The sequence below is a fragment of the Barnesiella sp. An22 genome, assembly GCF_963931395.1.
Taxonomy (GTDB): Bacteria; Bacteroidota; Bacteroidia; order Bacteroidales; family Barnesiellaceae; genus Barnesiella; species Barnesiella merdigallinarum.
This window is the reverse complement of sequence record NZ_OZ007014.1, coordinates 749,731-807,401: the sequence shown is the minus strand read 5'-3', so window position 1 is coordinate 807,401 and position 57,671 is coordinate 749,731. Positions and strand designations below refer to the sequence as shown.

Here is a 57,671-nt window from a genome sequence, read left to right as displayed (position 1 = left end):
TCGTGGACCGCATAAACGGAAAAAGCGGAAACCTCGTGCAGCGTTCGTAGCAGACAAAGCATCTGTATAGATATAGACTGTTAAGTAAATTTTATTTATAGTAGTCCAACATATTAACATTCCGCATATGAAAAAAGGCACATGGATTATCGTGGCTACTCTCTTTTCAATAGGAGCTATCGTCGGAGCCAGCGCTCTGACCCACACCTCGGATTCTATGAAACAGGAACTATCGGCCGAAGAGCAGATAAAGGCCGCTCCCAAAGAGGCCCTCGACTCGGCCACCATCGACCTGAAGCAGGCCCTGGCCCGGCACGACACACCGGCCGTCATCGCCTCGCTCATGAAACAGTCGGCGGCCCGGCTGCTCATCGACCGCGACACTCTCCCCGCCATCATCGGACAGACCGAATCGCTGGCCGACCGTTCGAAAAACCCCGTCGAGCAGAGTCTGCTGCGCCTCATCTCGGCCCGGCTGTACCACCTCTACCTAGAGGATAACTACCGGATACGCCTGCGCGACGAGGTCGACGACTTCTCTCAGCCGCTCGAGACCTGGAGCGCCAACATGTTCCTGGCCAAAATCGACACCCTGCTCACCCGGGCTACAGCTCCCGTACAGGAACTGCTGGTTACGCCGGTAAGCGCCTATCGCCAGGCCCTCACCATCGGCAGCGATTCGATTTTCCGCCCCACCCTCTACGACTTCGTGGTGGGCGAAGCCATCGACCTCTACAAACAGGAGAGCGGCTACTCACCCCTCCAGCCGGTAGCCCGCAAGGAGCTGCTGGTTCCTGCACAGAAGTTTACGACCATCGTACTGGACAATAAGAAGCAGCCCGACGGCCGCATACTCCAACTCTATGCCGACGCCCTCAAGGCCCACGCCGCCGAGACCGGCTCGGCCCCGCTCATGATGTGGGACCTGCAACGCCTCGAATACCTGGGCGAAAGCCTCTACAACAACGACGAAGAGGAACTCTTCGGCAACTACATCGACCTGCTGGGCAGTCTGCTCGAGAGCTACCGCGACAAGCCCTATTCGGTCGAGGTGGCCTCGACCCTCGCCTCCATCCTGTGGAATACCGACCGCTACGACAATGCCCGCCGGGCTCTCGACCTTTGCGAACAATGGACGGCCGCTTTCCCGAAATACCGCAACATCAACCGGCTGGTAAATCTGCGCAACACCATCACCGCCAAAGAGGCTTCTGTTAAAGTCTCTACCCTCCTCTACCCGGGCGAAATCGACAGTGTGAGACTTTCATACCGCAACGTCGACAGCCTCACCCTGCGCATCTACCGCCAACCCGAACCCCTGCCCATCGACATGCAGGACAACGACCTGAAGCAACCGGAATGGGACTTCGGCGACTGCATTTATGACCACGACTACGCCATAGGCGAACCGCTCTCGCTCGTGACCCGCCAACGTACCATCGCCTTCCCCAAACTGGGTCCCGGTCTCTATGTAGCCAAAATCCTCATCGACGGCAAACCCAACCCATCGACCACCCACTTCACCGTATCGGGAGTGAAAACCATCACACGAGCAGCCTCCGACAAGCACATCGAGTTGCTCGCCGTCGATGCCCGCACAGGCAAGCCTCTGCCCAAGGCCGAGGTTACCCTCTACGCTTCGCCCTATTTCTTAGGTCAAGAGAGTGTCGAAAAGGCCCGACTCCGCACCGACAAGAACGGCCTCTGCCGCATCGAAACCGGCGACGAGGGATTCCTCTTTACCCAGGTTTCCACCCCGCTCGACCGCTTTGCTCCGGCCGACCGTCTCTCATTACCAGGCTGCTACGACGACAGCGACGACAGCGATACCCGCACCGCACTCTTCACCGACCGCTCGCTCTACCGGCCGGGACAGACGCTCTACTTCTCGGGCATCCGCTACATCAACTCGACCGACGAACACCGCACCATAGGCGGCGAGCACTGCACCGTATCGCTACTCGACCCCTCGTCGCGCGAGGTAGCCTCGACCCAGGTTGTCACCGATGCCTACGGCCAGTTCACCGGCTCGTTTGTCATTCCCCGCGGTAATCTGCTGGGCAACTATACCCTGCGGGTGAACCAGTCGTGGGGCGACCGGCTCTCGATATCGGTAGCCGAATACAAGCTGCCCATGTTCCGCGTCGAGTTCAAGCCGGTGACCGAGGGCACCAGTTTCGGCCAACCCGTCACCCTGCAAGGCTCGGCCCGCAGTTACAGCGGCGTACCCCAGGCCGGAGCCTCGGTGCGATACACCATCTACCGCCAGGCCAACCCCTTCTTCCGATACTTCCTTCCCTCCGGCCGCAAAGAGATTGAAAGCCGCACCACCACGGTCAACGCCTCGGGCAATTTTTCCATCACTTTCACGCCGCAACGCATCAGCTCCCAATCGTTCATCAACCAGGAGCAAGCCTATATATACAGTATCGAAGCGTCCGTCACCGCCCCCACCGGCGAAACGGTAGAACAATCGACTACCGTACAGGTAGGCGACTCGCCCTACTTCATCACCGTCACCGCCCCCCGATACCTCGACAAGTTCAAGTCGGCCGGGCAAATCAAGGCACAGGTGCGTACCCTCAACGGACAAACCGTCGACCGGGCCTGCCGGCTCGTATTCTACTCGCTCTACGACGTCGAAGGGGAACCGCTCGACAGCCTCAAAATCAAGATGCAGGTGGGCGAGGTGACCATCGGTGCCGACGGCCACGCCCTCTACCCCGACTTCTCGAAATGGGCTTCGGGCCCCTATCGCATCGTGGCATTCAGCAACGACGAATCGAAACGGATTATCCGGTCGGAGTGTAACTTTGTATTGTACAGCGAGAAAGACAAAAAACCGCCCCGCTTTGCCGAAATATGGCTTCCCCGTACCCAAATCACGGCCGAAGTGGGCGAAACGGTGAAGATTCCCGTAGGCACCTCGCTGCGCGAAGGGTACATCTTCTACTCCATCTATACGGCCGACCATCTGGTCGAGACCCGCATGCTCAAACTCAGCAACAGCTGCAAGACGCTGTCGGTCAAGTTCGACAAGTCGTTCGGCGGCATCGCCACCATCAGCCTGCTCACCGTGCGCGACGGCGAAATAAAAACCGCCCAGGTAACCATACGACAGGCTCTGCCCGACCGCAAACTGAATATCAAGACCGAGTCGTTCCGCGACAAACTGCTGCCGGGGAATGCCGAGAACTGGACCTTCTCGGTGACCGACGCCCAGGGCAATCCCGTCGAGGCCCGCTTCATGGCCGAGATGTTCGATGCCTCGATGCAGGCCATCAGCACCCACAGCTGGCACTTCAGCGCACCGGCTCCGGCACCTTGTACCTGCATCTCGACTCGACCATCGACCTCCTACTCTTATGGACGCTCCATCGAAGCCGAAGAGATTCCGGCCCGGCTCGCCGTACCCGGCGAGACCGCCACGCAGTTCCTCTACCTCAATCTGTTGAACGGTAGTAACAGACGCTTCCCCATCTTCGGGTCCAAAGCAATGGTCTCGGTCATACAGATCAATGATGCCAAAGCCGCACTCGACGAGGTAGTGGTGACCAAGAGCGCCAACATCGCCATGGCCAAGGGCTCGGCCTCGACTTCGCTCGAAACCAGCGAAGAGACCGGCGGTTCCCAACCCGACGAGCCCCTGCGCACCGGCGAGGTAAGCACCGCCTTCTTCTACCCCTCGCTCACCACCGACTCGCTGGGACAGGTATCTGTCTCGTTTACCGTACCCAACGAGAACACCACCTGGCAATTCCTCGCCCTGGCCTACACGCAAGAGCTCCTCTCCGGCCAATACGAGGCTCAGACCGTGGCCAGCAAACCGCTCATGGTGTCGCCCAACCTGCCCCGCTTTGTCCGGCAGGGCGACCACGTGACCATCGCCACGGCCGTGCAAAACCAGAGCAACAGCCACCAGGAGGGGACCGTACGCTTCGAACTCTTCGACCCCTATACCGACAAGGTGCTCCACTCCAGCCAGTCGGCCTTCATCCTTGAGCCCGGCGAAAACCGTACGGTCGACTACTCCTTCACCGCACCCGAAGGGGCCGAACTGCTGGGATTCCGCGTCAAGGCATCGACCCTGCAATACAGCGACGGCGAACAGCAGATTCTGCCCGTGCTCCCCACCCGCGTACTGGTGACCGACAGCAAACCCTTCTACATACCCGGCGGCGAGCAGACCGTCCCGGTTGTCATGCCCGGCATGGAAGAGAAACTGAAATCGCCCACCGTCGAGAGCCTGCGCATGACGCTGCAATACTGCAACAACCCCGCCTGGTATGCCGTACAGGCGATGCCCGCCCTGACCGAGATCGACGGCAGCGACGCCATCTCCATCTCGGCCACGCTCTATGCCAACAGCCTGGCCGCATCGATGGCCCGCAGCAACCCGCTCATCGCCCGCGCCGTCGAGCTGTGGAAGGCCTCCGGCAACCGGGACCTCACCTCGCTGCTGGCCCGGAACGAAGAGCTGAAGCAGGTACTCCTCTCGGCTACCCCCTGGGTGCTCGAGGCCGATAACCAGACCGAGCGCATGCAGCAGCTGGCCACTCTCTTCGACACCAACCGGGCCGATCGCCTCTCACGCGAGGCCATCCTCAAACTGCAAAACCTCCAGGGTAGCGACGGCGGCTGGAGCTGGTTCCAGGGCATGTCGGCCAGTCCCTGGGTGACGATGAACATTCTCGAGAGCTTCGCCCGATTGCGCGCCCTGGGTGTACCCCTCGACGACAGCACGATACACGAGATGCAGGTCAAGGGCATCGGCTACCTCGACCAGACCATCGAGCGGCAACGCAAGCGCGAGCCCAACGCTCCACTCACCTACAACGACATCTGCTACCTGCACGTACGCTCCTCGTACCTCGACATCCCGCTGGCCGGCGACATGCTCGGGCTGCACAAGGCTATGGTCGAGCAACTCAAGCAGTGGATCAACTTCTCGACCATCGAGAAGGCTTACGCCGCCGTAGCCCTGCACCGCTACGGATTCACCGACGTGGCCCGCGACATTGTAGCCTCGCTGCGCCAGTACGCCGTGACCACCCCCGACAAGGGGATGTTCTGGCCCAACAACCGCTCGAGCTACGGCTATAGCAACAGCGCCGTGCAGGAACAGTGCGCACTCATCGCCGCCTTCACGACGGTCGACCCCGTCGCCACCGAACTCGACGAGATGCGTCGCTGGCTCCTCGCCCAGAAACAGACCAACGAGTGGGAGTCGGTACCCTCGACCCTCGAGGCCATCTACGCCCTGCTCTACGGCGGCTCCGACTGGCTGGCCTCCAGCTCGACCCGACCCGTCATCGTATGGGGAGGAAAGGTCATGAAATACGAGCCCGAAGACCCCTTCCTGGGACTGACCGAACTTACCCTGTCGGGCAACCAGATAACGGCAGCCGAGGCCGAGGCCGTCGTCTCGACCGACCAGCAGCAACCCTCGTGGGGAGCCCTCTACTGGCAATACTTCGACGATGTCAAGAACGTATCGGCCGCCTCGGTCAACGAGCTGGCCATCGACCGCCAGATACTCGTGCGACAACCCTCGGGTACCTACCTTCCCATCAGCCAGGTAGCCCCCAAGACCGGCGACCGTGTAGCCATACGGCTCACCCTCACCGTGGGGCAAGACATGCAGTTTGTCTGCCTCACCGACGCCCGGGCCGCCTGCTTCGAGCCGGTAGACCAACTCTCGGGCTACCGCTGCCGCGAGAGCATCTGCTACTACCAGGAGGTGAAAAATGCCGAGACCCGCTTCTACTTCGACTACCTGCCCAAAGGCACCTACGTCATCGCCTACGAACTCGACATCGACCGTCCCGGCGACTACACCCAGGGACTCTCGTCCATACAGTGCCTCTATGCCCCGCAGATTATCGCCCGCACACCGGCACAAACCATCGTTGTCAAGTAACGCCGGCTTCCGACCGACACTCGTCATACTCCCCCTCCGACCGACCGCCAACGGCTCGGAAGGGGAGTTTTTATTGCCCCATCCCTACAAGTTTAATAAATTTTACAAAAAACTCATAAAAGGGTTATTTTCTATAAAAAAGATGCCGATAGTATAAAAATAAATAAATAACTTTGCCATCGAAAGAGGGATCTACCGCTGTTTAATACGAACTTATCGATTCAATACTTTTTTATGAAAATTACAAAATTTATCACAAGTAGCTTATTCTTAGGGCTACTTTCCTCTTTTGCTTCGTGTATTGATGCCGATTATGATTTCAAAAAAGACATCGATTTGGAAGTAACCGTAGGAGGAAATCTAAGTTTACCCATCGGACAGACCGATACCATCCGACTCAGCCGAATGATTGAAGAGGGCGATGTGCTCCATGTAATCGACGGACGGTACGTAATCAGCAAATCCGACAATATCACAGAAGACATCGACGCCATCGACCCGGTAATTATCGACGACTTTTCGCCCAAATTCGAGCCTTATACGCGTGATTTCCAGGCTGCCACAACCGAGCTGCCACAGATTCCCGGTCTGGAGATGCCCGACATCGAAATCGCCTTCGAAGCCAGCATCAACACGGCCGAGAACTTCAACGTCGATACCGAACTGCCAACCGAAGTCAAACACGTACGAAGCGTACGGATTACCGATAACAACGGCGACGACCTGCACGTCGAGCTCTCTATCGACATCTCGGGCATGCCCGATTTTCTGCCCCGCATCTACCTGTCGGGTGTCGAGCTGGCTCTCCCCGAATTGATTGACTTCGACATCGAACCGAACGGCGAACTCGTACGCGAAGGCTCGTCGATATTCATATCGAAAACCATCGAACTGACCAACGGCACAGGCCACGTATCCGTTCCCTTGACCATCTACGGATTCTCCAACCCCACAGTCGAGAACGGACACCTGCTCATCACCGACGAAATTGCCTTGAAGGGCCTCGTCTATGCCGACAAACAATCGATCGGTCTCGAAGATCTCACCAATACAACCGTATCGGTTCAACCCAACCTCAATCTCTCTACCCCCCAGATTCGTATCAAAGGCGTATCGGGTACCGTCGTTCCCAACGTCGACATCAATACCTCGGTCTCGCTCTCCGATTTGCCCGACTTCCTCAAGGAAGAGGGGACCTCACTCGAAATAAAAGACCTCGCTCTCAACCTGTCGGTACAAAACCCCATCGATGCCCCCATCTCGGCCAGCTTCGAAATATCGCCGCTCGACGAGAACGGCCAGGTAGTCAACGGCAATGTAGTTTCACTTGCCCTCAAGGTCGCTGGCGGCGAAAGAACCACCTTCCAGATCGACCGCAACTCGCCCCTCATCACCTCGGGCTCGCTCACCTCGCTGCTCAGCACCATCCCCGACCAGCTCGACATCAAAGTGACCGAAGTGAAAATCGAGAGCGAAACCAACGACCAAACCATCGAATTGGGTAAAGGTGATTACAACCTCAACATCGACTACGACATAAACGTACCGCTCGAGTTCGACAACCTCCGCATCTTCTACACCGACTCTATCGACAACCTCCGCAGCGATCTCGCCGACGTCTCCGACAAAATCAAGCACCTCGAGCTCGACGTCGTTGTCGACAACGCCATCCCGCTGGGGCTCGTTCTCTCGGTCAAACCGCTCGACCAAAATGGCGACCCCATTACCGGCCTCACTCTGCCCGAAGGCGTAGAGATCAATGCCGCGCCCAACAGCGACAATGCCATACAATCGACTCACGTCACCCTCAATATCGAGGAGGTTCGCGAGAATGCACTTCAGGAACTCGACAAGCTGGAATTCAAGGTCGAAGGCAGCAATCAGGACAACCACGACGTCACCCTGCGTCCCGACCAGTTTATCGTCGTACACCTCTCGGCTCGACTCCCCGAAGGAGCACAAATGGACTTAGAAGATTTGTAACGGATTTAAAGCTAACAAACAATGAAACACGCTATAAAACATATTGCGAGCATTGCCCTCGCCGTGGTGCTGTCGGCCGGGGTGTCGGCCCAAACCACACTCAACTCCTCCTACTTTATGGAGAAGATGACCAAGCGCAACCAACTGAACCCGGCCCTTAAAACAGAGAACAACTACGTCAGCATACCCTCCATCGGTAACCTCTACCTGGGTATCAACTCCAATCTGGGGTTGGGCACCTTCCTCTATCCGCGCGACAACAAACTGGTGACGTTCCTCCACGAGAGCGTACCGGCCGACGAATTCCTCAATAAGCTCACCCCCAACAACACCATCGAACTCGACTTGGGGCTCGACCTCATCTCGTTCGGCTTCTGGGCCTGGGGCGGACAGAACACCTTCAACCTCGCGCTCAAAAGCAACACAGGTGCCTACCTGCCCAAAGAGATTTTTCAATTCCTCAAAACCGGACAAGAGGCTACCGGCGTAACCCGCTACGACATGAGCAACGTAACAGCTACCACCAGCAACTACCTCGAACTGGCCTTCGGTCATGCCCGCGACATCACCGACAAGTTGAGCGCAGGAGCCAAAATCAAGGTACTCATCGGTGCCGCACATGCCGAGGCCCGCATCGACCGTATGGACATCTCCATGTCGCAAAACGAATGGACCATCAAACAAGCCGGACACCTGCAAGCCACCTCGCTGCTCGAGCTCACCACCGACCCCGAAACCGGCGAAGTCACCGGATACGATTTCGGCAACCATTTCGGAGTAGCCGGATTCGGGCTGGGTTTCGACCTGGGTGCCACCTACAAACTCATCGACAACCTCACCCTTTCGGCAGCCCTCACCGACATAGGCTTCATGCGCTGGAACAACCTCACCCGCGCCGAGACCGACCCCGATAAAGGGTTCATATACACCGGCTTCGACAATATCGGAGCCGAAGACGACGAGAACGGCGACAACCCCTTCGACCAAAAAGCCGACCAGTTGGGCGACGACCTCAAAGCTTTAACCAAATTCTACCAATCGGACACCCAGTCGGTGGCCAACTCGCTGCGCACCACCCTGCGCGTGGGTGCCGAGTATGCCGTACTCGACAACGCCATCTCGTTCGGTCTGCTCTCTACCACCCGGTTCGGAGGCTACCGCACCTATGCCGAAGGCATGGCAGCCATCAACTTCCGTCCCCTCTCGGCCCTGCACCTCACCGTCAACGGGTCGGTATCCAACATGGGCAGCTCGGTAGGCGCCATCCTCAACATCTGCGCCCCGGGCTTCAACTTCTTCATCGGCACCGACTACTTTGCCACGCAGTACTCCAAACAGTTCATCCCCATCAACCACGCCCGGGCCAATTTCAGCTTCGGCTTCAACATCACTTTCGGGAAGAAACACGAAATCTAAAAAACACACAATATTCCATCATCACAAGGGGCGGCCCTCCAAGCTGCCCCTTGTTCGTATCATTCCCCGCCGCCAGCCCCATTCTCACCCTTGGGATAAATGCCCTGCTCTCAGGCATCAATCAAGCAACCAGCCCCCGCAAAATCAAACGGCAAATAGCCTGTGTTTTCCCTTGTTATTCCCAATAATTATACGTATATTTGAAATACATTAAATCTAAATTCTATTATTATGAAAACGAAACTCCGTCTTTTAATCAACAAAATCACAGGAGCAATCGTACTGCTATTGCTATGTGTAGCCTGTGACAATACAGATACAAGTACTAAAAACCGTTTTTTATCGGCAGGAATCGTGTGGGAAGAAGTACGCCAACAAAACACCGATATAAACCTCGATAGTGTATTGGAGGTCTTACGGCCTGTACTCTCACCCGACAGTATCGAAGCCCTGGAAAATCAAATATATGTAAAATACACAGCCAGCCGATACACATTATTACCCTCCGAGACAATTGATGGGGAGCTATATTGGCCCATCGAATACACCGTAAAACATATTTATCGATGGAACTCCTTCTCTGATGAATCGGAGAGAGAAATCTGCGGTTATCTGCGGGAAGACAGCCAAGGCAGCATCTACCTAAGACGAGGCGAGCAGGAAATCCTGTTATACACCTTTCCCCCTGATGGGTGGGAACCGGGTGAAACCATTCAATATGCCTCGTGGTGGGGTCCGGGAACCGAAGAGATTAAACCGGAACTTCTGGAGACTATTACATTAAAGGATGGAAGTTCCTGCCAAAAATACAATAAGCTGTTATATGGGTTGACCTCGACATCGGGCGTATTTGGTTTGTTCGACCCTCCGTTCGATTCACTCTATCGAACCGATTTAGTATCATACAGCCGCGACGGAATACTGCTGTACAAGAATGAAAATATAAAAATTCCTCATCAAGGAGGATAAAGCCTAAATAATACCGAATATGAAAAAATATCTGCCTCTCCATTTTTGCATTTCCTCACATAAATATTTGATTTATTAAAAATTTTTATTACATTTGAAGAAACCGGAGCACATTACACATAACCATCAATCCCATTGATTCACAAATAATTACAACCTATAATACCATTCTATTATGAAAACCAGACTATCCATCTTAACCGTTGCTTGCTGTCTCTCTGCAAGTGTAATGGGGCAGATGAAAATCGAACAAGGCGGGAATATCCTGGTCGGCAGTTATGACGAAAATACAACCGGGAATGCCAAGATATGCCTTTACCCGAACAACATGTCGGGGACAACCCGCATCTCTTTCAATTCGAGATATCCGGCATATCAATCCGACCTCGATGTTTTTGTGGGCCGCTACCCCGAAAGAACCGATGGTCGAGAGTCTCCACGATTGCATCTGCACGGGGCATCGGGCATAGAAATGACCTCCGATGCAGGCTCGATTATGCAATACGATGCTGATACTTACGGCGATCAGGTCTATTTTTCGTCCGATGTCATCGGTAATTTTTACAGCCTGTCCGACAGCCGATTCAAAGATAATGTAACCCCTCTCACCAATACCCTGTCCGGATTGGAACAACTGACAGGCGTTAGTTTTCGCTTAAACGCTGCGCCTTCCGATTCTACCCGGAATCGCATGATAAACATCAAAAACGACAACCGCACCCGATTTGGATTTTTGGCTCAAGAGGTCAAAGAGGTTTACCCCGAATTGGTACGAACCGATTCATTGGGCTATATGTATGTCGATTATATAGGCATGATTCCTCTGATTGTAAATGCACTGAACGAAATTCAGGCCAAAGCCGATTCCCAAGAAATTGTAATCGCCCGGTTACAACAAGAGTTGGTTGCTTTGAAAAACGGCGATGTCGAGACTGCTTCTCCGCTTCACAAATCCCAACGGAATACTGCCTCGGCCGAACCGGAGAGTGCTATCGTTCCCACACTCTATCAGAATAGTCCCACCCCTTCAGTGCGACTACGTCCATACGGTTTGCCTTGCCTTACGAAACGGTTCAGGCCGACCTGTACATCTACGATATGCAAGGGACACAGATACGCCGAATCGAAATTGCCGAACGGGGTGAAAGCCAGGTAACACTACAAGGCTCTGAACTCTCGGCCGGTATGTACATCTACTCGCTCATAGCCGACGGGAAAGAGATTGACAGCAAACGTATGATATTGACCAAATAAAGAAAGGAGGCAAGTGTATGACCTCGATTATTATGCGGTTTCGGCGTATAGCCGTTTCTCTATCATGTCTTTGCTTGGCTCAATTCCTAAATGCCCAGTTGACCCACACGGTAACATTCGATCGCAATCTTTTAAGCATCGACACAACCGTGGTGGATAGCGTTTCGTATTTGAAATTGAAATATCTCGATTTATGGGGAGAGGGCAGTATCGGGTCCCCTGAATTACCGGTTCACTACCTGCGTTTCTCGGTTCCTTACAACGCTACCGATTTTACGGTAACCATTACGGAGCAGAATGCCGTTACAGAACAGTATTCATTGCCCGTTTATCCCGTTCAGCCCCCGATTCCCACCGACCTGAATGCAGGCGAACAGCCGTTTGTCGCCCCCGACAGTGCCATATATGGCAGCAACCAATATTGTCCGGTCACGCCGGTGCAAGTGGCCAACGAAGGTTTTCTCGATGGTGACAACCACATTGTCACCATAGCCGTATGGCCGATAAGCTATGCCCCGGCCAACGGGGAGATTCTGTTTCGCAATTCTGTGACCGTTCGGCTCGACTATACATTGAGAAATGGAAATACGGCACCAGCTTCGGCTCCAACGCCTACCTTCCGGGCCATTACCCGCCGAAATGTACAAAGAGTTCATCGATGGGGCCGGGAACAAACCAAACTGATGGTGGTCAACCCTTCGCAGGTCGATGCATTTGCTCCCATATCCATAGCACGTGCGGCAGTGCCTCTTAACGAAGCCACAGTTTTACCCAGCTATGAATACACGGTTGTCACAAACCGGGAGTTGGCCCCGGCTTTTGACCGCTTGTTAGGGTGGAAACGACAAAAGGGACTCTCGGCGGGAGTAGTCTGTATCGAAGATATCTTGGCGTGTCCCGATTTTCAAGGAGATACCCTGTCGCATATTTACGATAGCGCCGGTAAGCTACGGGCTTATTTGGAGCATGCCTACAAATTAGGTTCCCTCCAATATGCTCTGTTGGCCGGAGATTATAGCATACTCCCAATCAGGTATGGTTATAGGAAAGATTATCATTTTATGTTTCCTCCAGACAATGTCGATAAAATGATACCTACCGACTTGTATTTTAGCGATTTTAACGGGAATTGGGACTCAAACAGGAACTATTACTATGGAGAGCCTAATGTCGATCAAATAGATTATTATCCCGAAATTTTTGTAGGAAGACTGTTATGTACCACCCAGCAGGAGATTGCGAACTATACCGAGAAATTATTACGGTATGAGCGTAATCCAGGTAATGGCAATTACGAATATCTTCAAAAAGCCTTTTACTGTCAAAGTGATCAATTACAAGAAAATAATGAAGCCGAGATAATAAAAAGTGCTTGGGGAACGACCTTTATCGAGCATAAAATCATGCAAGAAGATCCCTCTTTCGATGCCAATGAAACCACCGGCCCTACCGGGAAGCAGGTAATCGACGAGATGAACAATCGATATGGTTTTCTCAGTTGGCATGGACATGGTGCTCCTTCCCATATAGTAATGAGCAGTAATGGCCTTAATGAAGGAGGCAAACGTGTGATTACGGCATTCCAGAATGTCAATTCAGGAAATTTTATTCAAGAAAGCGGTCATGGTTTGGATTGCCTGACCAATAGCGATTATCCGGCTATAGCCTATTCAATAGCTTGTACAACAACACCTTTCGACATTTATAAAAGTTACAACATTCCATACAATATAGGAAGTTCCTTTACCGTAGCCGGATTGTATGGCGGTCCTGCCTTTTTAGGGAACTCACGAGAAGGCTATCATAAAAATTGTGCCTCGGCCACATTGGAAGAAGAATTTGTCAACTTAATCAAGGCGGGTAATTGCATTGGAGCAGCGGAGGCTCTCTCAAAGGTGTATTTAAATGAGAATAAAGATTCTGTTAATGATGGTAGTACAGATCTTGCTCATAAAGTTATTTTGGCGCACCATTTAATCGGGTGTCCCGAGTTCTCCATGTGGACCGATATTCCATCGGTTTACAGCGATATATCGGTAATTCGAACCGACCACTCGATTACGGTCTCCGGAGCAGGGATAGCAGGTAGCAAGGTCGCCATTACGTCGGGAGTCAATCAACTGCCCGAGGTAAAAGAGGCGACAAATACAAATATCACATTTGCCAATGCCTCACCCAACAGTGTCGTAACAATATATAAAAGCAATGCCATACCCTATGTGGCACCGTTGTATCTGCAAAACGACACGTTAGACGCTTCGCAATATTTCCAAGTGAACGATATTCATATCGGTAAAGCGGTAGATACGAACCGCACCGAAGGAAATGTTGTTATAGAATCGGGCACTCTTACTTTCGAATCGAACGGCGATGTATGGATTGGCGACGGACTCATCATAAAGGAAGGAGCCGCATTGATTATCAAAAACACCGGTAAAGCCATTCTATCCGGCGGACTTGTCGAAGGGGGCGGTACCCTGCAAATTGAAGCCGGAGAAGAAATAGAGATACAGCCTGGCTTTGAGGCAAAAGCAGGAGCAAATGTCGAATTTAAATAAAACTCACAGATATGAAAACACAATCACTATTTTGGAGTTTCGCACTAATATGTCTCGGCTGCATCGCCAGTCAAGCACAGGAGTATGAATATGTTCCCATCGTGCGAGAGAATGTTCGATGGACATTTAGTAATCAAGAAGAGAAAATGACTCTTTTACTGGATAATCGATATATTGATGGGAAATTGTATGCCTACGCTTATATGCCCGACTTTTCGTTCAGGACAGATAATTTAATATTCCTGCGTGAAGAGAATAAGGTCGTCTATCAACTGGTTGTAAATATAGATCGTTTCGATTCGGTTCCCCAAAAATCCGAAATTCCCATCTACGATTTCAATGTAGAGCAGGCCGGCGATACCATGTGGGCCTGGCACAACGACCCGCCTTATTTCGGCATGGAGGTCGAGTGGATCGACACGATACTCATCGACAATACATACAGAAAACGAATCAAACTGAAAGATGTCGACGGTGTCTGTATCGAGGGCATAGGTTACACCGGCAAACGGAATAATCTCTACTACCCTTTCTGCAATTCCGACACCGAAGCGGGAGCAAAATATCTCGACCGGTTAGAGACCTTTGAAAATATAGAGGGCCGGCTTATCTACCAACCCGAGTGGTCCAGACTGGGGACCTATGAGTATGTGCCTTTCGTGCGCGAAGGGATAAAATGGGGTTATGACGAATGCTATCGTTTCGAGGGCGATACGGTAGTGGGCGGAGAGTCGTACAAGAAATGCTATGTGAGCAAGAGCTGTCCCTTCGAAGAGGGGCAGACACTCTATGGCCTGGCCCGCGAAGAAGACCGGGTGGTCTATTGCCTGCGTCCCGGCGACGAGCAGGAGACGGTGCTCTACGATTTCAGCGTCGAGAAGCCTGGCGACCGGGTGCCTACCCGGCTCAATCCCAAAGGCGAGCCGGTGATACACATCGACACCATAGCCGTGAATAACGACCAACTGCGGCGACGCATCAAACTGCCGTCAGGCAGTTATATCGAAGGATTCGGGAGCCTCGAACCCTGCCGGGGGTTCTTCTTCCCCTTCGAAGCCACGGCGGAAGAAATCGACGACCCGCATAACCGGCTCGGATATATAAAGAATATGGAGACCGGCGACTATGAATACAAAGGAATAGTCAACACGCTACGTGACGAGTGCGAGTTTGGACGGTCGTACGAACCGTTTGTCAGAGACTGTGAATATGGCTATTACGAGGCCGATTACTATTACTACGACGGCGACTTAACAGGCAATTATGTCCACTACCGCATAGCAGGCGATACAACCATCAACAGCAAAGCATACAAAAACATTTCTCTCACGGGTGAATGTCCCGACTGGGAAAGAATCCCTCCGGCCGGACAAATCAGGGAAGAGAATCGAAAAGTATATTTCCGGGATACGGAAGATGAGATGGGCTATGATTTCAACCTGACCAAAGGCGACGGTATTATCCTGAGCAAGATGCACAATTCCTTAGAGACTGATATAAATATAACCGTATACGATGTAAAAACCGTCGAATTTGCCGGGAAAGAACGTAAGTGCATCTATTTCAAAAATAGTTATGGCTATTATATAGGCTACTGGATGGAAGGCATCGGCGATATGAATCAGGGAACCCTATGGACTTTCGATGATCATGAAGGCTGTCCATATCCAGACAGACCATGTGACGACGATAATTATTTTCTCTATTATCTGCGGGAGAACGGAGAATATATCTATTTACAGGATAACCACAACGGGAGTCCCCTGGACGATGGCAACTGTATACTGGCCGTGGGCGAAACTCGCACAGCTACCCTGCGCATCGCCCGCACACCCGATGCTCTGGTCGTAACCTTGCCGGGCGACGGCTACCGCCTGGCCGAACTCATCGACACCACCGGCCGCCTGGTGTGGTGCGAATACCTCGACGGTGAACCGGGCGAGGTGATTATCCCTACCACCGCCCTCTCCCCGGGCGTCTATGTGGTAGCCCTCACCGACAACCGCGGCAAGCGCACGGTGCAGAAAGTAGGGTTGTAGCAAAACAATACGCATAAAACCAAGCCAGAGAATAACTTAAAACAGTATCGAATATGAAAACACATTTACTACTATGTACGTTCACGGCAATTTGTCTCGGCTGCATCGCCAGTCAGGCACAGGAGTATGAATACGTCCCCTTCGTACGGGAAAATGTAGAGTGGTTCGATGGCGACAAATATCGGTTTATAGGCGACACGATTGTCGAAGGAAAAACCTATAAGAAGTGTTACCAAAGCAACTCTTGCCCGTTCGAAGACAATATGCGGCTCTATGGACTGGCTCGCGAAGAAGACCGGGTGGTCTATTGTCTGCGCCCCAGCGACGAAAAGGAGGAGATGGTGGAAGAGATAATCTACGATTTCCGGGCCGAGAAGGCGGGCGATCGGGTTTATCTGTCGTGGGAAAACACGTACGATGAGAATGAATGTATCATAGCTCAAATAGATACCATTCTGGTCAATGGCGGGAAACGCCGCCGGATAGAATTACAGGATTCATATCAAGGGATATATATCGAAGGTATAGGCAGCATCGGCCCCAGCCAGGGTCTATTCCATCTGCTGTTTACTATTCCCTCAGAAATAGGTTATACCTATAAGACCCTCGATTATGTCAAAAATATAGAGACCGGCGAGTATGAGTATGTCAACGGCCGGAAAGATCCTTGCGAGATGGAGTATATCCCCTTCGTCAAAACGGCCGATTGGACCTACTACGACGCCGGACCGGGCGACGGTGTGACGACATTCCCCCGGTACCATTTGTCGGGCGATGAATCGGATCGCGTGACGGTAAACGGTCATGACTATTACAGACTGTACAGTTATACCGGTTGCGACTTCAACACGGCCGATACCCGTCGGGAACTGGTGTTGGTGCGGGAAGAGGAGCAAAAAGTCTATGTGCTCGATAGCATCGAGGACACCTATGTCGATAAGTTACTCTACGACTTTACCCTGAACGTAGGCGATACCCTGCGTATGGACGAGGGGTCGTATTTCCATCGTCCCGAAGTGGGCGACGATTGGAACGACATAGCGGGCCGGAAGCGGTGCAACGACCGTTATCAGCGCGATGTGTTCGATGAACTTGACCCCTATTCGGGCTTTGAGGTGACCAGCATAGAGTCGATAGTCGTGGCGGGTAAACCGCGGAAAGCCATTCATTGGAACAATGGCAATACCTGGGTGGTTGGTCTGGGCGAAATCAGCGAATATCCTTTGGCTCAATTCTATATGGATTACTCCTCTTGTACCACACCACCGTTCTATTTGCTGTATCAAAAGAGCAACGGCGAGTATTCCTATGAGGTACTGGATCTTCATCAATACACACCCGACCCCTGCCTGAGCGGTATTGACGATAACAAGGCCTATGCCCTGCGCATCGCCCGCACGCCCGATGCTCTGGTAGTAACCCTGCCGGGCAGCGGCTACCACCTGGCCGAACTCATCGACACCACCGGCCGACTGGTGTGGTGCGAATACCTCGACGGTGAACCGGGCGAGGTCTCTGTCCCCACTACCGCCCTCGCCCCGGGAGTCTATGTGGTGGCCCTCACCGACAATCGCGGCAAGCGCACGGTGCAGAAAGTAGGGTGGCAGTAAATGCCATCTACTCAACCATACCGACACCTCTCCGACCACCGGGGAGGTGTTTTGTTATCTTCCCCCTCCACTCCCGCTACAAAAAAACTGCCGCCCGGTGTACAACCGGGCGGCAGCCTAACGAAATATAACGGGGTTATACCTTATTTCAGAGCGTCGGCAAGAGCAGCGTTGGTCTTGTGAACGGCAGCGGCGCTCTTGGCAAATGCCTCTTTCTCGGCGTCGTTGAGTTTCAGTTCAACCACTTTCTCGATACCGTTGCGGCCCAATACACAGGGAACACCGATGCAGAGGTCGCTTTCGCCATATTCGCCTTCCAGCAAAGCGCTGCAAGGAACCAGACGTTTCTGGTCGCCCAGTACAGCCTCAACTACCGAAGCCGAAGCAGCACCCGGAGCATACCAGGCCGAAGTACCCAGCAGACCGGTGAGCGTAGCGCCACCTACCATCGTGTCGGCAGCTACTTTTTGCAGAGCCTCTTCGCTCAGGAACTCCGATACCGGCATACCTTTGTAGGTAGCGTAACGGGTAACAGGAATCATCGTCGTATCGCCGTGACCGCCGATTACGAAACCTTCAACTTCCGACAGGTTGGCGTTCAAAGCCTGGCTCAAATAGTATTTGAAGCGCGAGCTGTCCAAGGCGCCACCCATACCGATGATGCGGTTTTTGGGAAGACCCGATACCTTGTGAATCAAATAAGTCATCGTATCCATCGGGTTACTTACACACAGGATAACGGCATTGGGAGAGTATTTCAATACATTCTCAACAACCATTTTCACGATACCGGCGTTTACACCGATCAACTCCTCACGAGTCATACCCGGTTTACGAGGAATACCCGAGGTGATTACTACCATATCCGAATTGGCCGTAGCCTCGTAGTTGTTGGTTACACCTTTGATACGCGAAGAGAATCCTGCCGTAACAGCAGCCTGCATCATATCCATGGCTTTGCCTTCCGACACGCCTTCTTTAATATCAAGCAGAACAATCTCATCTGCAATTTCTCTGAATGCTAATACGTTTGCGCAAGTGGCGCCCACGTTTCCAGCTCCGATAACCGATACTTTAGACATAATTGTTAGGTTTATAAAGTGAATTATACAATAATATTTTTTCGTTCTCTCTGTTTGGCAAATTTACAACTATTTCGACATTATGGAAAAATTTCCACAATTAAATTTTTATAAACTTTGCATAATCTTTTAACCGTCTGTAACAACAATATAACAATCTACATACCAATATTTTACAGCTACAATCCGGTTCTATTCCTCCAGCTCGCCCTTCCCTTCGCGCAGCACCACCGGCTCGTCGCCCGTGCAATCGACCGTGGTCGAGGGTATCGTACCCCCTTCGCCGCCGTCGATCATAAGGTCGGCCACCGACTCATACCGCTCGGCAATCAACTCGGGATCGGTGCCATATTCGGGCTCCTCCTCGTCGATGGCCACCGAGGTGGTGAGCAGCGGGTTGCCCAGCGCCTCGGCCAGGGCCAGCGTAATGGCATTGTCGGGGATACGAATTCCCACCGTCTTGCGGTTTTTGTAAATCTTGGGCAACGAGGCACTCGTGGGCAGAATAAAGGTAAAGGGGCCGGGCAGGTTCCGCTTCAGCAGTTTGAAATACGAGTTGCTCATCTTGGCATACTCGCTCACCCAACTCAAATCGCGGCAGATAATCGACAGGTTCACCTTCTGCGGGTTGATACCCTTTATCTGGCAAATCCGCTCCACGGCCCTCACGTTGAGGGCATCGCAACCCAGGGCATAAATCGTGTCGGTGGGATAGATTACGATGCCGCCGTCGCGCAGCACCGCCACCGCCTTGGCTATCTCGCTCTCGCTGGGGTTGGTTTCATAGATTCTCAATCGTTTCATAATTCCGGCTTAAGGTCCGCCAAGATAGTCATTTTTTTATATTTCAACAATATTTAAGGCTTTATTCCGGCCTCCCGGCCTCGAATTTCCGGACTTTACAGCAAATTGGCCCAACAAAAAAAGCCGCTGCGACAATGTCGCAACGGCTTCGGCGGAGTAAGGGGGATTCGAACCCCCGATACGCTTTTGACGTATACACGCTTTCCAGGCGTGCCTCTTCAACCACTCGAGCATCACTCCATGAGGTTGTTCCCTTAAAAGCAGTGCAAATATAATATAAATTTCGGGTTCGGCGAAAGTTTTTTCAAAAATAGTGCACCGCGTGAATTAAAGTCACCCCGCACAACGATGCGGGGCCCAGTTGTGAGCCGCTTGTGGGAAACATAGAAACGTACAACCCGTGCGTTCTAAAAAGAGGTACGAGCAAGAAAACAGCCCAGATGTGAAATCACTGCCCGGGTATCTCTAGATTCCGCATCACGGTGTGGAATGACAGAACCACCGCGTCGGGGCGCGGTATAACCCTCCCCGTCACCCAGCACTCGATGAGGGGTCCAGGAGCATGAGGAGAGATTGTTTTCATCTCTCTTGCATACTTTTAATAGTTTCCTTTTCCGTGTTGAAAATCATCTCCTCCCAAGTTTTATCCCAAGAGGCAAAATACTTGAAACGCTGTACGACTACCGCCTCGGTTACCGTTGCCCGATTTAATAAACGAACCCGTGTTTCCCCACTACCGGTTCTCGTTCGAATGTAGTATCGTTCAACTCTTCAAGACCATCAATCATAGGTTCCCATACTATTCCATAATAGCCGATGCTTTTTCTCAGCAAATACAACAGCCGATTGTTGGTATAGTTTCTCCCCCTGAACCAAAAGTGGGCATACTCACCCATACATATCTTTTCTTCTGTGCCGTCCTTGTAGCGCAAGGTATAGGAGGCTCGAGCATCAGGAGGATAAGGATTATCATTGGGTTTCAGTTTTTTCAACTCATTCTGAACTTCCCGCAACAGCACCGGGTCGGTCAATAGAGTGTCGACTATGCCCATTGAGTCGGAATACTCTATCAGACCGCTATCGGTAATATCGATAAATGGTCCGATCATTCTTTTTCTCAGACAGTCGCAATCTATGGCCACCGGGCTGTTAAATGAATAATTGTAATACAGCACATATATCGACTCGATTGTATTTTCAGTATCTTCACTCCTCCCCAAAAAGGGTAAAAGCAAAAACAGAATCGGGAATATTAAAATCGCCTTTTTCATAATGAATTACTTTAAGGTTACACAATTCCCATCACCAGCACCCCAGCCCGGTTATCTCCATCTTTCCACGAGAGTATTTGAAATAGAAATCGCCCCAATCATGTTTTATAATGGGGACATATTGTTGATAAGTGAATTTTCTTTTTTTCCCCGTTCGTTCATATAGATAGGGAGGAAGGTCACCATGCCACACAAAAAGGAAATCGTTGTATTCGAAATATCCCGTCCCCTCCCTGGCTCTTGGAGAGGCAGATATCGAGAATATGAGATAATAGCTTCCATCGTCTTGCCTTTTCGATTTAACATTAAATACATCGGCACCTTCGTAGTCCAAGCAAGCGCATCCCGAATTGAAAATCTTGGAGTCTATCTCTTGTAAAAAGACCGAGTCTTTTATATTCATTTCGGGCATATAGACCGTGATTTTTTTCACTATCTCTTCATAGGTCAGCAATTGGGCCTGTATGGTTGGTACACCTATCAGTGACAGCAACACATAAATCATACACTTTTTCATAGCCGTTAAACAGAATTTTGTTAGTCCTCATCATAGAATGAACGCTTCATATCCAAATCGGGGCAATCCATTCCCATAGATTGTATCGAGCCCTCGACGTAACCCAAATACACGGAGATAACCGAATCGCCATTCTCTCCTTTCCAATAGGAGAACTCCCGTTTCCTGTCTGATACCTCGCATAGCGAATCGGGAATAACTCCATACCAAACGAAAGAAAAATTTTTATATTCAAAATATCCGGTTATTGTACCTCCGCGAAATTCAAATTCGGGATATAAATCAAATCTCAGCCGGGACTCTTCCGAATCAATGTAATATACCTCAAAATTACCTTTATCCAACTTATGCAAGTTGAAACAAATCGAATTAAAAACAAGTGAGTCTATACGTTGCAAGAACAGAGAGTCTTTAAAGACAAGCTCCGGCACCTGCAGGTACCCTCTTTCTCTCTTTGACTCGTCATTAGATACCTGCCCCCATAACGGTGCCGATAAGAGGGTGAAGATTACACCCGTCAAAATTGCATACTTGGATTTCATAGCGTTGGATTTAATATATACCGAAAATTCAACATCCTGTTTTCATGCGTCAAGATATGAATTTTCCTGCACATATCCAAGCAAATAGAGACGAAAATGCAACAGCGTGTCACCTTGCACTCGATGGGTAGAGTCCAACAGCAAATGCAAAACTACAAAACGTTTATGAAGAATCTGTATTTGGGCGAATCAAAATTAAGTTTTTCCCGAGGTCTTCGATTCAATTTCTTTTGTATCTCTTTGATTTTCCAGTCGGAGAAATCCTGAAAGTTGGCCTTTTTTGGGATATATTTCCGAATAAGCTTGTTTGCATTCTCAATGGCTCCTTTCTGCCAGGCTGAATAAGCATCCGTAAAATAAACCTTAACTGGCGGCCTACCTTTGAGGCTGAGTTGTTTGGTTATCTCCTGATGTGCTGCAAATTCACAACCGTTGTCGGTGGTAATCGTATGTATCGTTTGCCTATATGGGAACAGCAGTCGGATGACCGCCCGGGCCGTCGGTAGGGCTTTCCGTCCCTGAGGCAACTTTTCCATGAGTATGAAATTGGTCGAACGTTCGGTTAGGGTGACGATGGCATGACCGCAGGAGTCGATGATGGTGTCCATTTCCCAATCGCCGAATCGGGTTCCGTCTGCCTCCTTGGGGCGCTCGTGTATGCTTGTGCGGTTGGGTATATTGGTCGCTTTTGTCGGACACAGGATTTTGCCTCGCTTTTTGTATTTGAGCCCATGAGGCATATGCAGAGCCAGTTTCCCGGTCGTATCGGCATGGACATGGTTGTAGATGGTCTGCTTGGCGATGTGGATACCTTCTTTCCTGAGTACTCCCGCTATCTGGGCCGGAGACCATTCCTCCTCTTCGATCATGCGCTCAATTCGCCACCATAGATCTTCCGGTTTCCTGTGATGGCCCTTAAATCCGTGCTTGCGGCTATCACACTGCCTCTGAGCATATTTCCATATATACTCTCCTTCCGGCTTTGAGTTGCGCCTGATTTCCCGACTGACTGTCGATTTTGATACTCCTATTTCCTCTGCTATGCGAGAACGGCTCCATTTCCTTTTCAGACCAAGATATATTTCATATCTTTGGGCTTCGATTAGTTGATTTGACATGGCAATACAAAATTAATTAATCGTAGGGAGATTTCGGTCTCCCTTTTTTGTATTGCTGTTGGACGCTCTCAGGGGCTTTGCGCCCCCGCCGCTATGGCTTCCCCCGCAGTGTTTTTCATAGTTCTTGTTCCTTCCTTACTCGAAAAACGTTGCGTTTTGATTTGGATTCTTCACCTTGCACTCGATGCGGGGTCCAGTTGTGAGTCGCTTGTGGGAAACATAGGAACGTACAACCCGTGCGTTCTAAAAAGAGGTACGAGCAAGAAAACGGCACAGATGTGAAATCTCTGCCCGGGTATTTCTGGATTCCGCATCACGGTGCGGAATGACTCTCCCCGTCACCCCGCACAACGATGCGGGGTCCAGGAGCATGGGGAGAGATTGTTTTCATCTCTCTTGCATACTTTTAATAGTTTCCTTTTCCGTGTTGAAAATCATCTCCTCCAAAGTTTTATCCCAAGAGGCAAAATACTTGAAATGCTGTACGACTACCGCCTCGGTTACCGTTGCCTGATTCAATAAACGAGCCCGTGTTTCCCCACTACCGGTTCTCGTTCGAATGTAGTATCGTTCAACTCTTCAAGACCATCAATCATAGGTTCCCATACTATTCCATAATAGCCGATGCTTTTTCTCAGCAAATACAACAGCCGATTGTTGGTATAGCTTCTCCCCCTGAATCCAAAGTAATTATACTCACCCATACATATCTTTTCTTCTGTGCCGTCCTTGTAGCGCAAGGTATAGGAGGCTCGAGCATCAGGAGGATAAGTGTTAGTATCGGGTTTCAGTTTTTTCAACTCATTCTGAACTTCCCGCAACAGCACCGGATCGGTCAATAGAGTGTCGACTATGCCCATTGAGTCGGGATACTCTATCAGACCGCTATCGGTAATATCGATAAATGGTCCAATCATTCTTTTTCTCAGACAGTCGCAATCTATATCTACCGGGCTGTTAAATGAATAATTGTAATACAGCACATATATCGACTCGATTGTATTTTCAGTATCTTCACTCCTCCCCAAAAAGGGTAAAAGCAAAAACAGAATCGGGAATATTAAAATCGCCTTTTTCATAATGGATCATTTTAAGGTTACTCTATCCCTATCACCAGCACCCCAGCCCGGTTATCTCCATCTTTCCACGAGAGTATTTGAAATAGAAATCTCCCCAATCATGTTTTATAATGGGGACATATTGTTGATAAGTGAATTTTCTTTTTTTCCCCGTTCGTTCATATAGATATGGAGGAAGATCACCATGCCACACAAAAAGGAAATCGTTGTATTCGAAATATCCCGTCCCCTCCCTGGCTCTTGGAGAGGCAGATATCGAGAATATGAGATAATAGCTTCCATCGTCTTGCCTTTTCGATTTAACATTAAATACATCGGCACCTTCGTAGTCCAAGCAAGCGCAACCCGAATTGAAAATCTTGGAGTCTATCTCTTGTAAAAAGACCGAGTCTTTTATATTCATTTCGGGCATATAGACCGTGATTTTTTTCACCATCTCTTCATAGGTCAGCATTTGGGCCTGTATGGTTGGTACACCTATCAGTGACAGCAACACATAAATCATACACTTTTTCATAGCCGTTAAACAGAATTTTGTTAGTCCTCACCATAGAATGAACGCTTCATATCCCTATCGATACAATCCATTCCCATAGATTTTATCGAGCCCTCGACGTAACCCAAATACACGGAGATAACCGAATCTCCATTCTCTCCTTTCCAATAGGAGAACTCCCGTTTCCTGTCTGATACCTCGCATAGCGAATCGGGAATAACTCCATACCAAACGAAAGAAAAATTCTTATATTCAAAATATCCGGTTATTGTACCTCCGCAAAATTCAAATTCGGGATATAAATCAAATCTCAGCCAGGACTCTTCCGAATCAACGTAACATACCTCAAAATTACCTTTATCCAACTTATGCAAGTTGAAACAAATCGAATTAAAAACAAGTGAGTCTATACATTGAAAGAACAGAGAGTCTTTAAAGACAAGCTCCGGCACCTGCAGGTACCCTCTTTCTCTCTTTGACTCGTCATTAGATACCTGCCCCCATAACGGTGCCGATAAGAGGGTGAAGATTACACCCGTCAAAATTGCATACTTGGATTTCATAGCGTTGGATTTAATATGTAATATACTGGGGATCAACCGGATTTTTATTAGTTCCTACAAGATATATTTTGTAGGTCGGAATATGTAAATAATGCTGTCGCATTTCCGTCACCTCTTATTTTATATTGCATCATCACTTTCCCAATTAATCGAACCAACGGTTCAACATTCTCTTCAAATTATCTGACATATAGTATCTGTTATTTCCCATATCCACAAATCTTTCGTCATACCAAATTACTGAAAGGTTACCCTGCGAGTAAATCTCAATTTTTCCCCTTACATCAAGGGGATCTATATCCAATTCTACGGTATTCCCTTGCTTTGTTGTTACGGTCTTTTTCATACAATCATACGGTCTTATTTTTATCAGAGAATCGGGAAGAGCATTTAGTTGCAGTAGATTCTGACAGAGTTGTTGGATTTCTGAATAGGATAATTTTTTAAGGAAATAGGGATAAGAACCTTTCCCTTTCTCAAAATGACTGTCAAACAATCGCCTTGGGGTGTCAACTGCCGTATAAACATCAAAAGAGAAATGTTTAATCTTTATACTGTCGGCCTTTTCGCATATTATTTGAGAAAAGGCAAGTAACGGACAAAATAGAAAAAGCAAGGCTATATATCTTTTCATAATGGATTATTTTAAGGTTACACTATTCTATTTGGAGTCTTGATATGACGATTTCTTTATGCAAGAGATTGATAAAAACAGCCCGTATATAGCATAAAAAAGAAGAACTTTAGCATATAATATCACCTCTAAGAAAAAGTCTTTTTGACAAATAGGAATTGAATTATTACTGCCGTTGGGTAAGGAATTTTCGAAATAATACTTTATATTAACTTCCTGGCTGATAATAAATAAGGCACTATAAACAATTACTATCAAAGAAAATAGTATAAATACGTACTGTAATATCTTATTCAATTTCTTATTATTCATAAGTATTAGCACAGGTTTAATACATACCGAAATTCAACATCCTGTTTTCATGCGTCAAGGTATGAATTTCCCTCCACATATCCAAGCGAATAGAGATGAAAATGCAACAGCGTGTCACCCCGCTCTCGATAGGGGCGTCTTGTCACCCCGCACAACGATGCGGGGTCCAGTTGTGAGTCGCTTGTGGGAAACATAGGGACGTACAACCCGTGCGTTCTAAAAAGAGGTACGAGCAAGAAAACGACCCAGATGTGAAATCACTGCCAGGGTATTTCTGGATTCCGCATCACGGTGCGGAATGACTCGTCGTATCACCACTCCCCGAACAGGCGGAAGGCATTGGCCGTGGTAGCCGACTCGACCTCGGCAAGCGTCACGCCCAGAATATCGGCTATGCGCTGGGCCATGCGAGGCAGATACGACGGCTCATTGCGCTTGCCCCGGTAGGGCACGGGGGCCAGATAGGGAGCATCTGTCTCGAGCAGGAGGCGGTCGATGCCTACCTCGCGCACCATCTCTTCGAGGTGGGCGTTCTTGAAGGTGACGATGCCGTTTATACCGAAGTAGTAGTCGCCCAACGTGCGCAGGGTACGCACCTCGTCGGCCGTGCCAGTGAAGCTGTGGAATACCCCCCGGAACGACGGCACCCGCCCCGACTGCAACAGCGCCACCATCTCGGCAAAGGCATCGCGGCAGTGGATAATCACGGGCAGGTCGAGCTCGACGGCCCAACCCGTCTGCACGACAAAAGCCGCCTCCTGCTCCCGGGCGAACGTCTTGTCCCAATAGAGGTCGAGACCGATTTCGCCCACGGCACAATAGTCGCCGGCCAGCAGCAACCGGTGCGTCTGGTCGAGCCGCTCGCGATAGTCGGCATCGACCGAGGTGGGGTGCAACCCCATGGCCATGCGGCAATAGCCGGGGTAAAGGTCGTGGGTGGCCTGCATGGCCGCTACCGTATCGAGGTCGACATTGGGCAGTATCACCCGCTCCACACCTGCCTCGCGGGCACGGCGCACCACTTCAGCGCGGTCTTCGTCAAACTCTTCGAGATAAATATGGGTATGTGTATCAATCATTTTCGGGTCGTTTTTCGCCGCTCCGGTAATAGTAGACGATGCCGTAGGTCTGGCAGCGGGCCAACCGCTCGGCCGGCGGAAGTGCGGCATAATAGGCTTCCACCTGGTTCCAGAGGTTGAGAATGATTCGGTCGGCCTCCTCGCGCAGCACATCGAGCCCCGACTGCGAGCGGGTAGTGTTGAGCTTGTAGTTCTGCTGCTCGCGGTAGGCATCCTTGAAAATATCGTAGTGCACCGAAACCTTGGCAATCGTAGGGTTGTAGATGGGTGCCCCTCCGTGCGAAAGCCGCTCGCGCTCCCCCTCGATCAGGCGTTCGCCCCACATGAGGATATGCTTCTCGCTCGTGAGGTCGGGCACGGCAAAGTCGTCGGGGTCGAGGCCGTAGAAGAGCTTGTGCTCCTTGCGCACCTCGTTGCGGACCACCGCCAGGTTGAGCACCTGGATGAAGTGCGAGATGTAGAGCCGCGCCGTCTTCAGATGCTCCTGATACCGACGGTTGGCCTCGGCCTGGGCCGTATAGCAATACTGAAACTGCTCTACGGCACTCTTGAAGCGCCGCAACAGGACCCGCGCCTCGTTCAGGGTCTTGTACGAAGCCGCCTGATGCTCCACATCACAGGCGTGCTCCATCGCCACCGCCTTCTCGAGGGCGGCGATGCGGGCTTTGTCGGTATTGGGCAATCGGCGGTATGGCATGACGATACGGGGATTTCGGTAAAAAGGTGAATCAATGGTCTCGTTTGATAAGCGACCGGGCCAGGTCGTACAACGGCTGTTTGGCGGCCTCGGGCACGGCAATCTGCTGCAACGCCTCGATGGCCCGACGGCTGTAGTCGTCGACCTGTTGCAGACACAGTTCGCCCACGCCCAGACGGTTGTAGAGGGCGGTCACGGCCGCAATCTTCCCGGCCGGGTCGTAATCGGTAGCCGACAGCCAGCGCGACAGCTCCCCGGCATCGGTACCCTGGGCTCTGCGCTGGGCATTGATGAGCATGTAGGTCTTCTTGTTGTTGAGAATATCGCCGCCTATCTTCTTGCCGAAACGGGCCGGGTCGCCATAGACATCGAGCCAGTCGTCCTGCAACTGGAAGGCCAGCCCCAGCGATTCGCCGAAGCGGTAGATGCGGTCGGCATCGTCGGCCCCCGCGCCGCCTATGATGGCGCCAATCTTCAGGGCACCGCCCAGCAATACGGCCGTCTTGAGGCGTATCATCTCGATGTATTCGGCCTCGGTCACATCGTCGCGGCTTTCAAACTCCATGTCGAACTGCTGCCCCTCACAAATCTCGAGGGCCGTCTTCAGGAACCAGTCGATGACAGCCGCCGTGTGCGGAGCCGGTGTGCGGGCTATATAGCGGAAGGCGATAATCTGCATGGCATCGCCCGAGAGAATGGCCGTATTCTCGTCCCACACCTTGTGTACCGTAGGCTTGCCCCGGCGCACATCGGCCTTGTCCATCACGTCGTCGTGCAGGAGGGTGAAGTTGTGAAACACCTCCAGCCCCACGGCGGCATCGATGGCCCGACGGCAATCGCCGCCAAACATCTCGCAGGCCAGCAACGCCAACAACGGGCGCACCCGCTTGCCCCCCAGCGACAATTCGTAACGCACCGGCGCATACAGCCCGTCGGGCGACGGGGCATACTCTATCTGAGACAGGGCACTCTCTATCGTGTCGAAATATTTTTGCAAACCTTCCATAAATTTTCTTTTCCGATTTTTGATGTTTTACATAGAATGGAGGTCAAATTTAATCATTTCTGTCGAGTCGAACAAGCGGGAGCCCGATAAGTTTACCCACAAACCGCCGGGGCGATATACTTTATTCTCCTTTTTTGCGTTATTAAACCGTGGGGAACCGCTTACCCCGGTTCCTTTACAGGAAGATAGAGGACGGCCCGAGACAGAAAATATTCGAAACCAGTTTCGATATTTCATTTTCCCCTCGCCTCTCGCTATCTTTGTTATACGAAAACAGGAGGCGGCCCTGTCAAACTTGAAAACAGGTTTTCCGTTTGCCTTGGCTCTCGCCTTTCACTATCTTTCCAGAAGAAAGGAGGCGGCTCGGCCCTGTCAAACTTGAAAAACAAGTTTTCCGTTTGCCTCGGCTCTCGCCTTTCACTATCTTTCCAGAAGAAAGGAGGCGGCTCGGCCCTGTCAAACTTGAAAAACAAGTTTTCCGTTTGCCTCGGCTCTCGCCTTTCACTATCTTTGCACGCCGAAAAGGAATTATGAGATACGCGCTTCGATACATATCGGTACTGCTGGCACTGGTCATCTGCCTGACCGGGCGGGGACAGGAGGGGACAAGCTCGTTCGACTTCCTCAACATCCCCACCTCCACCCACGCCTACGCGCTGGGCGGCACCAACATATCGGTTATCGACGAAGACATCAACCTCGTCAACCAGAACCCCGCCCTGCTGGGGCCCGAATCGGACCTGCAACTGGGACTCAACTACATGAAGTATGTGGGCGGCATCAACCTGGCCGGGGTCACCTTCGGCAAGGCGGCCAGCGAACGCAGCGCCTGGGCGGCCGGTATCCAGTACTACGGCTACGGCAAGATGAAGAGCGCCGACGAGACGGGCGTCATCACCGGCGAGTTTTCGCCCAAAGACATCGTCTTCAACGGCATCTACTCGCACGACATCACCTCCACGCTGCGCGGCGGCGTCAACGCCAAGGTCATCTACTCCTCCTACGAGCAATACACCTCGTGGGCCCTGGCCGTAGATCTGGGCCTCAACTACTACAACGCCGACAACGACCTGTCGCTCTCGCTCGTGGCCCGCAACCTGGGAGGCCAGATCAAGCGCTACAACGAGACCTTCGAACGCATGCCCTTCGACCTGCAACTCGGTTACACCCAGAGTCTCGAGCATGCCCCCATACGCATCTCGGTCACGGCCCGCAACCTCACCCGCTGGAAGCTGCCCTACCCGACCATCGAGAACAGCGCCTACACCGGCAACTCCGATATTGTCGAGAAGAGCGGCTTTGTCGACAACCTCTTCCGCCACCTCATCTTCGGCGTGGAGTTCCTGCCCACCGACCGCCTCTACTTCGGGGTGGGATACAACTACAAGACCCGCACCGACATGAAGACGGCCAGCCGCAACTTCCTCTCGGGATTCAGCATCGGCGGCGGCATCAAGGTGCGCATGTTCGGCCTCGGCATAGCCCTGGCCCAGCAACACACGGGAGCCACCACCCTCATGGTGAACCTCTCGCTCAACCTCTTTGAATTCAAAAAATAGCAATCATCTATGGATAAACCTCGTATCACCATCGCCATCGACGGATTTTCGTCTTGCGGCAAAAGCACCATGGCCAAGGCCTTGGCCCGCCGCATCGGCTACATCTATATCGACAGCGGCGCCATGTACCGCGCCGTCACCCTCTACTGCCTCGACCACAACCTCATCGACGGCGACACCGTCGACACCGAAGCGCTGCGGTCGCGCATGGACGACATCCACATCGACTTCCGCCCCGACCCCGCCTCGGGCAAGACCCACACCTTCCTCAACGGCCGGGACGTGGAGCAGGAGATTCGCTCCATGCGGGTATCGGACAAGGTGAGCCCCGTGAGCGCCATCCCCTTCGTACGCACCGCCATGGTGGCCGCCCAGCAGAAGATGGGCGAACGCAAGGGCATCGTCATGGACGGCCGCGACATCGGTACCACCGTATTCCCCCACGCCGAGCTGAAGATATTCGTCACCGCCTCGGCCGAGACCCGCGCCCAACGCCGGGTCGACGAGCTGCAAGCCAAAGGCGTGGCCGTCGATTTCGACGAAGTGGTGGCCAACATCAACAAGCGCGACCACATAGACCAGACCCGCCAGGAGAGTCCCCTGCGCCGGGCCGACGACGCCATCCTGCTCGACAACTCGCACATGACCCTCGACGAGCAGGACGCCTGGCTGCTGGCCCGATACGAAGAGGCCGTAGCCAAACAACAATAACCCCCGACCCAAACGAAAGGAGAGAGACAAGATGGCACGCATAGAAATCGACGAACACTCGGGATTCTGCTTCGGAGTAGTCACCGCCATACGCAAGGCCGAGGAGGAGCTCGACCGCACCGGTCACCTCTACTGTCTGGGCGACATCGTCCACAACAGCAACGAGGTGGAGCGGCTCAAGGCCAAGGGGCTCATCACCATCGACCACGAGCAGCTCAAGCAACTGCACGACGTGAAGGTGCTGCTGCGCGCCCACGGCGAGCCTCCCGAAACCTACCGCATCGCCGCCGAGAACCACATCGAGATTATCGACGCCACCTGCCCCGTGGTGCTGCAACTGCAACGCAAGATAAAGACCGCCTACGACTCCAACCCGCCCGGCGAGGCCCAAATCGTCATCTACGGGAAAAACGGGCACGCCGAGGTGAACGGCCTGGTGGGCCAGACCCACGGCGAGGCCGTTGTCATCGAGGGCAGTAACGACCTCGACAAAATCGATCTCGACAAAAAGTTGCTCCTCTACTCGCAGACCACCAAGTCGGTCGAGGGCTTCCGCCACATCGTCGACGAAATCAAGCACTTGAAACCCGACGGCCGTTTCGAGTCGTTCGACACCATCTGCCGGCAGGTAGCCAACCGCATCCCCAACATCCGCGAGTTTGCCCGGCGCCACGACCTCGTGCTCTTCGTCTGCGGCAAAAAGAGCTCCAACGGCCGCGTGCTCTTCGGCGAGTGCCTGCAGGTCAACCCCCAGTCGCACCTGGTCTCCGACCTCTCCGAAATCGACCCCGCCTGGCTCGAGGGGAAAGAGAGCATCGGCATCTGCGGCGCCACCTCGACCCCCCGCTGGCTGATGACCGAGGTACAGGACTATGTAGCCCGCCTGCTCGACGGGAAAGAGACCGGGAAAGCGACCGACAAATAAGACGCGAACCTCACAAGCAAATGACATTCTACCCCACCGAATAAAAAATCGGCCCGGGGGTAAACATTTATTTACAACTATCGTTAACTATTCAGCATCGGTAATTCGATTTTTATCTTTATCTTTGCCAACAACTAAACATTACAGGTTATGTCGCAAATTAAATGTATAGGTATTTTGACTTCCGGAGGCGATGCTCCCGGAATGAATGCGGCTATTCGCGCGGTAACCCGTGCAGCCATCTACAACGGATTTGAGGTAAAAGGTATTTACAGAGGTTACAAAGGTCTGATCACCGACGAAATAGCTCCTTTCAAAACGCAAAATGTAAGTAACATCATACAGCAGGGCGGTACCATCCTGAAGACAGCCCGCTGCCAGGAATTCAAAACCCCCGAAGGCCGTAAGATTGCCTACGACACCCTTGTCAAAGAGGGCATCGACGCACTTGTAGTCATCGGCGGCGACGGTACCCTCACCGGTGCCCGCATCTTTGCCACCGAATACAACTACCCCATCGTGGGTCTGCCCGGTACCATCGACAACGACCTCTTCGGTACCGACACCACCATCGGTTACGACACGGCTCTCAACACCATCATGGAGGCCGTCGACAAGATTCGCGACACGGCCACCTCGCACGAGCGCCTCTTCTTCATCGAGGTCATGGGCCGCGATGCCGGTTTCCTCGCCCTCAACGGTGCCATCGCTACCGGTGCCGAGGCTGCCATCATCCCCGAGATTTCGACCGAGGTCGACCAACTCGAAGAACTCATCAAAAACGGATTCCGCAAATCGAAAAACAGTAGTATCGTACTCGTGGCCGAAAGCCCCATCACGGGCGGTGCCATGCACCTGGCCGAGCGCGTACAGAAAGAGTATCCGCAATACGACGTGCGCGTTACCATCCTGGGCCACATCCAGCGCGGTGGTTCGCCCACGGCCCACGACCGCATCCTGGCCAGCCGCATGGGTGCCGCAGCCATCGACGCCCTGCTCGAGGACCAGCGCAACGTCATGATCGGTATCCGCAACAACGAAATCGAATACATCCCCTTCAACAAGGCTATCAAGAACGACAAGCCCATCGACCGCGAGCTGCTCAACACCCTGCGCAAGCTCTCGATCTGATACCGGGCAAGGAGCTTTAACAAAGATAAAACAAGCGAGAGAAAAGGAGGCCGGAACGCTGTCCTCCCCCTCTCACCCTCATCCATACCGAGGCCTGCCGGGCAACCGCCCGACGGGCCTTTGTTTTTGTGTGCCGCAAGACTGGTACCCATGGTGCACAACCGACGGAAGCCGATTCATCGGAGCCCCGCCCCTATCTGCCCCACCGCTGCCGACTTATCAAAATGGTACATTTTCATTCGGTTTGGGTATGAGACAATCGGTCCCGGTTTCCGTACTTTGCAACCGACAGCAAACCTGTAAAAGCGACGAGCCATGAGCCAATGTATCAAATCGTTTATCCAGAACCTGAATATCGTCATCGGGTGTACCATCGGATGCAGCTATTGCTATGCCCGCAACAATTGCCGGCGCTTCCATATCACGGACGACTTTTCCGTACCCGAATACATGAGCCGCAAGCTGCGGCTGCTCGACAATCCCCGCCCGCACAACTTCCTGCTCACCGGTATGAGCGACTTCTCCGACTGGCACCCCGAGTGGACCGACGAAATATTCGACCGCATAGCCCGTAATCCGCAGCACGCCTGCCTCTTCCTCACCAAACACCCCGAACGGATAAACTTCCACACCGACCTCGACAACGTATGGATGGGAGTCACCGTCACCTGCGAGGCCGAGAAGAGACGCATCGCCGACCTGCGCCGGCACATCGGGGCCCGTCACTACCACGTCACCTTCGAACCCCTCTTCGGCGACATACCCGACCTCGACCTCGAGGGCATCGACTGGGTGGTCATCGGTACCGAAACCGGGCGGCGCAAGGGAAAAATCGAGGCAAATCCCCAATGGGTAGCCCACATTGCCAACCAGGCCAAAGCCTGCGGGATACCCCTGTTTATGAAGGAAGAACTCGTCCCGATCATTGGCGAAGAGAAGATGATTCAAGAATTACCGCAATCGTTTATACACCAAAGACTATGAACACAGAACCCGAAATCAGAGAAATCGAAGTACGCAGCATCATGACCCAGTCGACCCTCCCGGTCGGCGGCTATTCGGTCAATCCCTACGTAGGCTGCACCCATGCCTGCCGGTACTGCTACGCCTCCTTTATGAAACGGTTTACGAAACACCCCGAACCCTGGGGCTCGTTTCTCGACGTGAAAACATGGGACCCTATCAAGAACCCCGGCAAGTACAACGGCAGCCGCATCGTCATCGGCTCGGTGACCGACGGCTACAACCCGCAAGAGGCCACCTTCCTCCGCACACGGCGCATCCTCGAGGAGCTGCGCGGCTGTACGGCCGAAATCATGGTCTGCACCAAATCCGACCTCGTCTTGCGCGACCTCGACCTGCTCAAGCAATTCCCCAAAGCCACCGTATCGTGGTCGATCAATACACTGGACGAGGAGTTCAGGGCCGACATGGACCACGCCGCCACCATCGCCCGCCGCATCGAAGCCATGAAACAGACCTACGCCGCCGGCATCCGCACCGTCTGTTTCATCTCGCCTATCTTCCCGGGTATCACCGACGTGAAGGCCATCATCGAGCAAGTGAAAGATTTTGCCGACCTCATCTGGCTCGAGAACCTCAACCTGCGCGGACAGTTCAAAGGCAGCATCATGAGCTACATACGGGAGAAGAATCCCCACCTGCTGCCCCTCTACGAAGAGATTTACAACCGCAAGCGCACCGATTACTGGAAAGGTCTCGAGGCCGACATCGCCCAATATGCCCGCCAGCACGACTATCCCTACCGCATAAACGACCTGCCATACGGCCGCTCGCAACAGGGAAAACCGGTTATCGTCAACTATTTCTACCACGAGAAAATACGACTCGACAAGGGTAAATAACCGCCCGACTGTCACAGGCCGGACAACCACCGAACCACCCCTTACCAGGCAGGCATCCTCCTCATGGTAAGGGGTTTGTAGTATTCGGCAGGGATTTTAAGCAGAACCGCTCGGCAAAATATAAAATTTATTTGCATTTACAGTCGACATCCTTTATCTTTGTCTATCTCACTAAGATCTCAAAGTTATGGAACCGTCCGACCAAGCATACACCAACGAAGAGCAACTGATCGAAGATAAATTCCAGGAACTGCTCAATGGCTATCTCAACTCCAACCACCGCAAGAAAGTCGAGATTATCGAGCGTGCATTCAAGTTTGCCAAAGAGGCCCACAAGGGTATCCGCCGCCGTTCGGGCGAGCCCTACATCCTCCACCCCATTGCCGTGGCCCGCATCGTGAGCCAGGAGATAGGGCTGGGCTCCACCTCGATATGCGCCGCTCTGCTCCACGACGTGGTCGAAGACACGGAGTATACGGTCGAAGACATCGAAAACCACTTCGGCAAAAAGATAGCCTCGATTGTCGACGGGCTCACCAAGATTTCGGGCGGTATCTTCGGCGACCAGGCATCGGCCCAGGCCGAAAACTTCCGCCGGCTGCTGCTCACCATGTCGGAAGACATCCGCGTCATCCTCATCAAGATGGCCGACCGCCTGCACAACATGCGCACCCTCGGCTCCATGCTCCCCAGCAAGCAATACAAGATTGCCGGCGAAACGCTCTACATCTACGCTCCGCTGGCTCACCGCCTGGGACTATTTGCCATCAAGACCGAACTCGAAGACCTCGCTTTCAAATATGAACACCCCGAGGCCTACAACCAGATAAAACAGAAGATTGCCGAGACCGAAGAGTCGCGCCAGCAAATCTACAACAACTTTGCCAAGCCCATCGTCGCCAAGCTCAAGGAGCTGGGATTCGACTTCGAGATGAAGGCCCGCGTCAAATCCATCTACTCCATCTGGAACAAGATGGAGTCGAAGCACATCCCCTTCGAGGAGGTCTATGACCTCTACGCCGTGCGCATCATCTTCAAGTGCCCCAACGAGGCCGACGAGAAGAAGGAGTGCTGGACCATCTACTCGGTCATCACCGACATCTACAAGCTGCATCCCGAGCGCACGCGCGACTGGGTGAGCCGCCCCAAGGCCAACGGCTACAAGGCCCTGCACCTCACCGTCATGGGCCCCGACGGCAACTGGATCGAGGTACAGATACGCAGCGAGAAGATGGACGAAATCGCCGAGCGCGGTTTCGCCGCCCACTGGAAGTACAAGGTAGGCAACTCCGACGAAGAGTCGGAGCTCGACATCTGGCTCAAGACCATCAAGGACATACTCGAGCACCCCGAACCCAACGCCATCGACTTCCTCGATACCATCAAGCTCAACCTCTTCAGTACCGAGATTTTTGTCTTCACCCCCAAGGGCGACCTCATCACCCTGCCCAAGGATGCCACGGCCCTCGACCTAGCCTTCACCCTGCACTCCGACCTGGGGTTCCACTGCATCGCCGCCAAGGTGAACCACCGCCTCGTACCGCTGAGCCAGAAGCTGCACAGCGGCGACCAGGTCGAGATTCTTACCTCCAAGTCGCAGACTCCCAAGGAGGAGTGGCTCAACCTCGTCACCACCGCCAAAGCCCGCAGCCGACTCCTGGCCGCCCTGCGTAAGGACCGGCGCAAGATTATCGCCAAGGGCGAGGCCCAGCTGAAAGAGTTTCTCGAGAGCAACCACATCGAGCTCAACAACGAGCTGATGACCAAGATACTGAGCAATCTGGGGTTGCAACATCGCGACGACCTCCTCTTCAAGATCGGCAACGAAGAGATTACCCTCAACGAGAACATCAAGAAAATCATCAAGGGCAAGAGTCTGAACCCCTTCATGCGATACCTCAAGCTCTCGTTCGGCAACAGCAACAAGAACGAGCAACCCAAGGCTCCGGCCCCGCAACAGCCCACCATCGACCGCAAGCAGACCTATATCCTGCGCGACGAGAACGGTGTGAAAAACTACAAGGTGGCCGACTGCTGCTGTCCCATACCCGGCGACGACGTGCTGGGTTATGTCGAGGACGACGAAACCGTCGTAGTACACAAGCGCGAATGTCCCGTAGCCATGCGGTTGAAGTCGAGCTTCGGGCCCCGTCTGGTATCTACCCAGTGGGAGGCCAGCGAGTCGCTCTCCTTCCCCGCCAAAATCGAGATTCAGGGCATCGACCGCATGGGTATCCTCAACGAGATTACCCGCGTCATCTCCAACGAGCTGATGATCGACATGCGCGGCCTCTCGATACAGGCCAACGAAGGCGTGTTCAACGGCACGGTCAACATCATGGTGCACGACACCCGCGTAGTCGAGTCGCTGTGCAACAAATTATGTAAAATCAAAGGCGTACAGAAGGCTGCACGCTGCAAAGAATAACCCCTTAAAATCATGGATCAATCCCGTATACAAAAGATTCTGTCGAGCAAGCGAGTCTTGCAAGTGCTCTTTTTTATAGCTGCGGTAGCGCTGGTCACCTACTTCTTCCCCGGCGAAGGGAAATTCCGCTACACCTTCCAGGAAGGGAAACCCTGGAAATACGGCCTGCTCACCGCCCCCTTCGACTTCCCCATCTACAAAGACGAGGCCGTCATCCAGCAAGAGAAAGACAGCATCATGCTCGGCTTTCAGCCGGTATTTTCATTCAACGAAGCCATAGGTGCCAAATCGACCGCCGACTTCGAGAAGTCGCTCACCAGCCGCCCCGGCCTCACCATTACGCCAGCCCTGCGCCGAAACCTGGTACAAGCCCTGCGCGAAACCTACCACAAGGGCATCATCTCGTCCGACGACTACACCCGGCTGCAATCGGGAACCACCAAAGAGATACGCATCGTACAGAACAACGTAGCCCGCGAAATGCCCGTGGCCGAACTGCAGTCGCCCCGCGAAGCCTACGAGAACATCATCAACCGCTTCCCCGACTCCTATTCGCACCATGTGCTGCAAAACTGCAACCTCAACGACTATCTCAACACCAACATCACCTTCGACAGCATCACCACCGACCGGCTCAAGGATAACCTGCTGCAACGCATCGCCCTCTCCGACGGCATCGTGCAGGCCGGCGAACGCATCGTAGACCGGGGCGAAATCATCACCCCGCAAACCTACCGCATACTCAAGTCGCTCGAGACCGTATCGCTCAAGAAGAGTACCGGCAACGACCACCGGGGCTACACCATCGTGGGACAGATTATCGTCTTCGCCTGCCTCTTTGCCTTCTTCTACCTCTTCCTGGCCCTCTTCCGGCCCCAGACCTTCAACGAGATGCGCACCCTCGGGTTTATGATGATGCTCATCGTGGGTATCTCGCTCATCGCCTTCTTCCTCTCCGAAGTGCGAGTTCAGGGCATATACCTCGTGCCCTTTGCCATCATACCCATCATTGTCGTCACCTTCTTCGACTCCCGCACGGCCCTCTACGTACACCTCATCACCGTACTCATCTGCGCCTTCACCGCCCCCTTTGCGCTCGAGTTCATCTTCCTGCAGCTCATCGTGGGCATGACCGCCATCGACAGCCTCAGCGATCTGTCGCGCCGGTCGCAACTCATGCGCTGCGCCGTGCTCGTCTTCCTGGCCTACTGCTTTGCCTACGTAGGCTACACGCTCCTCTCCGAGGGCGACCTGTCGAAGATCAGCTACAACATGTTCATCTACTTCGGCATCAACTGCGTGTTCCTGCTCTTCGCCTACCTGCTCATCTACATCTTCGAGAAGACCTTCGGATTCATCTCTACCGTTACGCTGGTCGAGCTCTCCGACGTGAACAACCCCATACTGCGCCAGCTCTCCGAAGAGTGCCCCGGCACCTTCCAGCACTCGCTGCAGATCTCGAACCTGGCAGCCGAAGCGGCCAACAAAATCGGGGCCAAGGCCCAACTGGTACGTACCGGCGCCCTCTATCACGACATCGGCAAACTGAAGAACCCCGCCTTCTTCACCGAAAACCAGTCGGGATTCAACCCCCACACGCCCCTCTCGTTCGAGCAGAGCGCACAGATTGTCATCTCGCACGTCGTCGACGGCCTCAAGATGGCCGACAAACAGGGACTGCCCCAGGCCATCAAAGACTTCATCGCCACCCACCACGGCAAGGGCAAGGCCAAGTTCTTCTACAACTCCTACCGCAACAAATACCCCGACCGCCCCGTCGACGAGTCGAAATTTACCTATCCCGGTCCCAACCCCTTCACCAAGGAGACGGGTATCCTCATGATGGCCGATGCCGTCGAAGCCGCCTCGCGCAGCCTTAAGGAGTATACCAACGAGAGCATCTCGCAACTCGTCAACCGCATCATCGACTCGCAGATTGCCGACGGCCTGCTGCGCGACACGCCCCTCAGTTTCCGCGATGTGGAGACCATCAAGGCTACCTTCATCGAGAAGCTCAAGACCATCTACCACACCCGCATCAGCTACCCCGAGCTCAACAAGCCCGAGAAGCCTCGCGAGGAGAAGCCGGCCGAGAGTTCCGCCGAAGCCCCTGCTCCTGGAAACCCGACTCCCGAAAGCCAACCGGGGGCCGATACCCCTGCCACGAAATAAGGCAACTCACATAAACCCGAGACCTCTGCTCTCGGGCAAAAGGAAACCCGGCGGAAGAAACGCCGGGTTTCCTTTTATCCACCTCTCCCGAGCAGAACCCGCTCAAGCCCCCTCGCCACCACCTTTTATTACCCTGCCATAAACCCGGGGGCTGGCGATATTTCTTTTGCAGAAAATAGCGAAAGAGATGGCGATTGTACAACACGACGAAACGATAACGGTTGAAGCCAACCGACTGAGAAATGAGAAACTGAAACGATACTATTCACCCGAAACCGGCGAGGGGAGCGACACAGGCGACCGCCGTCCGATACGGCTCGCCGACGCTCCGCTGCCCCTCCAGTATATCCCGGCTGCCATGTTCGACGAACCGCTGGTGCAGCAGCTTGCCCGGGCGGGCAGTCTGGCCGGACATCTGCGGCAGCAGGGGGTCGAGGTACCCGACGGCTGCTCCACCCCGGCGGTCGACGGCGAGAAAGAGGAGGGCGACCTCTCGCCCTTCGATACCCTCTGGCGCGAGTGGATACGGCTGCGCATCCGTTACGATTTCGAGTTCTGGGCCTTCTGCTTCGTGCGCATCAAAGACAAGCTGGGCGCCAACGACATCCCCTTCAGGCTCAACCGCCCGCAACGCCGCATCCTGGGCATGCTCGAGGCGATGCGCACACACGACCGCCCCATCCGCCTCATCCTGCTCAAGGCCCGCCAGTGGGGCGGCTCCACCCTCATACAGATTTACATGGCCTGGATACAACTGGTGCACCGCCGCAACTGGAACAGCGTGATTTGCGCCCATATCAAGGAGTCGGCCGCCAACATCAAGGGCATGTACAGCAAGCTGCTGGCCAACTACCCCGACTGGCTGCTCGAGGGAGGCAGACCCAAATTCCGCCCCTTCGAGCGCATGGCCAACACCTCGGTCATCGTCGGGCGCGACTGCCGGGTCACCATAGGCTCGGCCGAGAGCCAGGAGTCGGTGCGGGGTATCGATGCCGCCATGGCCCACCTCTCCGAGGTTGCCTTCTGGCGCAACAGCCGCATGAAGTCGCCCGAGCAGCTGGTGCGCTCGGTCTGCGGCTCCATCATGCTGCTCCCCTACTCGATGGTGGTGATGGAGAGCACGGCCAACGGCACCGGCTCCTACTTTCACCAGGAGTGCGAGCGGGCCAAGCGGCACGAGAGCGACAAGCAGTTTGCCTTTGTCCCCTGGTTCGAAATCGAGATGTATGCCATACCCGTCGACGATTACGAGTCGCTCATCGCCACTCTCACCGACTACGAGCGCATGCTCTGGAGTCGAGGCGCCACCCTCGAGGCCATCGCCTGGTACCGGCAGAAACGCAAGGAGTATGCCCGCCACACCGACATGATGGCCGAGTATCCCAGCGACGACATCGAGGCCTTCTGCTACTCGGGCGAACGGGTATTCGACCCTACGCTGGTCGAAAAGTTGCGGCGCGGCTGCTGCGCTCCCCGATTCGTGGGCGACATCCACGGCCGCGAGCTCACCGGCCACGATGCCCTCGAGGGTATCGAACTGGAGGCCCGCCCCGGCGGACCGCTGCAGGTGTGGGAATACCCGGCCGAGAAGCACGAGATTCGCGACCGCTACCTGGCCGTAGTCGACATCGGCGGCCGCTCCGACGCGGCCGACTACTCGGTCATCGCCATATTCGACCGCTACTGGATGCTCGAGGGGGGACCGGCCGAGGTGGTGGCCCAGTGGCGCGGACACATCGACCACGACCTGCTCGCCTGGAAGGCCGCCCAACTGGCCGCCTACTACCAGAATGCCCTGCTGGTCATCGAGAGCAACACCCTCGAGACCGAACACGACGACAGCGAACACTCGGCCTACCTGCTCGACACCCTGTCGCGCTACTACGACAACCTCTACGCCCGGCAGGCTCCCCCCGACAGCATCGGGCAGCGCCCCTCCTCGCGCTGGGGATTCCACATGAACCGCGCCACCAAGGTGCTGGTCATCGACGCACAGCGGTCGGCCCTGCGCGAAGGGGCCTACATCGAGCACGACGCACAGGCCTGCTACGAGCACGACGTGTTCGAGCGCAAACCCAACGGCAGCTACGGAGCCATGGAGGGGCACCACGACGACATCCTCATCACCCGCTGCATAGGCAACTACATCTGCAGCCGCGACCTGCCGTCGTATATCCTCCCCACCACCCACCGGGGCGGCTCCATCGTCAACGAGTCGTCGATATAGTCCGCCCGACTCGCCGGCCCCGTCGCGGCCCGCCATCGGCCTCCTTACGCTCCGTAAGAAACCCTAATAATCTGAAAAATAGCTCCTCCGCCTGCGGCTTTCTGTGACAAACCTCGTATCTTTGTCGCCGGAAAGTCACGACGGGGGAGCGCGGCTTTTCCCCACCTGCCCGACGGCTTGGCCCGGGGCAGCAGCACCTCCGCCCGATGTCAAACACGCAACCCGATACTCATTATGAACGTAAAACACCTGTTGGGAATAACCCTCGCCTGCCTGCCCTTTTTCTTTGCCTGCCAGGCCAAGGAGCAACCGGCCCAACCCGAAAAGAGCGCAAAAGTACAAACCGTAAAACCCCGCCACCTGACCAAGGCCGAGTTCCTCGCCAAGGTGGCCAACTTCGAGAAGACCCCCGACCGCTGGGAGTTCCTGGGCGCCCGCCCCTGCATTGTCGACTTCTACGCCACATGGTGCGGACCCTGCCGCAAGCTGGCCCCCATACTCGAGGAGATAGCTACCGAATATGCCGGACAGATCGATGTCTATAAAATCGATGTCGACAAGGAACCGCAGTTGGCCGCCATCTTCGGGGTGCAAAGCATCCCCACCCTCCTCTTCTGCCCCATGAAGGACCAGCCCCAGATTGCAGCCGGACTCATGGACAAGGAGACCCTGCAACGAGCCATCAAAGAGGTGTTGCTTCCGTAAGGATGAGATAAGGGAAAGTCAATCGATTGAGCTTCGAAAGGAGCAAAAGGCCCCACTACTACCGAAGGCGCGGCTGTACGTCGTCGTCCGGCCACAACCGCATGGCAATGCGGGCACAACCCTCGGCATCGGCCAACGCGTTGTGATGGTGGTCGAAGGGGATACCCAGATAGGCACACACCGTGGGCAGCCGATAGTTCTCGATGGCCGTGCGCGGAATCACCCGCCGCGCCTGCGTGAGGGTGCAGAGGAAATTGCCATACACATAGTCGATGCCATACATGCGGCAGGTCGCCCGCAGCACCCGTTCGTCGAAAGCCTTGTTGTGCGCCACCAGCCGCAACCCCTCGACCAGCGGCGACACCTCGCGCCACACCTGCCCGAAGTTGGGAGCATGGCAGGTATCGGCGGGGAAGATACCGTGAATCTCCTCCGAAAAACGGCGCACATAGTAGTCGGGCTCGGGGCACACCAGCCGATGCACCCGGTGCGTCACCTCGCCCCCGCGCACCACCACAAGCCCCACCGAGCAGATGCTCGTGGGTTCGTAATTGGCAGTCTCGAAATCTATGGCGACAAAATCTTTCATCGGTAAAAATATCCGGTGGCAAAAGTACGGAAAATTCCGGTGAAATCTTCACATCGCCCCGCGACGGTGAATTTCGCCACACAAATTTTGCGGTATGTGAGAATACCCCTACCTTTGCTCGAAAGAGAAAACAAGAAGATGAAAATAGGAATTATCGTAGCCATGCAGAGCGAGCTCGATTGCGTGCGTCGCCTGCTGGAAAATCCCCGCGAAGAGCGCTACGGCGCTTCGCTCTTTACCATAGGCACGAACGGTGCCCACGAGTTGATACTCACCCAGAGCGGCATCGGCAAGGTATCGTCGGCCATTCGGGCCTACGAGCTCATCGACCGCTACCACCCCGACTGCGTGCTCAACACCGGCGTGGCCGGCGGCATAGACGCCTCGATGCGAGTGATGGATATTGTCGTCGGGTCTGAGATTGTCTACCACGACGTGTGGTGTGGCGAAGGCAACGCCTGGGGACAGATACAGGGGCTGCCGCCCCGGTTCCACAGCGACCCGGCACTGGTCGAGAAGGCTCTGCAGGTAGAGACCTCGCTGCGCATCTACAAGGGGCTGGTATGCAGCGGCGACCGCTTCATCACCGACCCGGTCGAACTCTCCGAAATCAAGGCCCTCTTCCCCGAAGGCATGGCCGTCGACATGGAGTCGGGCTCCATTGCCCAGGTATGCTGCATGCGCGGTATCCCCTTCCTGAGCTTCCGCATCATCAGCGACACCCCGGGCATCGAGGGTCACCTGGCCCAATACAACCACTTCTGGGACGATGCCCCCCACCGCTCGTTCGAGGTGCTCACCAGCCTCATCGCCAAACTGTAATACATATCAATCCCTAATACATAACCCGATATGAAAAAGATACCCAGTTTTACCATAGACCACATTCACCTGCTGCGCGGCATCTACGTCTCGCGCAAGGACTATCTGGGCGACCACGTAGTCACCACTTTCGACATCCGCATGAAAGAGCCCAACCGCGAGCCCGCCATCGGCTACGGAGCCCTGCACACCATCGAACACCTGGCTGCCACCTTCCTGCGCAACCACCCGGTATGGGGCGACAAAATCGTATTCTGGGGACCCATGGGCTGCTGCACCGGCAACTACTTTCTGGTGCAGGGCGACCTTGAGTCGCGCGACATCGTCGACCTCATGCGCGAGACCTTCCGCTTCATCCGCGACTTCGAGGGCGAGGTACCCGGCGCCGCTCCCCGCGACTGCGGCAACTACCTGCTGCACGACCTGCCCATGGCCCGCTGGGAAGCCGACAAATACCTGCGCGAGGTACTCGACGTAATCGAAGAGAAAAACCTCGTCTACCCGACGGTCGAAGATACGGTTAATGATTAAAACGGCGTCTCCTCTTTCTCCCCTAAGAAGCGGGGCTGCTTGTCGGTGAGGAGATCGAGAAACATTTTCACACGGGCGAGGTACTCTCGTCCGTGTATTTTTATGTACTTGTCCCAACGCGACACGTCACGGGCATTATAGCCGACAGCCGATATGCCGCTGCTCTTGGCCAGATAGATGGCCCGCTCGTTGTGAAACTTCTGCGAGATGATGGTGAGGCTGTCCCGCCCGAAAATCTCCTTGGCTCGCACGATGGAGTCGAGCGTACGGAATCCGGCATAGTCGAGCACGATGCGGTCGGCCGGTACCCCGTGGGCCACCAGCGAATCGCGCATGCAGGAGGGCTCGTCGTAGTCGCGGTCGTGGTTGTCGCCGCTCACCAGAATATAGTCAATCTTGCCGGCTTGGAACAACCGGGCCGCAGCCTCGATGCGATAGTCGAAATAGTAGTTGTGCTCACCCTGCGGAGTAATGGGCGCCGTGCCCAACAGCAACCCCACGGTACGGTGGGGTATCGCATCGGTCGTGTCGAACGTCTTGTCTCGGGCATACCCCCTCACCCAACCGTCGCACACCACAATCACCAGCAAGACAGCCACCACGGCTGCTATTGCAATCACCCCAATCCACCTTTTGTATCGTCGCATTTTCAATTCTGTTTTATACGGCGAAGGTAGTGAAAAATAGTGAAATACTGCACTTTTTCCCTCAAACTAAGTAGGCGTGGAAAGAAAACCCCTACATGTAGGTATTGGCCGGCCGGGCCGCATGCCTTTACTTTGCCTCCGTAAAAACCAAACAACCGTTACGACGATGAAAAAAACAGGAATATTCTACGGCTCTTCGACCGGCATGACCGAGGGAGTTGCCCACACAATCGCCCAGAAACTGGGAATCGCCTCAACCGATATTCACGATGCGGCCCAACTCTCGGCCGAGAGCATCGCCCCCTACGAGGCGCTGATACTGGGCACCTCGACCTGGGGTTGCGGCGAACTGCAAGACGACTGGTACGATGCCGTAAAGGTGTTGAAAAGTGCCAATCTCACCGGCAAAACCATCGCCCTCTTCGGCTGCGGCGACAGCGAGTCGTACCCCGACACCTTCTGCGACGCCATCGGCCTGCTCTACGACGAACTGAAGGAGACAGGCTGCCGCTTCACCGGCAACCACGTGGCTACCGACGGCTACACGTTCTCCTCGTCGGTATCGGTAGTCAACGGCGAGTTCGTAGGGCTTGCTCTCGACGAGACCAACGAGGCCGACAAAACGGCCGACCGCATCGAGGCTTGGGTGAAAAACCTCGACTTGTAAACCCGCTAAACCGATATGCCCATGATGACCTGTCAATCTTTTCCGGCCGAGTTGAAAGTGTTTTTGAACCACGTCTATGAATACAAGAAAGGGGTGCGTCATATGGTGCTCTACACCACCAACCGCCGCTACGAAGAGTTTGCCGTAGACCGACTGAACAAACAGCGCATCGACTACTGCATACAGCCCATCGGCTGCAACAAGATAAACCTCTTCTTCGGCCGCCGCGAATGTATCGAGGTGATTCAGTCGCTGGCCTCGCGCCCCCTGAACGAGCTCACCCCCGAGGAGGATTTCATCCTGGGTGCCCTGCTGGGCTACGACCTGTGCGGACAATGTCAACGCTATTGTAAACGTAAAGCCAAATAAACTCTTTTCTCTCCTCCTGATCTAAATTGCAAAGGGGAAAAGAATCCTAAAATTTGAAGTTTGTTTTTAGTTGTGACGAACCCACTACGCCGCGAGGCACGGTGGGTTCTGCTGTATCGCTGAAAGATTGGCCTTGTTTATACGCTACTGCAAGCCACTCAAATCGACTTTATAGTAGGTTGGCGCCGTATGGTCTCGCTCGAGAAACATCGTCATATACACAGGGGCATACACGATTTTCCCTTCAACACGCATATTGTCATTATTGAACACGATAGCCTCGGACAGATTATACTCCTTGCAATCCATAATATTGGAAAGAGCCCGATGCGACTCATAATCTTTCCCCGATTTCACCTCGACTGGCAGCACCTTCCCCCCCGATTCAATTACAAAATCGAGCTCGCCCCGCTTCTTGTTATTATAGTAATAGGGCTCCAGACCATGCGCCACCAACTCTTGCGCTACGGCATTTTCATAAACCGCCCCGTAGTTGATGTTTTTATCGCCCTTGATAATCTGCAACTGTATACCGTCGGCATATTGGGCAGCCAACAACCCTACATCGCTTTGAAACAGTTTAAAGAGATTTCTCGAACGCGACAACAACAGCGGTACCTTGGGCTCTTCGACATTATAAACCGGAAGTGCCACACCTGCATTTTTCAACCAAAGAAAACTGTTCCGATAGCGTTCGAACTTGGCATTCTCATTCAGCCGTTTCAATATAAATCGTTTGTTCTTCGCATTGAGTTCGGGAGGAATCAATTTGAAAATCTCCTCGATATACAGTTTATTATCCGGATCATATTGGGCTATATCCCGTTTGTACAACCGAATAATATCCTGCTGTACAGCCATCACCTCTTGCAGATTGTTCGTCTCGATATACTTGTCTACGGCTGCCGGCATGCCACCCACCACCAGATAGAGGCGAAACAGTTCCATCATTCTGGCATGGACAAAATCATCGACAGGTTTGCGACAGGTCCACGAATCCCGCAAAGAATCAATGACCCGATTGCCCACGCCTACACACGACACAAACTCCTCGAAATCGAGCGGATACATATCCTTGATACCCATATAGCCAACCGGCTCCGACCGAAGGTCCTTCAGTTCGACACCCAACAGAGAACCGCTCAAGATATACCGATACGATCCCTCGTCGACCAGAAATTTAATGGCTGTTACAATCTCGGGGCACCGCTGTACCTCATCGAAAAAGATAAGGGTCTCGCCTTTAATCAAGGGCTTGGTTGTCAACGCCGACAACCGAAGGAGAATGTCATCACTGCTCCGAGCCCCACGGAAGAGCTCCACCGCATCGGGATTCTCTATAAAATTGATTTCGATAAAACTCTTGAACGCCTGCCCAAACTCCCGTATCGAATAGGTCTTACCCGTCTGTCGGACCCCGGTTATAAGCAAGGCATTACGAGAGTTCGCATAATAGTTGCGAATATAGCTGTCTATCTTACGTTTAAGCATGCAGTTTCCTTTTATCTAATGCGAAAATAACGCATTTCCTCCACTTTTCCAAGGAATTTATCGCCTATTTTGCCGCTTTTCCAAGGTAAATTTCCCCACTTTCCTCCACTTTTCCAAGATTCAAAAGTCAAATACTACCTGTGCATCCCCCTCTCCCGGTGTTCAAGACAACAGATAAAAAGCCAAACCATACCTGCACAAAAACGGCCTCCTCGCCGATTCCCCACATCCGGGGCGACAAGGAGGCCGCACTATATTATCGTTGTCGATACTGTCGCTTATTTCAACCGGGCGAGCACCTCTTTCATGCGGCGCAGGGCCTCGGTGATATTCTCCTCGGAAGTAGCATAGGAGAGGCGCAGATAGTTGGGAGCCCCGAAGGCATCGCCCGCTACGGTAGCCACATGACCCACCTCGAGGATGTACATGGCCAGTTCGGACGAAGTCTTGATGACGCGGTCGCCATCGGCCTTACCCAGATAGTAGCTAACCTCGGGGAAGAGGTAGAAGGCCCCGTCGGGGTTGTTCACCTTCAGGCCGGGAATCTCGCGGGCCAACCGTACCACCAGGTCGCGACGACGTTCAAAAGCCCGACGCATCTCCTCTACACAACTCTGGTCACCGGCAAAGGCAGCGGCAGCAGCCTTCTGGGCAATCGACGAAGCGCCCGAGGTATACTGGCCCTGCAACTTGTTGCAAGCCTTGGCAATCCACAGCGGAGCGGCAATGAAACCGATACGCCAGCCCGTCATGGCATAACCCTTGGAGACACCGTTGACGATGATTACCCGGTCGCGCAGGGCGGGGAATTGGGCGATACTCTGGTGAGCACCCACGTAGTTGATGTGCTCGTAAATCTCGTCGGCCAGGATAAAGACTTGGGGATGACGCTTCAGCACGGCAGCTAAAGCCGCGAGTTCGTCGTGCGAATAGACGCTACCCGTCGGGTTGGAGGGGGTGCACAGAATCAGCATCTTGGTCTTGGGCGTAATGGCAGCCTCGAGTTGAGCGGCACTCATCTTGAAATCCTGCTCGATACCCGTCTCTACAATCACGCTTTTGCCCTCGGCCAACTTCACCATCTCGACATAGCTTACCCAGTAGGGAGCCGGCAGCACCACCTCGTCACCGGGATTGACAAGCGAGAGAATCGTATTGCAAATCGACTGTTTGGCACCGTTCGATACCACAATCTGGTCGGGCGTAAAGTCGAGGCCATTCTCATTTTTCAGTTTTGCGCAGATGGCCTGGCGCAAATCCATATAACCCGGCACGGGCGAATAGTGCGAGAAGTTGTCGTCTATCGCCTTCTTCGCCGCATCCTTGATATGCTGAGGGGTATTGAAATCGGGTTCTCCTACACTCAGGTTGATTACATCGACACCCTGAGCCTTCAGTTCATTACTTTTCTGCGACATCGCAAGCGTTTGCGACGGTGCAAGAGCTGCCAAACGGTCGGATACTTGGTTCATGAGAATAGCTGTTTTTAGGTTTTATATACTCGTACAAAGGTAGTGAAAGTCGAGCGCCGAGGCAAATAAAAACGAAGTTTTCATTTGTACTGGGCCGAGACGCATCCTGCCTTCTGTAAAGGTAGTGAAAGTCGAGCGCCGAGGCAAATAAAAACGAAGTTTTCATTTGTACTGGGCCGAGACGCATCCTGCACTACTTATCACCCACTATAAAGGCAGCAAAAGGCAGGCAACCCAAACAAATAAAAAAATACCTTCTGCCCGGAGTCTTATTGACAGCCCGACAGAAGGCATTAAACAAACACATAACGATACGAGAACCTTCGTATCTCCTATACAATCCCCTTATGGCATAACAACTAAATCGAAATCCCCTCTTTGCGTGGCCGTAAAACAGTTATGCGGCCTTGGTCAGTGCGGCAATCTCTTTCACCCGATCGCCGTCGTAGCTCATGGGCGACATCACCGGCTCATAATCAAACGGGATAAACTCCGAAACCTGAGCCGTAGCAAAGCTCTGGTCGTCGTCGATAAAGAGGGTCAGCTTGGCTCCGGCCTTATGACCTACGGCACGAGGCAACGAACCTATCGACTGGAAGTTGCCGCTCTCGACCATCTGTTTCAAACGCGAAACCTCGCTGCTCTCGAAGAGGAGTTCGTGTTTCTTCAACACCTTACCGTTGGCCCGGCACACAGCCACCTTGTTGCCCACGGCCAATTTGATAAGACCGTAGATCAGGAAGCAAACACCCACCACAATGAGGAACAGTTTCAACGACGACTGCGGGTCGGACAACACGGCCGAAGCACCAAAGGCCACCACGGCAACCACAACCGACCACACACCGGCCATCGACACTCTCTTTTTGATTTCTACATAGGGGTTTTCTGCAAATTTAGACACATGAGTCTCTTTCTCTTTATTTTCCATTTTTGTTTCAATGCTAATAGTCAGGGTAATATTGGTTTATAAAGTCATGCGCTGCCCCGCCGCAGCACGGCACGGCGACCTCATCCTGCCGCGCACGCAGGCACGACAAGAGAGCCGGAAGCGGCAACCGGCTTCCGCAATCCGGACAGGGAACACCTGCCCGCCCTGCTAAATAAGCATTTGACAAAGCGAATAGAGATAATGCCCGTGTGAACACAACTGGGCCTTATACCCCTCGTAATCGTGTCTGATTGACTTTTCACGAAGGGTTATGAGTTGGCAGCAGCACTGCTGCGCCGAAGAGAATGCGGTGTGACTCCCTACCCGTTCGGCTACCGGCGACGAGGGGAACCGTACCGTATGGATTCCCGCCACCCGCTCGGCCGGCACAATGGCCTCAAAACTGGGCACCGGGTACGAATGGCTGTCACTGTCGGTCAGCGTATAGGGGCTCTCGGTTTCGCTACTCTGCACCCATGTCGTCTCTGCCTCCGACACATAAAACAGCGTCGAGGCCCACCCCAGTATCAGGGCAAGCGAGACCATGAGCAGATGTTTCACAAAACCTTTCATGCTGCAAACATACACAAAAAAAACGGGAGTTAGCACCCCATTCTCTACACTTTTTCGTTGTATCTTGCTCATTTTCACTTTCTTGCCAGCAACTACTCCCGGCCACAAAATCCGCTGTCGCTAACCAAGAATGGGGAGCAGCTACCCGCACAATACCTATAAAATGCGATTGTACACGTTTCGGGGTCGAAATAATTTTGCAGCGAATTACTAAAGCAAACTTTTTTCGATGAGAACAATAATCAGCACACTCCTCGCGCTCTCTGTATACACGCTTTCACTCCTCGGGACTACGGCCCAGGCGCAGCACCGCCACCATCGGGAGGGGCACCCGGCCGGAGCCATCGTCTCGGGACAAGTCAGCACAACCGAATCGGGCCAGAAGCAAGCCGTCGATTTCGCTACCGTCTACCTCAAAGGGAGCTCATCGGGAGGCTCTACCGACGAGCAGGGCCGCTACCGCCTCAAGGCACAGGCAGGCGACTATACCCTGGTGGTTTCGGCCATCGGCTACGACCCGGTCGAACGGGCCGTCTCACTCAAACGGGGCGAACACCTCGAACTCGACATCGACCTCACCCCGCGGGCCCAGGCTCTCGACGAGGTAACCGTGGTCTCTACCGGGGTGAGCCGGGTACAACGCTCGGCCTACAATACCGTGGCGGTCGATACCCGCGAGATGCGCAACTCGACCAAGAACCTGAGCGACGCCCTGGCCAAGGCCCCCGGCATGAAGCTGCGCGAATCGGGTGGCGTAGGCTCCGACATGCAACTCATGCTCGACGGCTTCAGCGGCAAACACATCAAAGTCTTTATCGACGGGGTGCCGCAAGAGGGGGTGGGCAGCTCCTTCAGCCTGAACAACATCCCCATCAGCTTTGCCGACCGCATCGAAATCTACAAGGGGGTAGTACCCGTAGGTTTCGGCACCGACGCCATCGGCGGGGTTATCAACATCGTTACCAACAAGCAGCGGCGCAACTGGTTTCTCGACGCCGCCTACTCCTACGGCTCGTTCAATACCCACAAGTCGCACGTCAACTTCGGGCAGAGCTTCAAGAACGGACTCACCTACGAAATCAACCTCTTCCAAAACTACTCCGACAACAACTACCTGGTCGATGCCGACCACGTGGAGCAGTGGAACGCCGACGGCTCGTCGATCATTACCGACGAAGTGTTTCGGGTAAAACGGTTCAACGACACCTACCACAACGAGGCTGCCGTGGCCAAGGTAGGGGTAACCGGCAAACCGTGGGCCGACCGCCTCATGCTCGGCTTCACCTACTCCCGCATGTACAAAGAGGTGCAGACCGGCGTGCGGCAATACACCGTCTTCGGCGAGAAGCACCGCCGCGGCCACTCGCTCATGCCCTCGCTCGAGTACAGCAAGCGCGACCTCCTCACCCGGGGGCTCGACCTCACCTTCACGGCCAACTACAACCGCAACCTCACCACCAATATCGATACCGCCAGCTACCGCTACAACTGGTTCGGCGAGCGCATCCGCAAAACCAACGGCCGGGGCGAGCAGAGCGAACAGTATGCCCGGGCCTACAACGACAACTGGAGTGCCACCCTCACCCTCAACTACCGCATCAACAAGGCCAATACCCTCACTTTTAATAATGTGTGGAATCTCTTCCACCGCACCAATGCTTCGCTGCTCACCGGCACCGAAATCGAGAACGAATTTGCCAAGGATACCCGCAAAAACATCGCCGGACTCTCCTACCGCCTCATGCCCTCCGACCGGTGGAACCTCTCGATTTTCGGCAAATACTACGACCAGCGGGTATCGGGTCCCATGGCGACCGACGACAAGGGTACCGACTATGTCATGGTCCACCGCTCCGTGCAACAGGCCGGCTATGGAGCCGCCGGTACCTGCTTCGTGCTGCCCGGTCTTCAGGCCAAACTCTCCTACGAGAAGGCCTACCGCCTGCCCACCATCGAGGAGATGTTCGGCGACGAGGACCTCGAGAGCGGACAGGTGAACCTCCGCCCCGAAAACAGCCACAACGTCAACCTCAACCTCAGCTACTCCCGCACCCTGGGCCGCCACTCGTTCTACCTCGAGGGGGGACTGCTCTATCGCAACACCCGCGACTACATACAGCGCAACATCCAGGACCTGAGCGGCGGCAAGGAGAATGCCACCTACACCAACTACGGCAAGGTGGTGACCAAAGGCTACACACTCTCGGCCCGGTACAGCCTGGCCCGGTGGCTGAGCCTCGGCGGCAACTTCTCGCACATGGACATACGCGACATGGAGAAGTACCAGATTGGCAGCACCGGCAACTCCACCCCCAACCTCACCTACAAGGCCCGTATGGCCAATGTGCCCTACATGTTTGCCGACAGCGACATCAGCCTCTACTGGCACGACCTGGGACGGAAGGGCAACCTGCTCACCCTCACCTACGACAACCAGTATCTGCACAGCTTCTGCTACAACTCCGAGGTGATAGGGACCAACAGCAGCGCCTACATGATTCCCGACCAGTTCTCGCACAACCTCACAATCAGTTACAGCCTGCACAACGGGCGATACAACCTCTCGCTGGAGTGCCGCAACTTCACCGACGAGCGTCTCTACGACAACTTCAGCCTCCAGAAAGCGGGCCGCGCCTTCTATGGCAAGATACGGGTCCACTTCGGCGACTGATTGCCCAAACCGATAACAAGAATTATTCACTTAAAATCATACACATATGAAAAAGTTCTCCTTCATCCCCACCAGTTCGATACTCCTGACCGCGGGCCTGCTGCTCGCCTCGTGCCAGGAAGATGGCCCGGCCCTTCCTTCGGGGCTTACCGGCCTGACCGAAGTCGCCAAAGGCAACTATGTGATTGCCGCCACGGTAGGCACCGGCAACAACGCGACCCACGTGCTGCTCACCGCCGACCGCCTCGACGACCCCAACTGCAAGGTGACCCCTACCGTACAGGGCACCCAGAACGACGGCGCCACCTACTGGGTATTCTACGGCGGGCAGTCGCTCTTTGCCCTCAACTACAACCAGGGTGAGGCCGGGCAAACCGCCTCGTACAGCCTCAACACGGCTTTCGAGATGACCAAGGACCCGCGCACCTACCGACTGAGCCGGTTCACCACCTACGGCCTCTACAACGATTACATCATGACCACCTCGTCGGGCAACGGCACCATCGATGCCCAAAGCTACACCTACACCGACAAGAGCGGCCAGAGCCTCACCGAAACCTACTACCCCAAACACTTCCTCCCCGCCTACATCGATGCCCGTAACCAGACGGCTACCGACGGGAGCGGTGCCGGCGACATCCGCCTGCGCTCCGAGAACTTCCTCGGCAACGGCGAGTATGTGACCCTCGCCGGACTGGAACAGGTGGACAACTACCTCTACTCGGCCGCCGTCCCCATGGGGCTGAGCCAGTGGGGCTACATACAGACGGTCGACGGCCGGGCCCACGGCTATGTGCGCGAGGGGTACGACGACCTGGTCAAGACCGAGTCGGGAGGCTCGGGCAGCGGCTCCTACAAAGCCAACGAACTGCAGTGGACCCAATACCCCGACGAGTGCTGGGTGGCTCTCTTCAAAGACGAATCGCTCACCGAGCACAAGGTCATCAAGAGCGACAAGATCAGCTACGCCTGCGGCCGCAACCGCTCGCAATACTACCAGATGGTATGGAAAGCCGACGACGGCTACCTCTACGTGCTCTCGCCCAGCTATGCCAAGACCATGAGCGATGCCCGCCAGCAAACCACCCTGCCGGCCGGCGTAGTGCGCATCGACACCCGCGCCGCGTGGGACGAGATTGATTTCGACCCCACCTATTACAAAGCCTTGAAAAATGCCGATGGTACCGAAGCCGCCTTCCTGCGCAGCTGGTATATCGGGGGCAACTACTTCATGCTGCTGGCCTACGATGCCCAGGGATTCAAGGGCACAGCCAACCGCCTGGTCATCTTCGACACCCAGGGCGACGGTACCCTGCGCGAGGTCTCGGGCCTCCCCGCCGATATCAGTGCCTTGAGCAACACCCCCTATATCGACGAGAACGGGCACGCCTTCGTCGTGGTAAGCACCACCAGCGGCTACCCCACCGTATATAAGATAGACCCCGCCACGGCCTCCGCCTCGAAAGGGCTCACCATCGTAGCCACGAGCGTGGCTGGCGTAGGACAACTGCAAGCACGATAACCCCCGCCGACAAGCAAAAAAAGAGCCTGCCGATGAACCTTATTCTCGCAGGTTCTTTTTAATTTTACATGCTAAAAGAGAATTACACATGAAAAAAACATTCCGAAAAATCCACCTTTGGTTGGCGGTTCCCTTCGGTCTCATTATCACAATCATCTGTTTTACAGGCGCATTATTGGTTTTCGAGGATCAAGTCACCCAACTTACCAACCGCCACCTCTATTACGTAGAGAACCCCGGCTCACAACCCCTTCCCGTAGGCACGTTGGTCGAGAAGGTCGAGAGTCAACTGACTAAAGGGGCAACCATAACCGGTGTCACCATCTATCCCCAACCCGACCGCTCCTACCAGGTGAACCTCTCGGCTCCCAAGGGCGCAGCGGTCTATATCGACCCCTATACCGGCGAGGTGCTGGGGCAATCGCAGCGCACCCCCTTTTTCCGCACCGTCTTTATGCTGCACCGCTGGCTGCTCGACAGCCAACCGGCCGACGGCGGCATCTTCTGGGGGAAACGCATTACCGGCATCAGCACGCTACTCTTCGTCATCATCTTGTTAAGCGGTATTGTCATCTGGTGGCCCCGCTCCCGCAAGGGATTGAAAAACGGCATACAGATAGCCCTGCGAAAGGGGAAGACCTGCTTCTGGCACGACCTGCACGCGGCCGGCGGCATCTATGTACTGTTGCTGGTTCTGGTCATGGCACTCACGGGGCTCACCTGGTCGTTCGACTGGTACAAAAACGCCTTTTATACCCTGTTCGGCGTAGAGACCACCGCACCGGCCAAAGGTCCTGCTCCTAAAGAGAAGAGCCCACAAGGCCCTCAACCGGGCACAACGACCGAAGCCACCGCCCCGGTAACACCGTTTGCCTGCTGGCAACAGGTCTACGACCAAGTCGCTGCCGAGAATCCCGACCGCCTGAAAATCGAAATCACCGACGGCACGGCCAGCGTGTCGAACAACCGCTACGGCAACATACGCGGTACCGACCGCTACACCTTCGACCCGCAATCGGGCCAGATCACCGGTGCATCGCTCTACAAAGATACCGGCAACTCGGGCAAGATACGGGGCTGGATCTACTCGGTACACACAGGGGCCTGGGGTGGAAACCTCACCCGCATCATCTGGTTCCTGGCCGCTCTGTTGGGGGCCACGCTGCCCCTCACGGGATACTACCTGTGGATCAAGCGCCTTTACCGCAAACGCCACAACCGGGCAGTTCATTGACCGCAACCGGCCACACGACCCGGCCGCCTCTCAATCCTCGAACCGTCGGCTCCCAAGCCCACACATAAAAAAAGCACCGCGGGAACGTGGTGCTTTTTTTATGCTTGTATCACATGCTCCTTAGAACTTCTGCATGTCGACCAACCGCTTGTAGTAGCGGTCGAGTTTTATCAGTTCGTCGTGACGGCCCCGCTCCACGATTTCGCCCTCGTGCATCACGCAGATGAGGTCGGCATCCTTGATGGTCGAGAGGCGGTGGGCAATCACCAGCGTGGTACGGTTGCGCATGAGGTTCTCGAGCGCCTCCTGCACGAGCCGTTCCGACTCGGTATCGAGGGCCGACGTAGCCTCGTCGAGAATCAGGATGGGCGGGTTCTTCAGGATGGCCCGGGCGATGCTCACCCGCTGACGCTGGCCGCCCGACAAGCGGCTGCCCCGGTCGCCGATGCAGGTGTTGTAACCATCCTCGGTAGCCATGATAAATTCGTGGGCATTGGCAATCTTGGCCGCCTCGATTACCTGCTCCATGGTGGCATCTTCGACGCCGAAGGTAATGTTGTTGTAGAACGAGTCGTTGAAGAGGATGGCCTCCTGGTTCACGTTACCCATCAACCCCCGCAGGTCGTGCACCCTGAAGTTCTTGATATTGACACCGTCGATGTAGATGCCCCCCTCGTTCACATCGTAGAAGCGCGGCAAGAGGTCGGCCATGGTCGACTTGCCCGAACCCGACTGCCCCACCAGCGCCACAGTCTGCCCCTTCTTGATGGTGAGGTTGACATGCTTCACCACATTCTCGGTATTGTAGCGGAACGACACGTCGCGATATTCGATGTCCTCTTTCATATCGGTCAGTTCGACCGGCTTCTCGGGGTCCTGTATCGGGTTCACGGCCGAGAGAATCAGGTCGACCCGCACCATCGAGGCCAAACCCTTCTGTATCGAGTAGGCCGCCTTCGACAGATCCTTGGCGGGGTTGATGATGCTGTAAAAGATAACCAGATAATAGATGAACGAAGCGGCGTCGATGCTGCTCGTGCCCGAGAGGATGAGCGAACCGCCATACCACAGCACGATGCAGATGGTGCAGGTACCCAGGAACTCGCTCATGGGGTGAGCCAGCGCCTGCCGGCGGTTGATGCGGTTCGATATTTTGTAGAAGACGTTGTTCTCGGCGTGGAACCACTTGATCATCTTGGCCTCGGCATTAAAGGCCTTGATGATGCGCAAGCCGCCCAGGGTCTCTTCGATAATCGACATCAGCTGTCCCCACTGGTTCTGCCCCTCGAGCGAGCGGCGTTTGAGCTTCTTGCCCACCTGACCCATGATGTAACCGGCCGTGGGCAGCAGAATGAGCACAAAGACCGTGAGTTGCCAGCTGATGGCAAACATCGTGCCCAGGCAGACGAGAATCATGATGGGGTTTTTGAACATCATGTCGAGCGAGGCCATAATCGAGTTTTCGATTTCGCCCACATCG

General features: G+C 54.1%; 46 protein-coding genes and 1 tRNA gene (2 of these 47 only partly in view). 26 read left to right on the top strand and 21 right to left on the bottom strand.

The window, feature by feature from the left end; all coding sequences use genetic code 11:
- The 9 genes from ABGT88_RS03210 to ABGT88_RS03170 form a co-directional block, all read left to right on the top strand.
- Positions 1–50, top strand: the 3' end of a protein-coding gene (locus ABGT88_RS03210; protein WP_087408959.1) for a dicarboxylate/amino acid:cation symporter. The gene continues 1,138 nt to the left of window position 1, outside the view; the window shows 50 of its 1,188 coding nt (coding positions 1,139–1,188); its start codon lies off the left edge, out of view; the stop codon is at positions 48–50.
- 77 nt (positions 51–127) lie between these two features.
- Positions 128–5,920 (top strand): alpha-2-macroglobulin family protein, encoded by a 5,793-nt coding sequence (locus tag ABGT88_RS03205; RefSeq protein ID WP_346700396.1) that lies wholly within the window; start codon positions 128–130, stop codon positions 5,918–5,920.
- A 336-nt stretch (positions 5,921–6,256) separates the two neighbouring features.
- Positions 6,257–7,903, top strand: a complete 1,647-nt coding sequence (locus tag ABGT88_RS03200) for a hypothetical protein (protein ID WP_346700394.1) — start codon at positions 6,257–6,259, stop codon at positions 7,901–7,903.
- A gap of 21 nt (positions 7,904–7,924) precedes the next feature.
- A complete protein-coding gene (locus ABGT88_RS03195) occupies positions 7,925–9,319 on the top strand; it encodes a DUF5723 family protein (protein WP_346700392.1) in 1,395 nt (464 codons plus the stop codon).
- A gap of 231 nt (positions 9,320–9,550) precedes the next feature.
- The gene (locus ABGT88_RS03190; protein WP_346700390.1) at positions 9,551–10,288 is read left to right on the top strand and encodes a hypothetical protein; all 738 of its coding nucleotides are present in this window, start codon (positions 9,551–9,553) and stop codon (positions 10,286–10,288) included.
- 175 nt (positions 10,289–10,463) lie between these two features.
- Entirely contained in the window at positions 10,464–11,444 is a 981-nt protein-coding gene (locus ABGT88_RS03185; RefSeq protein ID WP_346700388.1) for a tail fiber domain-containing protein, read from the top strand.
- 115 nt (positions 11,445–11,559) lie between these two features.
- A complete protein-coding gene (locus ABGT88_RS03180; protein WP_346700386.1) occupies positions 11,560–14,100 on the top strand; it encodes a C25 family cysteine peptidase in 2,541 nt (846 codons plus the stop codon).
- Between the two features lie 146 nt (positions 14,101–14,246).
- On the top strand, positions 14,247–16,139 hold the full coding sequence (locus ABGT88_RS03175) for a hypothetical protein (protein WP_346700384.1): 1,893 nt from the start codon (positions 14,247–14,249) through the stop codon (positions 16,137–16,139).
- A gap of 53 nt (positions 16,140–16,192) precedes the next feature.
- The gene (locus ABGT88_RS03170) at positions 16,193–17,749 is read left to right on the top strand and encodes a hypothetical protein (protein ID WP_346700382.1); all 1,557 of its coding nucleotides are present in this window, start codon (positions 16,193–16,195) and stop codon (positions 17,747–17,749) included.
- A gap of 143 nt (positions 17,750–17,892) precedes the next feature.
- Here ABGT88_RS03170 and mdh read toward each other — a convergent pair whose 3' ends face one another.
- The 14 genes from mdh to ABGT88_RS03100 form a co-directional block, all read right to left on the bottom strand.
- The gene (gene mdh, locus ABGT88_RS03165) at positions 17,893–18,831 is read right to left on the bottom strand and encodes a malate dehydrogenase (RefSeq protein ID WP_289542411.1); all 939 of its coding nucleotides are present in this window, start codon (positions 18,829–18,831) and stop codon (positions 17,893–17,895) included.
- 192 nt (positions 18,832–19,023) lie between these two features.
- The gene (locus ABGT88_RS03160; RefSeq protein WP_258327840.1) at positions 19,024–19,635 is read right to left on the bottom strand and encodes an L-threonylcarbamoyladenylate synthase; all 612 of its coding nucleotides are present in this window, start codon (positions 19,633–19,635) and stop codon (positions 19,024–19,026) included.
- 152 nt (positions 19,636–19,787) lie between these two features.
- Positions 19,788–19,875 (bottom strand) — tRNA-Ser (locus ABGT88_RS03155).
- Between the two features lie 467 nt (positions 19,876–20,342).
- Positions 20,343–20,906: a hypothetical protein gene (locus tag ABGT88_RS03150; RefSeq protein ID WP_346700379.1), complete on the bottom strand. Its 564-nt coding sequence runs from the start codon at positions 20,904–20,906 to the stop codon at positions 20,343–20,345.
- A 31-nt stretch (positions 20,907–20,937) separates the two neighbouring features.
- On the bottom strand, positions 20,938–21,411 hold the full coding sequence (locus tag ABGT88_RS03145) for a hypothetical protein (protein WP_346700377.1): 474 nt from the start codon (positions 21,409–21,411) through the stop codon (positions 20,938–20,940).
- A 32-nt stretch (positions 21,412–21,443) separates the two neighbouring features.
- Complete coding sequence (locus ABGT88_RS03140) at positions 21,444–21,965, bottom strand: hypothetical protein (protein ID WP_346700375.1); 522 nt, start codon at positions 21,963–21,965, stop codon at positions 21,444–21,446.
- Positions 21,966–22,117: 152 nt separating this feature from the next.
- A complete protein-coding gene (locus ABGT88_RS03135) occupies positions 22,118–23,083 on the bottom strand; it encodes an IS30 family transposase (RefSeq protein WP_346699950.1) in 966 nt (321 codons plus the stop codon).
- A gap of 515 nt (positions 23,084–23,598) precedes the next feature.
- A complete protein-coding gene (locus tag ABGT88_RS03130) occupies positions 23,599–24,162 on the bottom strand; it encodes a hypothetical protein (RefSeq protein ID WP_300130905.1) in 564 nt (187 codons plus the stop codon).
- Between the two features lie 31 nt (positions 24,163–24,193).
- Positions 24,194–24,667: a hypothetical protein gene (locus tag ABGT88_RS03125; RefSeq protein WP_346700373.1), complete on the bottom strand. Its 474-nt coding sequence runs from the start codon at positions 24,665–24,667 to the stop codon at positions 24,194–24,196.
- Between the two features lie 32 nt (positions 24,668–24,699).
- Positions 24,700–25,221, bottom strand: coding sequence for a hypothetical protein (locus tag ABGT88_RS03120; RefSeq protein WP_346700371.1), 522 nt, complete (start codon positions 25,219–25,221; stop codon positions 24,700–24,702).
- Positions 25,222–25,366: 145 nt separating this feature from the next.
- Positions 25,367–25,855 carry a hypothetical protein gene (locus tag ABGT88_RS03115; protein WP_346700369.1) on the bottom strand — a complete coding sequence of 163 codons (489 nt, stop codon included), beginning with the start codon at positions 25,853–25,855 and terminating at the stop codon, positions 25,367–25,369.
- Between the two features lie 623 nt (positions 25,856–26,478).
- A complete protein-coding gene (locus ABGT88_RS03110; RefSeq protein ID WP_346700367.1) occupies positions 26,479–27,246 on the bottom strand; it encodes a TatD family hydrolase in 768 nt (255 codons plus the stop codon).
- On the bottom strand, positions 27,239–27,943 hold the full coding sequence (locus ABGT88_RS03105; RefSeq protein ID WP_087408674.1) for a hypothetical protein: 705 nt from the start codon (positions 27,941–27,943) through the stop codon (positions 27,239–27,241). Before ABGT88_RS03105 ends, ABGT88_RS03110 begins: the two co-directional genes overlap by 8 nt.
- 31 nt (positions 27,944–27,974) lie before the next feature.
- Positions 27,975–28,949, bottom strand: a complete 975-nt coding sequence (locus ABGT88_RS03100) for a polyprenyl synthetase family protein (protein ID WP_087408675.1) — start codon at positions 28,947–28,949, stop codon at positions 27,975–27,977.
- Between the two features lie 530 nt (positions 28,950–29,479).
- On the opposite strand from ABGT88_RS03100, the gene porQ reads away from it, so the two are divergent.
- The 10 genes from porQ (at position 29,480) to trxA (ending at position 42,672) form a co-directional block, all read left to right on the top strand.
- The gene (gene porQ / locus ABGT88_RS03095; RefSeq protein ID WP_346700365.1) at positions 29,480–30,508 is read left to right on the top strand and encodes a type IX secretion system protein PorQ; all 1,029 of its coding nucleotides are present in this window, start codon (positions 29,480–29,482) and stop codon (positions 30,506–30,508) included.
- A 9-nt stretch (positions 30,509–30,517) separates the two neighbouring features.
- A complete protein-coding gene (cmk, locus tag ABGT88_RS03090) occupies positions 30,518–31,219 on the top strand; it encodes a (d)CMP kinase (RefSeq protein ID WP_087408678.1) in 702 nt (233 codons plus the stop codon).
- A gap of 31 nt (positions 31,220–31,250) precedes the next feature.
- Positions 31,251–32,144, top strand: coding sequence for a 4-hydroxy-3-methylbut-2-enyl diphosphate reductase (locus tag ABGT88_RS03085; RefSeq protein WP_346700362.1), 894 nt, complete (start codon positions 31,251–31,253; stop codon positions 32,142–32,144).
- A gap of 150 nt (positions 32,145–32,294) precedes the next feature.
- The gene (pfkA, locus tag ABGT88_RS03080) at positions 32,295–33,275 is read left to right on the top strand and encodes a 6-phosphofructokinase (RefSeq protein WP_087408680.1); all 981 of its coding nucleotides are present in this window, start codon (positions 32,295–32,297) and stop codon (positions 33,273–33,275) included.
- A gap of 315 nt (positions 33,276–33,590) precedes the next feature.
- Positions 33,591–34,259: a radical SAM mobile pair protein A gene (locus tag ABGT88_RS03075; RefSeq protein WP_298663309.1), complete on the top strand. Its 669-nt coding sequence runs from the start codon at positions 33,591–33,593 to the stop codon at positions 34,257–34,259.
- Positions 34,256–35,140, top strand: a complete 885-nt coding sequence (locus ABGT88_RS03070; RefSeq protein WP_346700360.1) for a radical SAM mobile pair protein B — start codon at positions 34,256–34,258, stop codon at positions 35,138–35,140. Before ABGT88_RS03075 ends, ABGT88_RS03070 begins: the two co-directional genes overlap by 4 nt.
- Positions 35,141–35,327: 187 nt before the next feature.
- Complete coding sequence (locus tag ABGT88_RS03065) at positions 35,328–37,568, top strand: RelA/SpoT family protein (RefSeq protein WP_346700358.1); 2,241 nt, start codon at positions 35,328–35,330, stop codon at positions 37,566–37,568.
- Positions 37,569–37,580: 12 nt separating this feature from the next.
- Positions 37,581–39,740 carry an HDIG domain-containing metalloprotein gene (locus ABGT88_RS03060; RefSeq protein ID WP_346700356.1) on the top strand — a complete coding sequence of 720 codons (2,160 nt, stop codon included), beginning with the start codon at positions 37,581–37,583 and terminating at the stop codon, positions 39,738–39,740.
- A gap of 187 nt (positions 39,741–39,927) precedes the next feature.
- Positions 39,928–41,967, top strand: coding sequence for a hypothetical protein (locus ABGT88_RS03055; protein ID WP_258328054.1), 2,040 nt, complete (start codon positions 39,928–39,930; stop codon positions 41,965–41,967).
- Between the two features lie 234 nt (positions 41,968–42,201).
- Positions 42,202–42,672, top strand: coding sequence for a thioredoxin (gene trxA / locus ABGT88_RS03050; RefSeq protein ID WP_087408686.1), 471 nt, complete (start codon positions 42,202–42,204; stop codon positions 42,670–42,672).
- A gap of 58 nt (positions 42,673–42,730) precedes the next feature.
- On the opposite strand, the gene ABGT88_RS03045 is transcribed toward trxA, so the two are convergent.
- On the bottom strand, positions 42,731–43,261 hold the full coding sequence (locus ABGT88_RS03045; RefSeq protein ID WP_087408687.1) for a 3'-5' exonuclease: 531 nt from the start codon (positions 43,259–43,261) through the stop codon (positions 42,731–42,733).
- A 138-nt stretch (positions 43,262–43,399) separates the two neighbouring features.
- On the opposite strand from ABGT88_RS03045, the gene ABGT88_RS03040 reads away from it, so the two are divergent.
- Positions 43,400–44,083: a 5'-methylthioadenosine/adenosylhomocysteine nucleosidase gene (locus ABGT88_RS03040; RefSeq protein WP_258328053.1), complete on the top strand. Its 684-nt coding sequence runs from the start codon at positions 43,400–43,402 to the stop codon at positions 44,081–44,083.
- A gap of 30 nt (positions 44,084–44,113) precedes the next feature.
- A complete protein-coding gene (locus ABGT88_RS03035; protein WP_258328052.1) occupies positions 44,114–44,614 on the top strand; it encodes an S-ribosylhomocysteine lyase in 501 nt (166 codons plus the stop codon).
- Here ABGT88_RS03035 and ABGT88_RS03030 read toward each other — a convergent pair.
- Entirely contained in the window at positions 44,611–45,261 is a 651-nt protein-coding gene (locus ABGT88_RS03030; RefSeq protein WP_346700352.1) for an ElyC/SanA/YdcF family protein, read from the bottom strand. The two genes, ABGT88_RS03035 and ABGT88_RS03030, sit on opposite strands and share 4 nt — an antisense overlap.
- A gap of 166 nt (positions 45,262–45,427) precedes the next feature.
- Here ABGT88_RS03030 and ABGT88_RS03025 point away from each other — a divergent pair, with 166 nt between their 5' ends.
- Positions 45,428–45,928, top strand: a complete 501-nt coding sequence (locus tag ABGT88_RS03025) for a flavodoxin (protein WP_346700350.1) — start codon at positions 45,428–45,430, stop codon at positions 45,926–45,928.
- 21 nt (positions 45,929–45,949) lie between these two features.
- On the top strand, positions 45,950–46,297 hold the full coding sequence (locus ABGT88_RS03020) for a DUF2023 family protein (protein WP_300130940.1): 348 nt from the start codon (positions 45,950–45,952) through the stop codon (positions 46,295–46,297).
- A gap of 144 nt (positions 46,298–46,441) precedes the next feature.
- Here the strand turns inward: ABGT88_RS03020 and ABGT88_RS03015 are convergent, their stop codons facing one another.
- From ABGT88_RS03015 to ABGT88_RS03000, 4 genes are all read right to left on the bottom strand, one after another.
- Positions 46,442–47,788 (bottom strand): ATP-binding protein, encoded by a 1,347-nt coding sequence (locus ABGT88_RS03015; RefSeq protein ID WP_087408695.1) that lies wholly within the window; start codon positions 47,786–47,788, stop codon positions 46,442–46,444.
- 278 nt (positions 47,789–48,066) lie between these two features.
- On the bottom strand, positions 48,067–49,260 hold the full coding sequence (locus ABGT88_RS03010; protein ID WP_346700347.1) for a pyridoxal phosphate-dependent aminotransferase: 1,194 nt from the start codon (positions 49,258–49,260) through the stop codon (positions 48,067–48,069).
- 397 nt (positions 49,261–49,657) lie between these two features.
- Positions 49,658–50,164 (bottom strand): hypothetical protein, encoded by a 507-nt coding sequence (locus ABGT88_RS03005; RefSeq protein ID WP_143240935.1) that lies wholly within the window; start codon positions 50,162–50,164, stop codon positions 49,658–49,660.
- A gap of 195 nt (positions 50,165–50,359) precedes the next feature.
- Positions 50,360–50,752, bottom strand: coding sequence for a hypothetical protein (locus ABGT88_RS03000; protein ID WP_346700345.1), 393 nt, complete (start codon positions 50,750–50,752; stop codon positions 50,360–50,362).
- Between the two features lie 241 nt (positions 50,753–50,993).
- On the opposite strand from ABGT88_RS03000, the gene ABGT88_RS02995 reads away from it, so the two are divergent.
- The 3 genes from ABGT88_RS02995 (at position 50,994) to ABGT88_RS02985 (ending at position 56,191) form a co-directional block, all read left to right on the top strand.
- On the top strand, positions 50,994–53,435 hold the full coding sequence (locus ABGT88_RS02995) for a TonB-dependent receptor domain-containing protein (protein WP_346700343.1): 2,442 nt from the start codon (positions 50,994–50,996) through the stop codon (positions 53,433–53,435).
- A 46-nt stretch (positions 53,436–53,481) separates the two neighbouring features.
- Positions 53,482–54,957, top strand: coding sequence for a DUF4374 domain-containing protein (locus tag ABGT88_RS02990; protein WP_346700341.1), 1,476 nt, complete (start codon positions 53,482–53,484; stop codon positions 54,955–54,957).
- Between the two features lie 88 nt (positions 54,958–55,045).
- Entirely contained in the window at positions 55,046–56,191 is a 1,146-nt protein-coding gene (locus tag ABGT88_RS02985) for a PepSY-associated TM helix domain-containing protein (protein ID WP_346700339.1), read from the top strand.
- 120 nt (positions 56,192–56,311) lie between these two features.
- Here ABGT88_RS02985 and ABGT88_RS02980 read toward each other — a convergent pair whose 3' ends face one another.
- Positions 56,312–57,671: the 3' portion of an ABC transporter ATP-binding protein gene (locus ABGT88_RS02980; protein WP_346700337.1), read on the bottom strand. It continues 467 nt past the right edge of the window; 1,360 of the gene's 1,827 nt are visible here — the last part of the coding sequence; its start codon lies off the right edge, out of view; its stop codon occupies positions 56,312–56,314.

Excerpts from the sequence above, each read along its gene's own strand:
- ABGT88_RS03205 (WP_346700396.1), top strand. The coding sequence starts at position 128 with ATGAAAAAAGGCACATGGATTATCGTGGCTACTCTCTTTTCAATAGGA.
- ABGT88_RS03195 (WP_346700392.1), top strand. The coding sequence starts at position 7,925 with ATGAAACACGCTATAAAACATATTGCGAGCATTGCCCTCGCCGTGGTG.
- ABGT88_RS03190 (WP_346700390.1), top strand. The coding sequence starts at position 9,551 with ATGAAAACGAAACTCCGTCTTTTAATCAACAAAATCACAGGAGCAATC.
- ABGT88_RS03185 (WP_346700388.1), top strand. The coding sequence starts at position 10,464 with ATGAAAACCAGACTATCCATCTTAACCGTTGCTTGCTGTCTCTCTGCA.
- ABGT88_RS03180 (WP_346700386.1), top strand. The coding sequence starts at position 11,560 with ATGACCTCGATTATTATGCGGTTTCGGCGTATAGCCGTTTCTCTATCA.
- ABGT88_RS03175 (WP_346700384.1), top strand. The coding sequence starts at position 14,247 with ATGACTCTTTTACTGGATAATCGATATATTGATGGGAAATTGTATGCC.
- ABGT88_RS03170 (WP_346700382.1), top strand. The coding sequence starts at position 16,193 with ATGAAAACACATTTACTACTATGTACGTTCACGGCAATTTGTCTCGGC.
- mdh (WP_289542411.1), bottom strand. The coding sequence starts at position 18,831 with ATGTCTAAAGTATCGGTTATCGGAGCTGGAAACGTGGGCGCCACTTGC.
- ABGT88_RS03160 (WP_258327840.1), bottom strand. The coding sequence starts at position 19,635 with ATGAAACGATTGAGAATCTATGAAACCAACCCCAGCGAGAGCGAGATA.
- ABGT88_RS03150 (WP_346700379.1), bottom strand. The coding sequence starts at position 20,906 with ATGAAAAAGGCGATTTTAATATTCCCGATTCTGTTTTTGCTTTTACCC.
- ABGT88_RS03145 (WP_346700377.1), bottom strand. The coding sequence starts at position 21,411 with ATGATTTATGTGTTGCTGTCACTGATAGGTGTACCAACCATACAGGCC.
- ABGT88_RS03140 (WP_346700375.1), bottom strand. The coding sequence starts at position 21,965 with ATGAAATCCAAGTATGCAATTTTGACGGGTGTAATCTTCACCCTCTTA.
- ABGT88_RS03135 (WP_346699950.1), bottom strand. The coding sequence starts at position 23,083 with ATGTCAAATCAACTAATCGAAGCCCAAAGATATGAAATATATCTTGGT.
- ABGT88_RS03130 (WP_300130905.1), bottom strand. The coding sequence starts at position 24,162 with ATGAAAAAGGCGATTTTAATATTCCCGATTCTGTTTTTGCTTTTACCC.
- ABGT88_RS03125 (WP_346700373.1), bottom strand. The coding sequence starts at position 24,667 with ATGATTTATGTGTTGCTGTCACTGATAGGTGTACCAACCATACAGGCC.
- ABGT88_RS03120 (WP_346700371.1), bottom strand. The coding sequence starts at position 25,221 with ATGAAATCCAAGTATGCAATTTTGACGGGTGTAATCTTCACCCTCTTA.
- ABGT88_RS03115 (WP_346700369.1), bottom strand. The coding sequence starts at position 25,855 with ATGAAAAGATATATAGCCTTGCTTTTTCTATTTTGTCCGTTACTTGCC.
- ABGT88_RS03110 (WP_346700367.1), bottom strand. The coding sequence starts at position 27,246 with ATGATTGATACACATACCCATATTTATCTCGAAGAGTTTGACGAAGAC.
- ABGT88_RS03105 (WP_087408674.1), bottom strand. The coding sequence starts at position 27,943 with ATGCCATACCGCCGATTGCCCAATACCGACAAAGCCCGCATCGCCGCC.
- ABGT88_RS03100 (WP_087408675.1), bottom strand. The coding sequence starts at position 28,949 with ATGGAAGGTTTGCAAAAATATTTCGACACGATAGAGAGTGCCCTGTCT.
- porQ (WP_346700365.1), top strand. The coding sequence starts at position 29,480 with ATGAGATACGCGCTTCGATACATATCGGTACTGCTGGCACTGGTCATC.
- cmk (WP_087408678.1), top strand. The coding sequence starts at position 30,518 with ATGGATAAACCTCGTATCACCATCGCCATCGACGGATTTTCGTCTTGC.
- ABGT88_RS03085 (WP_346700362.1), top strand. The coding sequence starts at position 31,251 with ATGGCACGCATAGAAATCGACGAACACTCGGGATTCTGCTTCGGAGTA.
- pfkA (WP_087408680.1), top strand. The coding sequence starts at position 32,295 with ATGTCGCAAATTAAATGTATAGGTATTTTGACTTCCGGAGGCGATGCT.
- ABGT88_RS03075 (WP_298663309.1), top strand. The coding sequence starts at position 33,591 with ATGAGCCAATGTATCAAATCGTTTATCCAGAACCTGAATATCGTCATC.
- ABGT88_RS03070 (WP_346700360.1), top strand. The coding sequence starts at position 34,256 with ATGAACACAGAACCCGAAATCAGAGAAATCGAAGTACGCAGCATCATG.
- ABGT88_RS03065 (WP_346700358.1), top strand. The coding sequence starts at position 35,328 with ATGGAACCGTCCGACCAAGCATACACCAACGAAGAGCAACTGATCGAA.
- ABGT88_RS03060 (WP_346700356.1), top strand. The coding sequence starts at position 37,581 with ATGGATCAATCCCGTATACAAAAGATTCTGTCGAGCAAGCGAGTCTTG.
- ABGT88_RS03055 (WP_258328054.1), top strand. The coding sequence starts at position 39,928 with ATGGCGATTGTACAACACGACGAAACGATAACGGTTGAAGCCAACCGA.
- trxA (WP_087408686.1), top strand. The coding sequence starts at position 42,202 with ATGAACGTAAAACACCTGTTGGGAATAACCCTCGCCTGCCTGCCCTTT.
- ABGT88_RS03045 (WP_087408687.1), bottom strand. The coding sequence starts at position 43,261 with ATGAAAGATTTTGTCGCCATAGATTTCGAGACTGCCAATTACGAACCC.
- ABGT88_RS03040 (WP_258328053.1), top strand. The coding sequence starts at position 43,400 with ATGAAAATAGGAATTATCGTAGCCATGCAGAGCGAGCTCGATTGCGTG.
- ABGT88_RS03035 (WP_258328052.1), top strand. The coding sequence starts at position 44,114 with ATGAAAAAGATACCCAGTTTTACCATAGACCACATTCACCTGCTGCGC.
- ABGT88_RS03030 (WP_346700352.1), bottom strand. The coding sequence starts at position 45,261 with ATGCGACGATACAAAAGGTGGATTGGGGTGATTGCAATAGCAGCCGTG.
- ABGT88_RS03025 (WP_346700350.1), top strand. The coding sequence starts at position 45,428 with ATGAAAAAAACAGGAATATTCTACGGCTCTTCGACCGGCATGACCGAG.
- ABGT88_RS03020 (WP_300130940.1), top strand. The coding sequence starts at position 45,950 with ATGATGACCTGTCAATCTTTTCCGGCCGAGTTGAAAGTGTTTTTGAAC.
- ABGT88_RS03015 (WP_087408695.1), bottom strand. The coding sequence starts at position 47,788 with ATGCTTAAACGTAAGATAGACAGCTATATTCGCAACTATTATGCGAAC.
- ABGT88_RS03010 (WP_346700347.1), bottom strand. The coding sequence starts at position 49,260 with ATGAACCAAGTATCCGACCGTTTGGCAGCTCTTGCACCGTCGCAAACG.
- ABGT88_RS02995 (WP_346700343.1), top strand. The coding sequence starts at position 50,994 with ATGAGAACAATAATCAGCACACTCCTCGCGCTCTCTGTATACACGCTT.
- ABGT88_RS02990 (WP_346700341.1), top strand. The coding sequence starts at position 53,482 with ATGAAAAAGTTCTCCTTCATCCCCACCAGTTCGATACTCCTGACCGCG.
- ABGT88_RS02985 (WP_346700339.1), top strand. The coding sequence starts at position 55,046 with ATGAAAAAAACATTCCGAAAAATCCACCTTTGGTTGGCGGTTCCCTTC.